The following is a 57,671-nucleotide window of genomic DNA, read 5'->3' as shown; positions in this document are numbered from 1 at the left end:
TCGCAACACCTGAGTCAAGTGCGATTGGTTTTTCCATACCCGTACCAACAAGTGGTTTGTCCGCACGTAATGTTGGAACTGCCTGACGTTGCATGTTCGCCCCCATTAACGCACGGTTCGCATCGTCGTGCTCAAGGAATGGAATTAACGCTGCTGCCACAGAAACAACTTGTTGTGTTGAGATATCCATATAGTGGATATCTTCCGGTTTGTATAAACCTGACTCACCGTGTTCACCACGACAAGTTACGTATGTATCAGTGAAACGGAACTCTTCATCTAAGTTAGAGTTCGCCTGAGCGATAACGTAGTTACCTTCTTCGATTGCTGATAAATACTCGATATCTTCGGTTACTTGACCGTTTACCACTTTACGGAATGGTGTTTCCAAGAAACCGTAGTTATTGGTACGTGCATACACAGAAAGTGAGTTGATCAAACCGATGTTTGGACCCTCTGGGGTTTCGATTGGACATAAACGACCATAGTGAGTCGGATGTACGTCTCGAACCTCAAAGCCTGCACGTTCACGTGTTAAACCGCCCGGACCTAATGCCGAAATACGACGTTTGTGTGTCACCTCTGAAAGCGGGTTATTTTGGTCCATAAATTGCGAAAGTTGTGAAGAACCGAAGAATTCTTTCACTGCCGCAGAAATTGGTTTCGCATTGATTAAATCTTGTGGAGTAATACCGTCTAAATCACCTAACGATAAACGTTCACGCACTGCACGTTCCACACGCACTAAACCAATACGGAATTGGTTTTCTGCCATTTCACCTACAGAACGAATACGACGGTTACCTAAGTGGTCGATATCATCCACTTCACCACGACCGTTACGAATCTCAATTAATTTTTGCATTACGCCGATAATATCATCGTTACTTAAAATGCCTGAGCCTACGCCTTCAGCAAGGTTAAGTGAACGATTGAACTTCATACGACCTACCGCAGATAAGTCATAACGATCTGCAGAGAAGAACATATTATCAAATAACGCTTCCGCTGCTTCTTTTGTTGGTGGCTCGCCCGGGCGCATCATACGATAAATTTCCACTAATGCGCTTAAACGGTCATAAGTTGGGTCGACACGTAATGTCTCAGAAATATAAGGACCGTGATCTAAGTCGTTGGTAAATAACACATCGATCTCTTTGTAACCTGCCTGCGATAATTTCGCTAACATCTCCATTGAGATTTCCATATTTGCTGGACAAACTAATTCGCCAGTTGAAAGATCGATATAATCTTTCGCTGTCACTTTACCTACGATATACTCTACCGGCACTTCGATTTGAGTAATGCCGTCTTTTTCTAAAGTACGGATATGACGCGCAGTAATACGACGACCACGTTCTACATATACTGTACCGTCTGCTTCAATATCAAATGCAGCCGTTTCACCACGTAAACGCTCTGGCACCAATGCCATTAATAATTTGTTATCTTGGATTTCAAAGGTTACTTTTTCGAAGAAAATTGAAAGAATTTCTTCTGTGGTATAGCCTAAAGCACGCAGAATAATTGTTGCCGGTAATTTACGACGACGGTCAATACGCGCGTAAAGGTTGTCTTTCGGATCGAATTCAAAGTCTAACCAAGAACCACGGTAAGGAATAATACGTGCATTATAAAGCACCTTACCTGATGAGTGGGTTTTACCTTTGTCAGAATCGAAGAATACGCCCGGACTACGGTGTAACTGAGATACGATTACACGCTCAGTACCGTTGATAACAAAAGTACCGTTGTCGGTCATTAATGGGATTTCGCCCATATACACGTTTTGTTCTTTAATGTCTTTTACCGTGCCTGCTGCCGCTTCACGATCAAAAGTCACTAAACGTAATTTTACGCGTAATGGCGCTGCATAGGTTGTACCACGAATTTGACATTCACGAACGTCAAATACCGGCTCGCCTAATTCGTAAGAAACGTATTGTAATTCAGTTGCACCATTGTTGCTCACAATTGGGAATACTGAACGGAATGCCGCTTCTAAACCTTGTTGTCCATCTGGATCTCTTTCAATAAATTTTTCAAAAGAATCAAGCTGAATTGTTAATAGATAAGGTACGTTAAGAACCTGTGGACGCTTACCAAAGCTCTTACGAATACGCTTTTTCTCGGAATATGAGTATGCCATTGTTAGATAGCCTTCTGATTTTTTTGGTTAAGATTACACAATCCGACTGTCACAGGACGAGTTGGAAGTGGCATTAATTTACGAGGTGTCATTTTCCATTTGCCTAACTTACAGTCAAAAATCACTACTATAAGCGGTCAAAATGGGCAGGAAATTTGCAAAATTTGTTGATTAAAATGACAAAATCAGCAATTGCGTTCAAGCACAAAAGGCTGACGGAGTTATAGCCGTCAGCCGGAATGCAAAAATGGTTGGCAATTATAGCAGAAATTCGCAATTTTGGTCAATCCTGTTGCAAAAAATGGGAAAATTTTGACCGCTTGCAATGATAACGCCTAATAAAAATGAAAAAGCCAACGATTTCTCGTTGGCTTTTTCTGAACTTGAAGTTCTGGAAAAGTTAAATCAAAAATTATTTGATTTCTACTTGTGCGCCAGCTTCTTCTAATTCTTTCTTAAGTGCATCAGCTTCAGCTTTAGAGATGCCTTCTTTTAATGCTGCTGGTGCCGATTCAACTAAGTCTTTAGCTTCTTTTAAGCCTAAACCAGTTGCACCACGTACTGCTTTGATTACAGCAACTTTGTTTGCACCTGCGTTAGCAAGGATTACGTCGAATTCAGTTTTCTCTTCTGCTGCCGCTGCACCTGCTGCTGGAGCTGCTGCTACTGCTGCCGCTGCTGAAACACCGAATTTTTCTTCCATCGCTGCGATTAATTCAACGATTTCTGATACTGATTTCGAAGCGATCGCTTCGATTAATTGTTCGTTAGTTAATGACATGACAATCAATTCCTAAAGTAAATAAGTTGTTAAACGAGTTAAGAAGTTTTCTGCTAAAAATTATGCAGCTTCTTGTAATTTGTCGCGAAATGCCGCAAGAGTGCGAACAAGTTTGCCTGCCGCAGCTTCTTTCATTGTGCCCATTAAACGTGCAATTGCTTCTTCGTAAGTCGGTAATGTAGCTAAGAATTCTACATCTTGTACTTTACCTTCAAAGGCTGCACCTTTAAGTTCAAACTCTTTGTTTGCTTTGGCAAATTCAGTGAACAAGCGTGCTGCTGCACCCGGGTGTTCATTTGAGAAAGCAATAAGAGTCGGACCAGTAAACGTATCTTTTAAGCACTCAAATTCAGTGCCTTCAACCGCACGGCGTAATAAAGTGTTACGCACAACACGCATTGAAACGCCCGCTTCACGAGCAGATTTACGTAATTCAGTCATTTTCTCAACTGTTACGCCACGAGAATCCGCAACAACAGCTGAAAGGGCACCTTTGGCAGCTTCGTTTACTTCAGCAACAATTGCTTGTTTGTCTTGAAGATTTAATGCCATTGGTTTTAGCTCCTGATACACTCCACTAAAGTGGAATTTACAAAAAACCTCAAAAAACTCACCGCTTGCATCGCAAGTAGCAATCTTCTGAGCCTAAGGTGTCCAGAAGCAGAAAATTCTGTCTGTTCACCATCTACGTAGGTTTTGATTAAGAATAAGAAAACTTATTCGCCTACGATCTTGGACGGGGCTTAGATAGGCTAAGCACCATCAGCTTGCTCTCGCAAGTTAAGGTCGCAAATTATACAATAATCTACGACCTTGTAAAGTTTTAACTTCTATTAGAAATTAAAGTGATGCTTGATCAACAGCAACACCAGCACCCATAGTTGTAGAGATGCTTACTTTCTTGATGAAGATACCTTTAGCTGTTGTTGGTTTAGCTTTGTTTAACGCTGCTAATAACGCAACTAAGTTATCTTTTAATTGCTCAGGTGCGAAGTCTGCTTTACCGATCGTTGTATGGATAATACCATTTTTGTCGTTACGGTAACGGATCTGACCTGATTTAGCATTTTTAACTGCTTCAGCAACGTTTGGTGTTACCGTACCCACTTTAGGGTTTGGCATTAAGCCGCGTGGACCTAATACTTGACCTAATTGACCTACAACACGCATTGCATCCGGAGAAGCGATAACAACATCAAAGTTCATTTCGCCTTTCTTAATTTGCTCTGCTAAATCTTCCATACCTACTAAATCAGCGCCTGCTGCTTTAGCTGCTTCTGCGTTCGCGCCTTGTGTGAATACTGCTACACGAGCCGTACGACCTGTACCGTGTGGTAATACTGTTGCACCACGTACGTTTTGGTCTGATTTACGAGGGTCGATACCTAAGTTCACCGCTACATCTACGCTTTCAACGAATTTAGCTGTTGCGAATTGTTTTAAAACTGCGATCGCTTCGTTGATTTCGTAAGCTTTAGTAGAATCTACGCCAGCTTTAATTGCTTTCATTTTTTTAGTCAATTTAGCCATTGTATTATTCCTCTACGATTAAGCCCATTGAGCGAGCTGTACCAGCGATTGATTTCATTTTAGTTTCGATAGTAGCACCAGTCATATCTGCTGCTTTAGTTTCAGCGATTTGACGTAATTGCTCTTGAGTTACTGTACCCACTTTATCTTTGTTCGGTTTACCTGAACCAGATTTGATACCTATAGCTTTTTTAAGTAATACTGCAGCCGGTGGAGTTTTAGTTACGAAAGTGAATGAACGGTCTGCGTAAACTGTGATAACAACAGGGATTGGTAAACCTTTTTCTAAGCTCTCAGTACGAGCGTTGAATGCTTTACAGAATTCCATGATGTTAACACCTTGTTGACCTAATGCAGGACCAACTGGTGGTGAAGGGTTAGCCATACCAGCTGCAACTTGCAACTTAACGTATGCTTGGACTTTTTTTGCCATTTTTAAGTTTCCTCTAAGTGGGTGATAACGCTATTACTAGCTCCCCGATTTACACAAAAATACGAACGCAAAATTGCGTTCGTAAATAGAGTATCAATTTTACAAAAAATGCGAATAAATTTCAAGCGGTTTTTACTATTTTAACTTAATAAAAATTATCAAAACACATCAAAAACATACCGCACTTACTGTCTGATAATTCACCACCTTTAATAAATACCAAATAAACTAAATAATAGAATCAAGACGATCGTGGCAATGATCGGCATAATGAAAGACGTTACCGCAATCTCTAAATAAGATTCTTTGTGTGTCATTCTCGTATTACTTAATAGGGTTAATACCGCACCGTTATGCGGCATCGTGTCTAATCCGCCCGATGATAAAGAAGCGATACGATGAAAGGCTTCCGATGATATTCCCATCTGTTTGGCGAGCATGAGATATTTCTCACCTAGGGCTTCTAAAGCAATCCCCATTCCACCGGAAGCTGAACCCATTGCTCCCGCTAAAATATTCGCGGCCACTGATAAGGAAATCAAAAGACTTCCCGGAATATTTAAAATCATTGAGGTTAAATGCTCAAACCCCGGTGCCATTCTGACTACGCTACCGAAGCCGACGACAGCCGCCGTATTAATAATTGCTCCGACCGCACCGTTTGCACCTTTTCCAACTGCCGGAATAAATGTATATTTTTTATCCAGATTGAGTAATGTGACTAATGCAATTCCAGCAAACAAAGCCAGAACGATATTCTTCGGATCGCCGTTTTTCAAACCAATTAATTCGGGTATAAAATTTAATACGATAATCACTGTTATTAATGGTAAGATGGCTGATTAGATAAAGTTATTTCATTGTTGTCTGTTGTTATTGATGTTTCCGGGTCAACAAAGAACTCACCGTTTTTCGCATATTTTTTCCGTCGCATTTCCAAATAAGCTACACCACCGAAAAAAAGCACTGCCGAAGCAATTAATCCCATAATAGGTGCAGCCATCGCTGTCTGTACCAAAATATTGGGTCGGAATTAAATTTTGAATTTGTGGGAAACTGGGTAAAGCGGTCATCGTGAAAGTAAAAGCACCGCAAGCAATCGTGCCGGGAATTAAACGACGTGTAATATTTGCTTCTTTAAATACCGCCAACGCAATGGGATAAACGGCAAAAACCACCACAAACAAACTTACCCCGCCATAAGTTAATAATGCACAGCCTAACACAATAGAAGCAATCGCACTTTTTGCTCCCATAATTTTAGTTAACCAAACGGCAATGGATTTTGCGCCACCGCTTACATCCATCAAATTACCAAAAATTGCACTCAATAAGAATGCTGGAAACCACGCTTTAACGAAACCGACTACCCGATCATATAACTACCTAAATAGGCATCAAGAATATCCAATCCCCCCGTTAATACCACAATTGACGCACATAAAGGAGCGATCCAAACAATCGAATACCTCTCAAAGCTAAAAACATCAGTAACGCTAGCCCGATAAAAATACCGACTAAACTTAGCATAAGATTCTCCTTTATAGGATTTTAAATTCTTTGAATAAAAAAATGCATCGCTGAACCAATCGGCGATGCATTTTAGTTAATTAACCGGCAGTCCAACCGCCGTCCATTGATAAACAAGCTCCTAAGATTGATGCTGCCGCATCGGAGCAGAGGAATTTAACAAATTCACCAATTTCGGCCGGTTCAATCAACCGTTTGACTGCGGCTTTTTGCAGCATAATTTGGCTAATCACATCCTGTTAGGAAATTTGATGATGTACGGCTTGGTCAGTGATTTGTTTATCTACCAAAGGTGTTCTGACATAAGCAGGGCAAATAGAATTTACCGTAATGCCGCAAGCTCCTCCCTCCAATGCCACCGTTTTGGCTAGTCCCGGTAAGCCGGGTTTAGCGGAAACATAGGCTGATTTAAATTCCGAGGCAACCAATCCGTGAATGGAATTTAAGTTGATGATCCGCCCCCAACGATTTTGCTTCATATAAGGCCAAACATATTTAGTTAATAAAAATGGGACGTTTAACATTAAGTTCATCATTAAATACCAACGGTCTTCCGGAAAATCTTCAATCGGTGATACTGTTTGGATACCCGCAACATTGATAAGAATATCCACATTGCTGAACTGTCCAACCGCATAATCCACCAATGCTTTACAATCCACTTGTTTAGAGAGATCGATAACCATATAGGTCGCTTGCAATTCTTCAGCACGCTGTTTTAATAATGTTTCATTAATATCTGCCATAACGACTTTAACGCCTGTTTGAGTAAGGCTTTGGCTTATCGCTAATCCAATTCCGCTGGCAGCACCCGTAACAATCGCAATTTTTTGATTTAACATCACAGTTCTCCTGTAATGAAGAGTAGTTTATATCCGCTCAACAATCATCGCAATGCCCTGACCGCCGCCAATGCAGAGTGTAGCCAGCCCGAGCTGTTTATTTTGTGCTTGTAAGCTGTGAATTAGGGTTACCAAAATTCTTGCACCGCTTGCACCAATAGGGTGTCCAAGAGCGATAGCACCGCCATTTATATTGGTTTTGCTTAAATCCAGTTGTAACTCTTTCGCCACGCCGAGAGCTTGAGCGGCAAAAGCTTCGTTGGCTTCAATCAGCTCAACCTGCTCAAGGGTTAAATCTGCTTTCGCTAGTGCTTTTCGTACTGCTGGCACAGGCCCTAACCCCATTACTTTTGGATCATTACCGCTTGCCGCATAACTGCGGATACGAGCAAGCGGTTTTAAGCCGAGAGAGTTCGCCTTGCTTTCGCTCATTAGTACTAAGGCCGCCGCACCATCATTTAAACCGGAAGCATTGCCCGCGGTAACCGTGCCATCTTTGATAAACGCAGGGCGTAGTTTGGCGAGGCTTTCTTCGGTGGTGTTAAATTTAGGGTGTTCGTCCTGTTGGAAAAGGCTTTCGCCTTGACGAGTTTTAATCACAACCGGCACGATTTCTGCCAAAAATGCCCCGGATTCGACCGCTTGTTTTGCCTTTTGCTGCGAAGATAACGCAAATTGATCCTGTTCTTCTCGGCTAAAACCGTGTTTTTGAGCGATATTTTCTGCGGTGATCCCCATATGGTAATGATTGATGGCACAAGTTAAGCCGTCTTCCACCATGGTATCTTTCAGGGTTAAATTACCCATCTTCGCTCCGCTACGCACTTTACTGTCAAGCACATAAGGAGCTTGGCTCATATTCTCCATTCCACCGACGACTACAACCTCCGCATCACCGCTGGCAATTGCTTGAGCACCAAGCACAACAGCTTTTAGCCCCGAACCGCATACTTTATTGAGCGTAAAAGAAGAAACCTCTTCACCAATTCCTGCTTTTAATGCGGCTTGACGGGCAGGGTTTTGCCCTAATCCCGCCTGTAACACATTGCCCATAATGACTTCATCGACCTGCTCAGCCAATACATTTGCTCGCTTTAAGGTTTCTTGAATCACAACAGCCCCTAAATCAACCGCACTTACTGTGGATAATCCGCCACCAAAGGTACCGATAGCCGTGCGAGCCGCACTTACAATCACAATATTTTCCATTTTTCTCTCCTTGTTTGATTTATAAGAAATAAAGACCAATGATAAAAATCGGGGCAGTGAAAATAAGTGCAGTCATACAGTAGCCCATAATGTCCCGAACACCTAAACCTGCAATCCCCAATGCCGGCAACGCCCAAAACGGTTGTGCCATATTCATCCATTGTTCACCATAGGCGATTGCCATTGCCGATTTACCTAAATCCGCCCCTAATGCTTGAGCCGCTGGGATAACAAAAGGCCCCTGAATCACCCAATGACCGCCACCGCTCGGCACAGCAAAATTGATAAAAGCGGAACTAAAGAAGGTCATTAGTGGAAAGGTTTCTTTGGTGGATACATTGATGAAAAATTCGGTTAACATACCGCCTAGCCCTGAATGTTCCATCATCAACTGAACGCCAGCATAGAACGGAAATTGAATTAAAATGCCAGCAGTGCTGCGAGTAGCATTCATAATGGCTCTCATATACGCCATTGGCGAACCGTGTAACACCAATCCGGTGAGTAAGAAAATAAGGTTGACGTTATTGATGGTGAGGTTAAATCCCTGTTTATAGAAGTGCATTGCGAGATAGCTGTAACCTAGCAGACCAATTAGATAGGCAATAAAACGGCTTTCTTCCATTTTCTCTGCCACAGTTGCCTTTTCGTCTAATTTTTTGGTACAGGACGGATCAGGCGCAAGAAGGGCAGGATCGACACTTTTGGCTTCTGAGGTTTTCGGTGTCATCATCAGGGTAATTAACGGCAAGACAAACAGCAGGGCTAAGGTAATGAAGAGATTATAATTAGAGAAGATAGTCTGGCTTGTTGGAATAATCCCCTGTGGATTATCTGCAGTCATCATAAAGTGGGCAACAGGATTATTCGGTGTGGCAGCTAACAACGGCATTGAGCCGGAAAAACCGCCACCCCACGTCATAAAGCCGATGTAAGCACAGGCAATCAGTAAGGCGTAATCCGTGCCTTTAATCCGGCGAGCCACTTCTTTGGCAAACATTGCTCCGACCACTAAACCAAACCCCCAGTTAATGATACAGGCTAAGCCGCCCATAAAAGTTACGAGCATTACCCCTTGTGCCGGTGTTTTGGCAACGGAGGCAGCTCGGTTCAGAAAGGCTTTTATTTGCGGAGAGGTCGCTAAGGCATTACCAGTTACCACAATCAACGCCATTTGCATACCAAAGCCCAGCAAATTCCAAAAACCGCTTCCCCACATATTCACTAAATCAACAGGAGTACTGTCGGTTAATCCCCATGCACAAATAAAGGTAATAAAGGTCAGTAAAACGGCAAAAATGAGCGGATCAGGTAGATATTTGCTGACAAATGCCGTCATAAAACGGGAAACTCGGCTAATCATAACAGCATTCCTTTTTGGCTGATTTTCATTTCTTTAAAATCGTCGGCAACAATAAAATCGGCTTCCGTTTTGGCTCTAATGGTGTCTAAATCCACATTAGGGGCGTGTTCTTTCAGAATTAACTGCCTATTTTCGAAGCTAAATACGGCTAATTCAGTGACAACCAATTTCACTTTATTGCGAGCAGTAAGTGGTAAGGTGCATTGTTTTAAAATTTTGGACGAACCCGATTTCGCACAATGTTCCATACCGATAATCACTTTTTTCGCACCGGTAACGAGATCCATCGCACCGCCCATTCCCGGTACCATTTTGCCCGGTACCATCCAGTTCGCCAGATTGCCTTGCTGGTCAACTTCTAAACCACCCAGTACACAAGCATCAACATGCCCGCCACGAATTAAAGCGAAAGAAACCGCACTATCAAAGAAAGCACCGCCTGCTTTAATGCCACAAGGCTGTCCACCGGCATTGACAATATTCGGATTATCATTTTCCGGATCAAACGCTGTTAAACCTAAAAAACCATTTTCTGACTGTAAGGTAATATCCACTTCATTCGGCAAATAATTTGCCACTAAGGTTGGCAAACCAATCCCCAAGTTAACCACATCTCCATTTTTTAATTCCATTGCAATGCGACGTGCGATAAGTTCTTTTACGTTCATAGTTCCTCCTACGAATTAGAAATAAGGTAGTCCACCAACATTGCCGGTGTCATAATTTGATTAGGATCGAGAGTGCCGGATTTGACGATTTGGTCCGCTTCCACAATCACAGTTTTAGCCGCCAATGCCATTAACGGATTAAAATTGCGAGCAGCACCATCATAGATAAGATTGCCGTCTTCATCGGCGATAGTAGCTTTGAGAATAGCTACATCGGCTTGAAGGGGTAATTCCAACAAATATTCAACGCCATCGAGCTCTATCTTCTGCTTGCCTTGCTCAACAACCGTGCCTACCCCCGTTGGCGTTAAAAAACCGCCTAAACCTGCACCACCAGCACGAACACGCTCGGCAAATGTACCTTGAGGAATCAGTTCAACCTCAATATCCCCTGAAATCATTTTTTTACCGGTTTCAGGGTTCGTGCCGATATGAGAGGCGTACACTTTTTTGATCCGGTTATTGACAATCAACGGACCAACTCCATTGTGAACCTGTGCGGTATCACTAGAGATTAAAGTGATATCTTTAACCGGCGTATCTAAAATTGCCTGTACAATTTTTTCCGGCGTACCAACCCCCATAAAACCGCCCGACATTATTGTCATTCCATCAAAGAAATGCGTTTTTAGTTCACTTAGCGGGATAATTTTTGACATAGCGTCCTCCAAATATAGATTATTGATTATCAATTTTTTTTATAAAAAAATACAATATATCCGATTTTATCGAGAAAAATCGAACGATGACTTATCAAGGGAGTGCGTTTATAGCCCAATAAAATTAACGAATTAGCTTGTATAATTTGTTCGTATTCTTATAATAAATTGATCGATTTACCTCAAAGTGCGGTTTTATTCATCATATTTCTAAAAAGAATAGCAAGAGAGAAAAAAGAAAAGAAATATTGATTTTTTAGATAGCCATAAATTTTATTTATAGAGATAAACTAACTTTAATTGTGGAGGGAATAATGGATATCCGCCATTTACGCTACTTTATTGCCATTGTTGAAAATCACTTTAATTTGAGCAAAACCGCTCAAAATATTTATATTTCTCAACCTGCGTTGAGTATGATGATCAGCGAGTTTGAAGAGAAAGAGGGCGTTCAACTGTTTAAACGCTCAAACGGCAAAATTGTTGGATTAACCTATGTCGGAGAAAAATATTATCTAGATGCCAAGGAGGTGATTAAACAATATAATGAAATGTATCAAAATTTACATAGTGAGCATAAGGATATAAGTGGACAAATTTCAATCGGTATTCCACCGTTAATTCTTTCAGTCGTTTTTTCAGAAGTTATGCCTAAAATGATACTGGCAAACCCCTCCATTCGTTTTATTACTCAAGAACAAGGTGCTTTTGCCTTAAAAAGTGCGTTACTTCTAGAACAAGTTGATTTAGCGGTATTGCTTTGTCCGGAAGGTATTTCCAAAAATATCATTGATTCCTTTGACATTCACCATTCTGAATTATCTGTTTTTCTCTCAGCCAATCATCCGTTGGCACAAAAAGAAAATATTGACTGGCGAGATCTCAATAAACAAAAAATGGCAATTTTTGATAAAAATTTTATGATTTCCCACCAGCTAAAAGAGAACTTTGAGCGACATAATATTCATCCGAATATCATTATTGAGTCCAGTTCTTGGGACTTTATGCTCAATTCGGTGAAATTAAATCCCGAATTACTGACTATTCTTCCTTACCCCATTGCTGAGCAATACTCTTCAACAGATTTTGTTTGCCGTAAGATGAATGCTCCAATTTTATGGCGAGTAACGCTTTGTCGCTTAAAGAAAAAGAATTATTCCAGCGTAGAGAATTATGTCTTCGATTCATTATTGAAATGGTTTAATGTGAAATAACATGCAAGTTTTGGAAGAATTCTTGCTGCATTATAGTATTTAGCTTCTTTCAGTATGAAGAGAGATGGCTGAATATTAAACGCTTATGTTAAATACCCAAATCGTTTCGGAGATTATCAACCCTCTTAAAATCAGAGGGCATTCTATCTGTTCAAAGGTTTAATAATTTTTAAATACAACAAAGTCCTTACTTATGCGAATAAGTAAGGACTTTATCAAGTTTTAGTTAGATGCTCTTTTACGTAAAGGCTACATAATACTGCTTTTTTAACGTTTAATTAATGCGCTTTCTCTACCTGACCAAACTCAAGCTCAACCGGTGTTGCACGACCAAAGATAGAAACGGAAACTTTCAAACGCCCTTTTTCGTAATCCACTTCTTCAACCGTACCGGTAAAGTCTGCAAATGGGCCTTCAGTTACACGAACATTTTCGCCCGGTTGATATTCGTTACGATGACGTGGTTTTTCAGCTGTTTCTTGAACACGGTTTAAAATACGATCCGCTTCACGTTTAGAAATCGGTGCTGGTTTATCTGCCGTACCGCCGATAAAGCCCATTACACGCGGCACACTTTTTACTAAGTGCCATGTGTCGTCATTCATTTCCATTTGCACTAATACGTAGCCTGGAAAGAATTTACGTTCAGTACGACGACGTTTACCGCCTACGTTTTCAACAACTTCTTCCGTCGGCACTAATACTTCACCGAACTGATCTTCCATTTGGTGTAATTTGATATATTCACGCAATGTCACTGCAACACGGTTTTCGAAACCTGAAAATGCTTGTAATACATACCAACGCATTTTTGTTACTTCTGTATTTTCTACTTCGCTCATCTTAGAACCTTAAATTTGTTAAAAACGTAATCAATGTAACGATAATAGAGTCGATACCCCATAATACTAATGACACCACTACACACATTGCGAGCACAATTAATGTAGTTTGGGTCGCTTCCGGGCGAGTTGGCCAAATAATTTTTCTAAGCTCTGTGCGAGATTCTTTAATAAAGCCAATCGCTTTTTGACCTTGGTTAGTCATTGCTGCAAGTACAATAGCGCCTACCACTAATCCGACAAGCAATAATACACGTACAACTAATGAAAAATGCGATGCGAAATACGCATTACCAATCGCAGCTACAGCAAGCAATGCAATAGCAACAAACCATAGTACACCATTTACACCCTTACTTTTAACGCCCTTTTCTTCGATCTGTTCAGGGGTTTTCTTTTTAATCTCAGTAGCCATATAAAACCTAAATGTTGTAAAAAAGAGAACAATTATTTTGAAAAGCGTTAGATTCTAACATTTTTAGCCTTACTTGCCACGATCTTTTATGCAAATTTATCCAAAAATTTTATTTCAAAATAATTTGCAAAGGATTCGTTCGGATAAAACACCAAAATAACTTTCACTTTCTTATCAGAATAAATGTTAGTCAGTTCACATTTTTCGTTTTTGCTCATTGCGGTGGGTAATCTTTCTATTTTATAGTCAATCCCACTTCGAATTCGCCGAAGTTATCAACAATTTTTCTTAAATGGAGGCAAACATGAAAATTATGGCAGTTTGTGGTCATGGTATCGGCAGCAGTTTTATGATGGAAATGAACATCAAAAAAGCCTTAGCCAAAATTGGGGTTGAAGCAGAAGTCGGGCATACCGACTTAGCCTCTGTCATGCCGACTGATGCAGATGTATTTGTGATGGCGAAAGATATTGCAAGCAGTAGTAACATTGCCGAAGACAAAATTATTGTCGTTAAAAATATTATTAGCGTGAATGAATTTGAAGAAAAATTAACCGCTTATTTTAATCGTGCGTGAGGTGAGTTATGGACTCAATTCTCTTTTTCATTTTAGATATATTGAAAGTGCCGTCCGTTTTAGTCGGCTTAATCGCTTTAGTCGGCTTAGTCGCTCGGAAAAAAGCGCTACCCGATATTATTAAAGGTACGGTAAAAACTATTCTTGGTTTCTTGGTATTAAGCGGCGGTGCAACCGTGTTACTCAGTTCATTAACACCGTTAGGCGGTATGTTTGAACACGCATTTAATGTACAAGGCATTATTCCGAATAACGAAGCGATTGTATCCATGGCAATCGAGAAATACGGTACCGCTACCGCACTGATTATGGCATTCGGTATGGTTGCGAACATTATCGTTGCACGCTTTACCCGCCTAAAATTTATCTTCTTAACCGGTCACCACACTTTTTATATGGCGTGTATGATCGGCGTGATTCTGACCGTAGCCGGTTTTGAAGGCATACAACTGGTGTTTGTCGGTGCATTAACCTTAGGCTTAATTATGGCGTTCTTTCCGGCAATTGCACATCGTTATATGCGTCAGGTAACCGGTAGTAATGATGTCGGCTTCGGTCATTTCGGCACCTTAGGTTATGTCTTAGCCGGCGCAATCGGGCAAGCGGTCGGAAAAAGCTCAAAATCTACCGAAGAAATGGATTTGCCGAAAAACCTCAGCTTCTTGCGTGACAGTTCGATTTCAATCTCACTCACGATGATGGTGATCTACTACGTATTAGCGATTGCCTCCGGTAGCGAATATGTTTCAACTCTCAGCGGCGGACAACACTATTTGGTTTATGCCACGATCCAAGCGATTACTTTTGCTGCCGGCGTATATGTGATTCTACAAGGGGTACGTTTAATTTTAGCGGAAATCGTACCGGCATTTACCGGCTTCTCAGAAAAATTAGTACCGGATGCCAAACCGGCATTAGATTGCCCTATTGTTTTCCCTTATGCACCGAATGCAGTATTAATCGGTTTCTTAGCCAGCTTTGCTGGCGGGGTCATCAGTTTAGCCGTATTAGGGCAATTAAATTGGGTATTGATTTTACCGGGTGTTGTGCCACACTTCTTCTGCGGTGCAACAGCAGGCGTGTTCGGTAATGCAACCGGCGGTCGCCGTGGTGCGATTATCGGTGCATTCGCACACGGTGTATTAATCACGTTCTTACCGGTGTTCTTATTACCTGTTCTCGGTTCATTAGGTTTTGTCAATACCACCTTCTCAGACGCAGATTTCGGTGGGGTCGGTATCGTATTAGGTTATATGGCACAGGTCTTCAATAAAGATATGATTACCGCCATTATTGTTGGATTATTTGCGCTATTAGTCGCTTATAACTATCTTGCTAAAAAACCAGCAAAAGATACTGAGTAACAAGCGGTCTAATTTTCATAAAAAATTGCAAAAAATGCATTTTCATGCAATTAACTATTCTTTCATTTAAAGCCGATTTTAATAAAATCGGCTCTATTTTTTGCGCTATATCATAAATTTGTGTAAATAATCGTTGGAATGCACGCAAAATAAGCTGAATAATTATCTACATTTGTTGGTTTTCCTATAATATGTTGTTTTATTTATATTGGAGGACTTATGCATAATCCTACAGCTCTACGTGAGCTAACCTTACGGGGCATGATTTTAGGGGCGCTGATCACAGTGGTGTTTACCGCTTCTAATGTTTATTTAGGACTGAAAGTAGGGATGACGTTTGCATCGTCTATTCCTGCTGCAGTGATCTCAATGGCCGTACTTAAAATGTTCAAGGGTTCAAATATCCTTGAAAACAATATGGTACAAACCCAAGCCTCATCTGCGGGTACGCTTTCTTCGGTAATTTTTGTGATTCCGGCATTATTAATGATAGGCTACTGGCAAAACTTCCCGTTTTGGCAAACCTTACTTATCTGTATTTCTGGTGGGATTTTAGGAGTTATCTTCACGGTACCATTACGTAATGTGATGGTAGTAAAAAGTGATTTACCTTATCCGGAAGGCGTTGCGGCAGCAGAAATTTTAAAAGCCGGTGATGAGTCAAATAGCAAAGATAGTGGCATAAAAGAAATCGTATCAGGTGGTCTCTTGGCTGCATTAGTGAGCTTCCTGACTAACGGTTTACGTGTAGTTGCTGACGGTGCAAGCTACTGGTTTAAGGGCGGTAATGCGGTATTCCAGTTACCGATAGGCTTCTCTTTTGCATTACTCGGTGCAGGCTATTTAGTCGGTATGATGGGCGGTATTGCTATGTTAGTCGGTACACTCTTTACTTGGGGTGTTGCGGTTCCTTACTTTACAGCGACTACACCAATGCCGGCTGATGCGGATATGATTAGCTTTGCGATGGGTTTATGGAAAAATAAAGTTCGCTTTATCGGGGTAGGAACTATCGGTATTGCGGCAATCTGGACATTGCTCGTATTGTTCAAGCCGATGTTACAAGGTATGTCACAAGCTTTCCGTGCGTTAAAAGATCCGACATTACAAAATGTGGAACGTACCGCACAAGATCTGTCACCGAAAACGATGATTTATACCGTACTCGCTAGCGTGGCGTTAATCATTATTGCATTAGTCAGCTTCTTACAACCGGTCGGTTTATCGATGGAATTAGCTTTCTTACTAGTTGTACTTTGTACGATTCTAGCGGTGGTAGTCGGCTTCTTAGTCGCAGCGGCATCCGGTTATATGGCTGGTTTGGTTGGTTCATCATCAAGTCCAATTTCAGGTATCGGTATCATCTCAATCGTGATTATCTCGCTGGTTCTGATGGCGGTGGGTAATGCGATCGGCTTAATGGGAAATGCGGACGGACAACGTTTCCTCACGGCATTAACCATTTTCACCGTATCAATCGTATTCTGTGTTTCGACTATTTCAAACGATAACCTACAAGATTTAAAAACCGGTTATCTAGTTAAAGCAACGCCATGGCGTCAGCAATTTGCGTTAATTATCGGTTGTATCGTAGGTGCATTCGTTATTACACCGGTATTGGAAATACTTTACCACGCATACGGTTTTGCCGGTGCAATACCACGTGAGGGAATGGATACGGCACAAGCACTTTCTGCACCGCAAGCTACCATTATGATGACCATTTCTAGCGGTATTTTCTCAAACAGCCTTGAATGGACTTACATTTTAGTTGGGATCGCTTTCGGGATTTCATTAATTATCGTGGATACCTTACTGAAAAAAGCCAGCGCAGGCCGTTTAGGTTTACCTACTTTAGCGGTGGGTATCGGTATTTACTTACCGCCGGTGGTAAACGTACCGTTAATTATCGGCGCATTACTTTCTTGGTTGGTTAATCGTCATATCCAACGCCATGCAAAACGTAGCGGTAAAGATGTTGAAGCGACAAGCAAAAAAGCTGAACGCTACGGTACACTTTTCGCAGCCGGTTTAATCGTTGGTGAAAGCTTAGTCGGCGTACTGTTAGCCTTTGTGATTGCAGGTTCGGTTACTTCGGGCGGTTCTGATGCACCGTTAGCGCTAAATCTCGAAAACTGGGGTGGAATGGCAGAATTACTCGGCTTAGTGCTTTTCTTGATCGGCTGTATTATTTTCGCTCTTCGTGTACTACAAGCGAAAAAATAATTTTCTATCTTTTGAATTAAACGGCATCTACAGATGCCGTTTTTTATTGTCTGACATAACCGCCACTCACCTGCTTAATTACACTCAATAATTCCAACCCCAGTAACTCGACTAATAGCTTTTCCACTTCCAATGAGGTTGCTTTCGCCAAATCGTCAATCGAAATCGGATCAAGACCGATATGCTCCACAATTTGTTGCTGACAAGCGGTCATTTCCGGCAATTTTTTTGCAATATAATTTCCCTTATTTGGCACATTGGCTTTTGCAAAAAATTGTACTTTTTCGACCGCTTGTTCCAGCTCAAACAGAGCTTGTTGTCGAGGCTGATCCGGCAGTTGATATTGAATTGCCTGTAAAATATCCTCTATCGTCTCAGTTAAAAGCGCCCCTTCTTTGATCAATTTATGACAGCCTTGTGCATACGGGTTCTGTACCGAATTGGGAAGCGCAAAAACTTCTCGTCCTTGTTCCAACGCATAACGGGCGGTAATCAGTGAGCCGCTATTTAGCGTGGCTTCCACTACTAACGTACCAAGCGATAAACCGCTGATAATCCGATTACGACGAGGGAAATTCTCGGCAAGCGGCGGTTGATTCGGGAAAAATTCCGATACTAACGCCCCGCCGCTTGCGACAATCTGATCCGCCAGTTTTTTGTGCCTTGCCGGATAGACCTGATCTAAACCGCTGCCCAACACAGCAATAGTGATACCCTGTTCCGCTACCGCTCGCTGATGACAAAAGCCGTCTATACCAATCGCTAATCCGCTGGTTACCGCTAGATGATGTTTAATCAGCTGCTCGGTAAAATAGCCCGCCCAGTATTCTCCATATGCGGAAAAATCTCGGCTACCGACAATCGCAATTTGCGGTAAGCTCAAACTACTTAGCGAACCTCGCACAAATAATACCGGCGGTGCGGTGCTGATTTGCCGTAATAAAAACGGATATTCCTCATCAAATAAGGTCAATAAACGTTGATTCGGTTGTTCCGCCCACGCCAATGCACTCTCAATCCAACGCATTTCCGGATTAAACCAGCGCTGAATTTGTTTTTCGTTCCAACCGATTTGTTGTAATTGGCGCTTGTCATATTGGCAAAATTGGGCAAAATCTACTTCGGATAACAGGCGAGCAATTCGCTGCGCACCTAATTGTGGAATTTGTAATAATTTCAGTAAATCAGTCTGTGACATTAATAAGTTCCCCAAATTAATTATGGATTATTGAAAGGAAACATAGACAAACCGCAATTAAACAGGTAATTTAGTCAGACATTCGTCTTATTTTGGCTATGTTTTTCACAAAATAGCCAATCATAAGAAAACGAGTTAATTAACCAATTTATAATTTTTTATTTTTCGATTGAGATCACAAAAAAATGTCAGTTTTAGAAGTTGTACTTTACCCGGATGAAGGGTTAGCAAAAGTGTGTGAGCCTGTCGCACAGGTGGACGATGAATTAAATCAGTTCATCGATGATATGTTTGACACGATGTACGAACACGAAGGAATCGGTCTTGCCGCACCACAAGTGGGCGTATTAAAACGTGTTATTACGATTGATATTGAAGGCGATAAAACTAACCAAGTGGTACTGATTAACCCAGAGATTCTAGAATCATGCGGCGAAACCGGTATTGAAGAAGGTTGTTTATCGATCCCCGGTCATCGTGCGTTAGTGCCACGTAAAGAAAAAGTGAAAGTAAAAGCATTAAACCGTAAAGGTGAAGAAGTGATTTACGATGCGGGCGGTTTATTCGCTATCTGTATCCAACACGAAATCGACCACCTCAACGGAGTGCTGTTCGTGGATCATATCTCTGCACTTAAACGCCAACGCATTAAAGAAAAAATGCAAAAACTCAAAAAACAAATTGAGCGTGCAAAATAATCCTATCTATTAAAAAAGCGAGCATTGTCTCGCTTTTTCTTTGTTTGCTCACAAGCGGTCTAATTTGCTGCAAAATTTGCAAATCCGTCCTAATCCACCGATAATATCCCCGTTTTTAATTTCAAAGAAGGAAAAAGCTATGATTATCGTAACAGGCGGCTTTGGTATGATCGGTAGCAATATCGTCAAAGCATTAAATGACATCGGCAGAAAAGATATTCTTGTTGTAGATAACTTAAAAAACGGCGAAAAATTCGTAAATTTAGTGGATTTAGATATTGCGGATTATTGTGATAAAGAAGATTTTATCGCATCGATCATTGCCGGCGATGATTTCGGCGATATTGATGCGGTATTCCACGAAGGTGCTTGCTCGGCGACCACCGAATGGGACGGCAAATACTTAATGCACAATAACTACGAATATTCAAAAGAGTTATTACATTTCTGTTTAGATCGCCAAATTCCGTTCTTCTACGCATCAAGTGCGGCAACTTACGGTGGTCGTTCAGATAACTTTATTGAAGAGCGTAAATTTGAACAACCGCTCAATGCTTACGGCTACTCAAAATTCCTATTTGACGAATATGTACGCCAAGTTTTACCGGAAGCGGATTCTCCGGTATGCGGTTTCAAATATTTCAATGTGTACGGACCACGTGAACAACACAAAGGCTCAATGGCAAGCGTGGCGTTCCACTTAAACAATCAAATGCTGAAAGGCGAAAACCCGAAATTATTCGAAGGCTCAGAAACCTTCTTACGTGATTTCGTGTATGTGGAAGACGTCGCGAAAGTGAATATTTGGGCGTGGCAAAACGGTATTTCCGGCATTTACAACATCGGTACCGGCAAGGCGGAATCATTCCAAACGGTGGCACAAGCGGTGATCGACTTCCATGGCAAAGGCGAAATTGAAAAAATCCCATTCCCGGACCATTTAAAATCTCGCTACCAAACCTTCACCCAAGCGGATTTAACTAAACTCCGTGCGGCAGGCTACACCGGTACATTTAAAACCGTAGCCGAAGGTACGAAAGAATATATGGCGTGGTTAAATCGTTAATATCTGCCTAACAAGCGGTTGTTTTTTGTGGTTTTCTTACCAAAAACAACCGTTTATCGATGGTTTTCCAAGCTAAACTTTTTAACCCCGGAAAACACAGATTATACTGAATTTCAGGTATACGCTGGCGCGAGTGTCCTCACTCGTGCCTTTGCTGTTTTTGGGGATATATGACACGAGTTTTTTGTACAAAATGACCGCTTTTTGATTTAGGTCTAACCGCTACCCCGTCTTGATTATAGAGTCGCCTCACTTCCAAATTTATAATTCCTACTAATTTAATCAACTATATTATTAGGAGTTTACAATGTCCGTTTCAGCTGATAAAGATTGGCGTACTGCACCGCTTGGCGAAATCATTGATTTTATTATCCCCCGTTTTCACGATACACATCGCAACCAATTACCAACCCTGATTGAATTGGCGGAAAAAGTGGAATCCGTTCACGCTGACAGTACCGACTGCCCGAAAGGTTTGGCAGAGCTTATTCGTAAAATTTATGCGGATTTAGTGAATCATATGATGAAGGAAGAACAGATCCTGTTCCCATTAATTAAAGCCGGCAGGGGCAAAATGGCGGCGGCACCGATTTCCGTGATGGAAGCTGAACACGATGAAGCCGGTAATGATGTCGAAAAAATGCAAAAACTAACTAATAACTTTACTCCGCCTGAGGATGCTTGCACATCTTGGCGTAATCTATATCAAGGCTTACAAGAATTTGCTGCCGATTTAGATGCTCACGTGGATTTGGAAAATAATAATTTATTCCCTCGTGCATTAGCCAGTGACCAGCCTTAATCGAAAACAGGCGGTTGATTTTAAAGGAAAATTTGCAAAACCCTTCCAAAAATTAACCGCTTGTATCTCATTCACAAATTAAGCCGAAGCCTTTGAAAATAGGTTAAGTACCAATACGCCAGCAATAATCATCCCCATGCCAATAAAACCTGCCAAATCCGGTTTTTGCCCGAAAGCGAAATACGCCACAATAGCGGTTAGCACGATACCGACGCCTGACCACACCGCATAAACAATACCAATCGGCAACGTTTTGGTAATTACCGACAATAAATATAACGCTACCCCAAAAGCGCCAATTGCTACCGCAGTCGGTAACGGTTTGCTAAAGCCTTCGCTCGCCTTAATGCAATTACTGCCGATTACTTCAATGACAATCGCAAAGCCTAATAAAATCCAAGAGTTCATAAATTTCTCCGAAAATAAAAGCGGTTGGATTTTGCTTATTTTTTGCAAATTTCTAGCAAAATCCAACCGCTTTTCAAATAAGTTAAATTAGATAGCACGTGTTCCTAATTGGAAAATCACCACTTCCGCTTGGCAACTGAAACGGAAATTCGCATCCAGTAAAAAACCGCCCTCTACCGCTTTAATTTCGCTAGTAATTTCACACGGCTCACTTTCCGTATCACGTGCTTTTTGGGTTAATTTCACAAGCGCTTGTTCCGCATCCGCTTGTGTTTTATACACTTTTTCAAATTTCGCATCTCGTTCACTGTTATCAATGATTGAGCCGACATCAAAAGTGTTACAACCCACACATTCAACCGGTTTATCTGATTTCATAAAAAACCCCTATAAATTTTAGTTAATCACATAAATACTTTAATACTAAACAGATTGTTAAGCAACATACTTAAATCATCATATATGAACTATAAATGTATAATATTATCCATTATGGATTAAAAAAGAACTTTATTTTATTAAAAAACTCAAATATGATTCTTTTAATATAAAATTAAACAGGAAGGGGTCATACATAATCTATGACAAATATAAATTTACTATTAGAAGAACAAATTGATGCATTAAAAACATTACAAAAACAACTATTCATGCACGAACAGGCTCAAAAGCAGCAGTTAATTGAAGGAAAGATCGAAGATTTAACCGCTTTCGGGCAGTTACTTAATCAAAAACGTAAAGCGTTAAATATTGATTTATATACCTTGGAATTACAAACCAATGTCTCATCATCAACATTAAAACGCTTATTTCAAGATCCAAGCCAAGTGAGATTTTCTACCGTGCTGCTTGTTGCTAAAACATTGGGAGTTTCACTATGCGCAGTATAAAACGTTCGGCACAAGTCTTTTTATATGATGAACCGGTCGGGCAAATTTACCAAGATGATATGGGGTTTCATTTTTCTTATTTTAAAGATTATGTCGGTATTCCGCTCTCACTAAGTTTGCCTGTTGCGCAACAACACTTTCATTCGGAACACTTGTTTCCTTATTTTGCCTCATTAATACCTGAGGGTTGGCTCAAAGCAAAATATAACGTCTTACAAAAAATCGATGAACAGGATCAATTCGGATTATTGCTCAATAATGGGGAAAATATGCTTGGTGCAATAACGATTAAACGGGAGGAATAATGCAAAATTGCAGAGTGCTACTCACACAACTTACTGATACAGAACAAAAATCAGGATATAGCCAAAAAGGATTGTACTATTTGACCGGACAATCTGACTTTATTCCGGTTTTACCGTTCAGTCGCCAAGATTTCGGTACGTTAGAGCCTCGTAAACAGCAAGGAATGAGCATTTCCGGTTATCAACCTAAACTTCAATTAGTGATTTACGAAAAACAATTTCAAAGTATTGCTCAACAAGGAAACTATATTCTAAAGCCCTCTCCCGAAGATTATCCATTTTTAGCGGAGAATGAACACGCGACTATGCGGTTGATGGCGGAGTTAGGATTTCGTGTGCCGAAAAATGGACTCATTCCATTTCAGTCTGAATCAGAAAAAACCGAATATGCCTTTGTAATTAAACGTTTTGATCGCACGAATGATAATAAGCCTATTCATCAAGAACAGTTAGATGGCGCAATGAGCGTTACGGAAAAATACGGTAAAACGGGAAGCGATAACGAGCAATATATTAGCTATGAACAAGCGGTTAAATTTATCTTACAACATACCGAAAATAATCTCGCTCAACAACAGGAGTTATTTAGACGGATTGTTTATGCATATTTGCTAGGCAATAATGATTTACACCTACGCAATTTCTCGCTGGTTTACTCCAAAACAGGGGAAGCAAACCTTGCTCCGATTTACGACTATGTTTCCGTTGTACCGTATAAAGCGATATTTGAAGGTACTATTTTAGCTTTACCCTTGCTTGCTAAAGAGGAAGGTAATAAAGAACTCGCCCACGGCTTTACTACACAACACGGCGAATATATCGGACAAGATTTTATTGAATTTGGCGAAAACATTGGGCTAAACCGAAATGTAATATTAAAAAAATTACTTCCGCAAATACTAAAAGAAAAGGCGATAGTTGAAAGTGTTTATCTGCGTTCTTTTATGCCGTTGACACACCAAGAACTCGTCTTAAAAAATTACCATCGGCGTTTACAATTACTTCAAATCATTGATGAGCCTAGCCTGTAACAAAAAGCCTTTAAGTGTATCACTTAAAGGCTTTTTCCCATTTAATTAAAAACCCGCTTGTTGTTCTAATTGCTCAACTAACGCATCGTCTAAACCAAGCGCTTCCGCGAGGTCGGCAAGGAAAACAATTTCTTTACGAGCTAAATCGGCACATACCACACGAGCGGCTAAATAAACTTGCGCCGCTAATGCCGGGTTATTACCGACTTGTGCAGCAATTTGTTGTACGGTTGCCGGTTGGTACATCGTTTGTTCAATCCATTGTTGAATTTCCGGATCTTGGCCTGCTTCGCCTAAAAGCGCTTGTCTTTCTTCATCAGAAATCGCACCGTCAGAAGCGGCAGCTGCAATCATCGCTTGTAAAATTACTTGGCTGCTTGCCTGTGAATTTTGTTCTGTTACCGCAAAATTTTCTTCACTCACCGGTGCAGCCTGCGTTTGGTTTTGCTGATATTTTTGGTAAGCCTGATAAGCAAGACTACCGATTGCTGCTAATGATCCTAATTTTGCTAAGCTTGAACCGCCGTTACGACCGAAGATCATCGAAAGAATACCGATTGCCGCTGCACCGCCGCCAATTTTTGCCACTTTATCTGTGGTAGTATTGCCGTTTATTGCATTTTTTGCTGATTCCTGTGCTACGCTTAACACTTGATTTAAAATTTTGCTGAAATCCATAGGGTTTCTTCTCCAATAAGATTGAGGGTAAATGCACTTAGCGAACTAAGTACTGATTTAGTCACCAAATTAACAAGAAGTGCTATCGCTTGCCAAGCAAATTTGCCTATCATTAAAAAAGCAAACGATCATAAATTCTGAAAATACGGCCGCTTGTTTCAATTAAAGAGAATTAAACTTCAAGTAAATCTACGATATTAATCGCTATCGGCTGACTTAATAACTCGGCAAATTTAGCGCCTGCATCAATAAAATGCGCTTGCTGAGTATGCAACGCCAAATCTTTTTGCGATTGCCATTGTTCCACAAAAGTATAAACATTCGGCTGACCTTGCACCGCACCACAGCCGTAAGAAATACAACCTTGGTCGTTAAGTGAAGCACGAATTAAGTTTTGTGCTAATGCTTCAAATTCTGCGATTTTATCCGCTTTTACATGGCATACTGCATAAACTGCGATCATAATTGCTCTCCTAAATTAAACAATATTGGACTGAGCTTTTAAAACTTGCCCAATCCGCTCAAATAAATGTTGAATGATATCCGCTTGATGTGCAAGCACTCGAATTATTAATCCGCCGTCATTTAGCTGGGATACCCCCACCAACATCTCTTTTTGCTCGGTAATCAAGGCTTGTAACTCACTCACAAGCGCCTTAATTCCTAAGGCATTTTTTGCCAAATTGATGTAGGTTAATGAACCTTGATGCGAAAAATCTTCCATTTGGCTCAATGACGTCAATGCCATTTTTGTCGGTAGCCACTGAATACGGTCGGTAACAAGCGGTCGATTTTTGTGAGAAATTCGCAAATAGGACGCAAAATGACGGAAGGCAAATCGCTCTCCGTTTAACACACGCCCAATCGCCACAATCTCGCCATAAATCAGCTCGGCCTGCTCGCCCATCTCAATTTCTGTGGTTTGCTTAAATCCGCTGTCTTTATGCAGCACCAACGGATGCGGAAGGTAAAACAAGCGGCTATTTTTGCCCAATTTTATGCACGTTTTTTGCATTGCATAATCGCTCTCATTCATTGATTGCACACGGGTAAACGCCTGCGTGTTCAACGAAAGCGCAGTACCCTCCGCCAAAGTCATCTCTATATCCAGCTGATCGCCCGCCAGTAATCCCGGCGATGACGACATCTGCATCGCATTCAAAGCATTGCGCCAATGCGAATCCAAATTCGGCAAGGTCATCACCTTAAACGGCGGCGACACAAAATATTGATCAAGCTGTGTTTTACCCTGCGAAGTAAGTTTTGTTGAAAGTAAAAGTTTGCTTTGCATTTTATTGCTCACTCTCACCCCCCCGAGGGAGAGAGTTATAGTATTTAACGAACTAAAGACGCCGGATCTTCAATATTTTTTAACAACGCGTATTTTTCGATCCAACCGATCACGCCATCAAGGTTTTCGTTTTTCATCAAGTTAGTGAAAATAAACGGCTGACCGTTACGCATACGGCGTGCATCTCGCTCCATCACGCTTAAATCCGCTCCCACAAACGGAGCAAGGTCAGTTTTGTTAATCACTAATAAATCTGAACGAGTGATACCCGGGCCACCTTTACGTGGAATTTTCTCACCTTGAGCCACGTCAATCACGAAAATGGTTACATCGGCTAAATCCGGGCTAAAAGTTGCCGACAGGTTATCACCGCCCGATTCGATAAAAATTAATTCCACTTCTGGAAAACGAGCTACCATTTCGTCCACCGCTTCAAGGTTCATTGAAGCATCTTCACGAATCGCCGTATGCGGGCAACCACCGGTTTCCACACCCATAATACGTTCAGGTGGAAGCAAACTGTTTTTAGTTAAAAACTCCGCATCTTCCTGCGTGTAAATGTCATTGGTAATTACCGCCACACTATAACGGCTTGCAATTTCACGAGTTAAACGTTCAATTAATGCGGTTTTCCCCGCACCCACAGGACCTGCAACCCCGATTTTGATATACTTACGCATTGATTTTCCTTTTCGCTACGGACGCGAAGCATCGCGTCTCTACAATAAATTTGAATAATGTGATTGGTAGGGACGCCACGCTTGGCGCCCGCCAATATTAAGACATATAAAGCCTTGTATAAAGCTGTTCGTGTTGCATTGAGCGAATGTCGCTTGCCAGTGTTGCAGAGCCTAGCCAGTCAGGATCAGGATTGAGGCTATTTTCGACTGCTTGTGCAAGCGGTGTGCGAAGTGCAAACAGGATATCTTGCCCGTCCATTTGGCTCAACGGTACCAGTTTCACGCCATTAGTAACTGCCCCTACTGCGGCATTGTAGTAGAACGCATAGAGCGTTTCGGCTTTGTCAAGATTCATCGCTTGAGCCACCACCGCAAACACGATTGGGAAATAACCCTGACAACGCTTTTCGCTGATCGCTTGTTGGAAAGCACTCAGTAATGGATGATTTTCATAACGAATAAAAATCTTCAGCAATCGCACGCCTAATTTATAACTGCCTTCACGGCTTTCTCGGGCGATTTTTGTGGACGAAAGTTCTTGATCTAACGCCAACAAGCGGTCTAAATCGTGGTTTGCCATGGCATCAAATGCTAACGATAAATATGCACCGTCATTGTAAATCCAGTTCTGCATCAGCTGAGTTTGAACATACTCTTCAAGACTTGCTCGACTGTTCACTTTGCCTTGTTGCACAAAGGTTTCCAAACCGTTTGAATGGTTAAACCCGCCGATGGGGAGCGTTGGATCAACTAAGTGCAACAACGCCCCTAACTGCCCCATACGTGCGAAATCTAATGCTTGTGCCAATTTCCGTCTCCGTGATGATGATAGCCGTGATGATCGTGCGAATGGCTATGTCCGTGAGAGTGTCCGTGTCCCTGCGCGGAATTTGCTCGCAACGCTTGGCTTAAACGGCGTTCTGCTTTTTTCGGTTCAAATCCAGCCGCTTGTAGCCATTCAAACATCGGTTTGTCGTACGGCAGCGTGACTTCATCACCATCTAAAAATAATGGCGAATGTTTATTACCGATTTCATAGCAAGCACGAGCCATCTCAGGCAAGGTTTTCGGTGAAAGCACAATCACTTCGCTTGGCACGATTTCGATTGCAATCACAAGACTATCGCTCACAAACACCACATCATCGTGTTTTAAACGTTGTCCTTCTTTTAAAAGACGAAATGCCACTTCACGTCCCGATTGGCTTTTTTTACGCAGAATATTCCGCTCACTCTCAAACCATTCAAGCGGCACATAATCAATTTTCTGGGTGGTAATTTGCCCGCTCGCTTTAAGTGCCGCCAAATTACCTAAAATTTCTTCCATTACCGGAAGGATTGGGTTAAGGATTTGCATAATTATATTTTTCATTATTTTCCTAGCACGAGCCGTGCTAGGTTCGTTAATCCAAGCCACGTTGTGGCTTGGATTAGCTAACCGCATATGGCTCGTATGCGGGATTACACGTGTGGTTTCGTTTCCGCTAACACCGTATATTTGCCATTCATTTCTTCCGCCCAAGCGGTCAAATTCGGGTGATGTTTTGCAAGATCGTAACCAAGTTTTTCGGCACGGAACTGCAACCAATCAATTAAGCAAACTGCAGTAATTGTGCCGATATTTAGCTCTGTGCCGAATGGCTCAATCGCTTTTTCAAGCTGTGGGAATGAGCGAATATTACGATCCATTAACTGTTCTTGGCGACTTGTCCACCATTCATTTTCAGGGCGAAGTAAACGTTCAGCCATAATCGGTACGGTGTTTTCTAAAATACCGTCCGCAAGGTTATGTAACGCTAATGCCGCCCAGCGTGGTTTACCACTTTCTGGGAATAATTTCGGTTGGTCGCCTTTTTGATCAAGGTATTCGCAAATCAGCTGACTACCAAACAACCAGTTTCCACAATTACGTTGTAGAGCGGGTACACGTCCAAGCGGATTGTCTTGGTTGTGTGGTGAATTTGGATCGAACGATGAGTTAATTTTTAACAGTTCGGTTTTATCTTCTAATTGTTGGTGTTTTAATGTGACTAACACTTTACGCACGAAAGGGCTAGTGGTGGAATACCAGAGTTTCATAGATTCTCCTTACAAACCTAGCACGAGTCGTACTAGGTTCATTAATCTAAGCCGCTTTGCGGCTTTTTCCAAGAGCCACAAAGTGGCTCGGATCAGCGAGCTGCATACGGCTCGTATGCAGGAATTTAGAACAAGAAATAACGCTGTGCAAGCGGCACTTTAGTCGCGGGTTCACAAGTAATATGCTCGCCGTCTACACGTACTTCATAGCGTTCCGGATCAACGGTAATTTCAGGCGTTGCATTGTTGTGAACGAGGTCCTTTTTGCCTACATCACGACAGCCTTTTACCGCTAGGGTTTCTTTCTGGATGCCGTATTGAGTTTTGATATCCACATCTACGCTGGCTTGTGAAACAAAGTAAACCGCACTTTCGGTATTCGCTTTCGCATTCGCCCCGAACATTGGGCGGTAGAATACCGGTTGTGGCGTTGGGATTGAAGCGTTCGGGTCGCCCATTTTCGCAAAGCTGATAAAGCCTTTTTTCATCACAAATTCCGGTTTTATGCCGAAAAATTGCGGTTTCCATAGTACGATGTCAGCCAGTTTACCCTCTTCAAGCGAGCCAACGTATTGGCTGATGCCGTGAGCAATCGCCGGGTTGATCGTATATTTCGCAATATAGCGTTTAATACGGAAGTTGTCGTTACCTTCATCGCCCAATGCGCCACGCTGTGCTTTCATTTTATCTGCCGTTTGCCACGTACGAGTGACTACTTCGCCGACACGTCCCATTGCTTGTGAGTCTGAACTCATAATCGAGAACACACCCATATCGTGCAGAATATCTTCCGCCGCAATTGTTTCGGGGCGGATACGACTATCTGCAAATGCGACATCTTCCGGCACACGTTTATCTAAATGGTGGCAAACCATTAGCATATCCAAATGTTCGTCAATCGTATTCACAGTAAATGGACGAGTTGGATTGGTTGAAGCTGGCAATACGTTCGGGTACATCGCCGCTTTAATAATATCCGGTGCATGACCGCCGCCGGCACCTTCGGTGTGGAAGGTGTGAATAACACGTCCGTCAATTGCCTTCATCGTATCTTCTAAGAAGCCACTTTCGTTGAGCGTATCGGTATGAATTGCCACTTGCACGTCCATCTCGTCCGCCACTTTTAACGCTGCGTCAATCACCGCCGGTGTTGCACCCCAGTCTTCGTGAATTTTTAAGCCTAACGCCCCAGCGACAATTTGTTCTTTAAGCGGTTCAAGCGTAGAACAGTTACCTTTGCCGAAAAAGCCGATATTAATCGGTAACGCTTCGCAAGCTTGGAACATTCTTTCAATATTGAATTTACCCGAAGTACAAGTGGTCGCGTGCGTGCCGTCCGCCGGGCCTGAACCACCTCCTATCATGGTGGTAATACCGTTTTCGATAGCATGTTGCGCTTGTTGCGGACAAATCCAGTGAATGTGAGTATCGATACCGCCTGCAGTCGCAATTAAATGTGCGCCGTTATGTACTTCGGTACTTGCGCCGATAATCATATTTGGCGTGACATTATCCATGGTGTCCGGATTACCCGCCTGACCAATGCCGACAATACGTCCGTCACGAATCCCGATATCCGCTTTAATAATGCCTAATTTTGCGTCAATAATCATCACATTAGTGAGGGCAAAATCCAATACGTTCGGATTATCACGGGTGGCGGTACTGGATTGTGCCATGCCGTCACGTACCGACTTACCGCCGCCGAATTTACACTCATCACCTTTAGTTAAAAAATCTTGTTCAATTGTCGCCCATAAATCGGTGTCGCCTAAACGGACTTTATCACCGACTGTTGGACCATAAGTCGCTACATACTGACTGCGTGGGATTGTTAATGCCATTTTCTTACTCCCTATAATTTGCCGTCGATTTCGTTATGGAAACCGTAAATCACTTTATTACCACCAAACTCAACCAGTTCTACCTCTTTCGCTTCACCGGGTTCAAAACGCACTGCATTGCCGGACGGCACATTTAAGCGCATACCGCGAGCCTGCAAGCGGTCGAATTTTAGGGCGTGGTTGGTTTCAAAAAAATGATAGTGCGAACCGACTTGAATCGGACGGTCACCGCTATTTACGACTTCTAATTTGACGGTTTTGCGACCCACATTCGCTTGTACATCACCGTCTGCTAATTGATATTCTCCGGGGATCATTTTTTATTCCTTATGTTATTACCCTCTCCCTCAAGAGGGAGAGAGACAGCAGAAAATTGCGTCAGGCAATTTTCTGCAGAGAGAGTGGGATACCCTCTTCCACAGAGGGAGAAGGTATCACTTGTGCTATCTAATCGGATTGTGCACTGTCACTAATTTAGTACCGTCCGGGAAAGTGGCCTCGATTTGGACTTCGTGAACCATTTCCGCAACGCCTTCCATTACATCGTCAACCGTCAGTAACGTTGCGCCGTATTGCATCACTTCCGCCACCGACACTCCGTCACGAGCGGCTTCCTGCAAGTGGCTAGCGATGTAAGCAATTGCTTCTGGATAATTTAATTTCACACCACGAGCTTTGCGCTTTGCAGCCAGCTCTCCCGCAAGAAACAACATCAGTTTTTCTTGTTCTCTTGAAGTTAAATGCATTTTGTACCTTCTTAATTTTATGAGTTATTTATAAAATCCGGTTCCCAAGAGGGGAAGAGGAAAAATTTATGGATTGAGTAATTGCACTAATTTATGTTTATCAAATGCAGCCTTATCCAATCGTTTCTTAACGATCAATAAAAGCCAGCTGGCAACGATAAATCCGATGGTATAAGTTGCCAGTCCTGTTTGAGCAACCGCATATTGAATAAGAATAGCAAGTAAAGTGCCGATAATGACATATAGAAAATGGCGTAATTGTGTGCCGGCAAAAGCACACGCCACTAAAATAGGAGAGAAGCCATAAATGCCGTTGGCAAGACTATTGTGATCGATTCCCGGTAAATGATGAGCAAATGCCGCACCTATCGCAGCTGCCGCTACACCATACATTGCTGCAATGGGTGAACTGATAGCAATCGCTAAAAAAAGTAATGTACCGGTCACCATACTGGTTCCAAAATTCACTTCTGCCCAAGCATAGAAAGGTTCTTGGATTGCATCGAGCGTGCCGGTGTAATCCGCTAAAGGAGGCGTTGTCTGGGTTAAACCGAATAAACCTAATTTGGCGATTCCCCAACAAAAGAACCAGCAGCTCAACACAAACGGAAAGGTAAATGCGACTTTATTCTTTTTCACAAATAAACGCATAATTAACGTTGCAACAATCGAAGCAACAAGACCGATGCCCCAAATTAAAGGATTAGACGCATCCACTTCCGCAAAGGTAAACATGGTGCACATAAACGCTAGACTTGCATTAAAGCCATAAAGCCCTTGGCTAATTTGCTGTGGCGGATACTTTAATATTTTAGCCGTCAGCGTACCGATAAGTGCGCCGAGAAAACAGCTTACCCCTAACGTCCAGTGACTAAAAAACATCGCAATAACAATGACCAAACCGGACAAACCATTTTCTTGCAAAAAGATTTGCCCTATCCCAGTAAGGGTAGTTTTAAGAAGCTTCATTTCATTTTCCTGTGTGTTTGCATAGGTGGCTTTGCCACTATTTTTGTAAATAAAGCGTTTTATCTGCTAACTGTCGTGTAAAGGTTTGATCGTGCGAAACCACCAACATCGGTAATTGGAGTTGTTTGAGTAAAGCGGTCAATTTCGCACAGTTTTTTGCATCTAAACCATTGGTCGGCTCATCAAGCAGTAGTAGTTTGGGTTTCATCGCAAGTACGCCGGCTAAAGCGGTAAAATTCTGTTCACCACCGGAAAGCACATTCACCGGACGATCTTTCAGATATTCAAGATCTAACATCTGAAGTTGTTCAAGCGCGATTTGATAAGCTTGTACTTGGGTGTGGCCTTGGTTTAACACACCAAAGGCAACATCATCTAATACGGTAGGGCCAAATAATTGGTCTTCTGGATTTTGAAAACAAATTCCTACTTTGCCACGAAACGGCACAAAATCTTTTTCTCGTTGGCAATGCGTGCCAAACAAATAAATATCACCGGAGTGAATCGGCAAGAAACCGAGCAATGAAAGCAGTAGTGTGGATTTTCCTACACCAATTTCCCCCTGTAAAAATACTCGTTGCTGCGGTTCAATGGCAAAACTTAGGGCATTTATGACCGCTTGTCGATTGCGAAAAACCGTCAGGTTGTTAATTTCCAATATACTCATTTTTTATTTTTATACTTAGCCGCAAATCATTTAGCGCCAAATTTAAAGCCTCGTGCTTTCAGCGCCATTTCCGTTCTTTCCGCTCGCACCATGGCATGAATAAGCAATAATGCCACGCGTTGTGAAGTGATTTTCAGGGTGAGCCAATTGCATTTCGGCTGATAGCCCCGTGCTCGCATTGCGATATCCATCTTGCGGTTTACTTCATTTAATACGGAAATATAGCGAATACTTAAAACAAAGAGATGAATTAATTTTGGCGAAAGAGGAAGCCGACTGATAGCCTGAACGAGTATGGTCTCATTCACATTTAATAGTAGTAGCCACGTTGCACATAAAATTAAATTCATCCGTAAGCTAATTAAGCTTGCCAACTCAATACCATGCGGATTCCATTGCACGGAAAATGCATCCAAACGCCAACTTAGCGTCAGCCAAATCAATAACGTAAAAATATTGAATTTTAGCCAACGGCGGACTAAAGCTTTTAATGATCGTCCATAAAAAGTTTGACTAATCAGAACACAAGGCACTAAACAAGCGGTCAGAAAAAGTAAAATATTTACCGATTTCAACCCACTGATTATTACGCCAAATACAAACAAATAAAACAGCCGCCAATGTGCTTGAAATAAATACGCCATTATGTTTCTTGTAGTGCGTTAGGATACATTTTTGCCAATGTAAATAATGTGCCGACACTCACGATACTATCGACTAAAAATATTGGTAAATGTGAGGCGATCAATAAGCCAATCAAATCCACGTAATTCTTACCGCCATCAAACGCCAATGCCGTCGCAGCAAGTAAGATTGCCCCACCGACACCAATTACACCTGCACCAATACCAGACAACATTAATTGTCGGCGGGAAAGATTTACCGCAAGTGTTCGGCGAAACATATAATGTACAAGTAACGCTGGTAGAGCCATGACGCACAAATTTACGCCCAAGACAGAAAAGCCGCCAAATGAAAACAGCAACGTTTGCAAAACCAATGCAACAAAGAAGGCGGGAAACACAGCCCAACCTAAAAACAGCCCAGCCATACCATTTAAAATTAAATGCACGCTACCAATGCCGACAGGTACGTGAATGGTTCCAGCAACAAAAAATGCGGATGCAAATAATGCCGTTAACGTTAAACGACTATAATCCAGTTTACGCAAGCCAATTGTCACTCCGACAGTCGCAATAACGGCACCAACAAGTAGTGTTGGGGCATGAAAAACGCCTTCTGATAAATGCACTTAGCTTTTTTCCTTCCTTGCTTTTAATAGTGTAACAATCCCAAATAAGCCCAAAATATAACCAATTCCGCCAACAAGATCGTGCAGATATATTTTATGTTTTAACTTCTGAATATCTTCTCGTAAAACTTCAAACTCAGCTTGCCCTAACGTACGTTTAATAACGTTATCGGCGATCCCCTCGGCACGATGCCCCTCCGCTCCTTCGACCACTACTTTAAATGAACCGTCGCCAGAAATCGGAATAGAAAAACTGCCGTAAACATCGGTTTTTGCTGTAGCAATCGGTACGGTCTCGCTCCCATCTTTCCCCAATCTAAAAACTTCCAAATAAGTTTCAGCAGCTGGCGATTGATCGGAATAAAATGATTTGCCCGAAATCTCATGTCCGTCATAAAGCGCAAATAAATGTAGGCTATGCGCTGAAACACCTAAAGAGGTTAATGCAAATAGCATTACTAATAAATATTTTAATCTCATTATTTTACTTCAAACGTCAGCATGTACTCGATTGTTCGTTCCGTATAATCCGGATGAGCAACATCCTTTTCTTCAAACTCAGCCCAAACTTTGTTATAACCGGCTACCGGCATAAATTGAGCAATCCCTTTTTCATTTGTCAGATTAAAAGGTTTATCCTCACCTAATCCAACCTTAATACCGGATACCGGTTTACCATAATGTAATACCAAAATATCCATCGCTTCACCCGCTACCGGTTTTGAAAGCGGAACAAGCTCGTATTCCAATGAATGAGATTTAAATGAATCGGCATTCCACACCAGAATCGCTTTACCCAGTTTGATTGGATTTAAGCTAAGAACGGCTGTCGGTTCTTGTGCTTTGGTTTTCTCTACATACTTACCACTCGGTAATTTCGACCAAACACCATTATTAAATTCCAAAAACACCATAGAATGACGACCAGCATTAAAATAGGCTTCACCTTGATTAAATTGAGGTTTTATGGAAGAGAGAACACCATTCTTTTGTAGTAATTGAATAGATTGGAGTTTGGTTTCAGGATAGGGTTCTGTGATTTCATGGCCAAATTTCACAACATATTCATTCGTATTTTTTGTTGGTTCTAGCCATACATTGTGAGCTTGAGCAATAGAAATCGAAAGGAATGAAATAAGCCCTAACACCCCACTTTTTAATGACATACAAGATTCTCCTTAAATATTCTTAAAATATCACCAAATCTAGTTATTTATTATAGAAAAGATTTACTTATTGCTCAAATAAATAAAATTAATCATAACCATGCAAAATATTTTAGGATGTAAAATATATGATAAAAGACATAAACTGCTAACTTTCTATATTCAAATTATTGGTATTTTTATACAATCAATTTCTCTCATTCTTTCCGATAGCAAAACAATATGTTAAATAAACTTGATGCTTTGAAATACTTCTGCACTGTAGCACAAACATTAAATTTCCGAGAGGCGGCAAATCAATTAGCGATTTCTCCGCCTGTCATAACACGGGTTATCAATGCATTGGAAAGTGAATTAGGCGAACAACTTTTCAAACGAACCACACGCAATATTACGTTAACAGATTTCGGCGAAGAATTTCTATTACACGCAAAACAGCTTTTAGCTGACAGCGAGCGGATTTTTAGTTTAGGCAAAAAGCAACAAGATGAAATGGCCGGCACGGTACGCATCACACTGCCTAAACTGCGTGACCAAGAACAAATATTATTTGAACTGCTACAGGCTCTTAAACCTTATCCGGATTTAATTATTGATTGGCGAATCGATGCCGCACGCTTAGATAATGTCAAACATCGAATAGATATCGGTATTCGAGCCAGTAAAGAGCCAGATCCAAATTTTATCGTGCGCCCATTGATGAAAATATACGATATTTTTGTCGCATCACCCGACTTTATTGCACACTGGGGAATGCCGAAAGATTTGGATGACTTACGAAAGAATTTTCCGTTCAGTAGTTTAATTAATGTAACAACAGGTCAGCCGTGGGATATTTTCATTGATGAGGATACCATTCTCGTTCCACAGAAATTAGGCTTTATCACCACAGACATTTATAGTGAATTACAAGCAGTGCTTGCTGGCAGAACAGTGGCGCATATTAGCAGCACGATTTGCAAACCATATATTGAAAATGGGCAACTTGTACAACTTTTCCCAGAACAGCAATTTGAAAAGTGGCAACTTTATTTATATCGTCCTTATCAGCCAATTACTTCACCTCGAGTGTTAAAAGTTTTTGATCTGCTAACTGAAATTATGCAAAAACGTTATAAATAAGCATAAAAAAGCGGTCGAATTTTGCAAAAAACTTGCAAGCTCCGACCGCTAAGGTGAACACTGTTCTTATATGGTTAGCTTACGCTTCCACAGCTGTTACCACAATTTTGGTGATTTGCACTTTATCGCCGTTTTGTTTCGTATCAATATCAAATTTGACATTCCAGCTGCCTGCCTGATCCCACATATCACCGAATACACGCGCAGTAACTAATAATTCATCATAACCTTTTGATTTGATTTTAGATTCTTGAATCGCACCGTATTTCATTCCGCCTTTTTGGATGTTTTTAATCCATTCTTGCTTTGTCATTGTGTCATTTTTCGCAGTGATCAATTCAAAATCATCCGCTAACAAACTTTGCAACTTAGCAAAATTAGGGTTAATCAATGCATTGTTTAATTCTTCATATACATCAATTACTCTTTCTTGTTGCTCTTGCTTTGCCTCTACATTCGCAATTACAGGTAAACTCGCAGTAATACTTAAGGAAATGCCTAAAAAAAGTGATAAAAAGATATGTTTAAACGTTAATCTCATTATTATTCCTCGAATATCATCTCTTCTCTTTTTTGTTGGAGGCGTATTATAGAGGAATAATTATTGATGATAAGATAGATTGTAGTTAATAGACTATTAACAAAAAAGTAATAATCATTTAGAGATTTTTGTGTACAACTTTAGACAAGCGGTCATTTTTTGTATGAAATTTGCAAAAAATATCAAAAAACGACCGTTTGAAGCATACTAAGGGAAGAGAATCGGTACCAATAAAGCGGTGACTAACATCGTAATGACAGTAAAAGGTAAACCGACCTTCAGAAAATCGCTAAAACGATAATTACCGAGCGAAACTACCATTGAATTGACCGGCGAGATCGGCGTCATAAATGCAGCGGAAGACGCAATCGCCACCACCATCACTAATGCTGTCGGCGGATAACCGAGCTGACGAGCCACTTCAATCGCAATTGGCGCCATCAAAATAGCTGTCGCACTGGTTGAAATAAACAAACCGACCACCGCAGTCAATGCAAATAACCCAATCAAGATGAGCGGATATGCCGTATTCGCCCCGCCGGTTAACCCAATAAATTTCTCAACCATCAATGCGACACCGCCAGTTTTCTGCATCGCTAGTGAGAACGGCATCATACCGATCACCAAAATCAAGGTCGGAAAATGAATCGATTCATAAGCCGATTTCATATCAATACAGCGAAATGCCCCTAATAACAAACAGGCAATAAAGGCGGCAATCACATTCGGCACTAATCCGCTAATCATTAAACCGATCATAATTACCAATGCTAATAAGGCATGAGGCGCTTGACTTGCAGCAGGAACAGCCTGCTTACTTTCTTTCGGCATGCCGATTAAGAAGAAATCTTTGCGAATTTGTACCATTGTAGTGATTTTCTGCCACACCCCCATCACTAGCAAAATATCACCGGATTTCACTGTTTCGGTTAGCAAGTTATTTTGTAAAATTTGCCCTTCCCGCTTAATCCCCACCACACTTAAACCAAAGTTAGAACGGAAATTTAACGCATCAACGGTTTGCCCGATGGTTTCGGTTTCCGGCATCACGCCCAATTCCGCCATACCGACCGACTTAGATTGCATTGAAAAATATTCTCCTTTTAACTCAATCGGCTGCATCCCAAATTCTTCGCAAAGTTGTGCAAAGCGAGTTTCATCTACACCAATATCCATTAACAAAATGTCTTTCTTTTGCAGCTGGTCTTTACCAAATGCCGCTAGGGTAATATGGCGGAAGTTCTTATAGCGTTGAATTGCGATAATATTAAGCTGATAAACCGAACGCAGATTCAATTCATCAATAGTTTTTCCAATAAAGTATGAACCTTCGCTTAACACTACCATTTTGGCTCGACCATTTAATTTATATTCTTCAATCAAATGCACCATGGAATCTTCATTATTTGCCGCCACCGGCACACTGCCATCATCTAACCAGCGACGTACTGCTAACATATATAAAATCCCCAGTACTAAGACTAACGTACCGATCGGGGTAAAGCTAAAGAAATGAAACCCTTCATAACCGGCTTTAACTAATTCGGCATGCGTTACCAAGTTAGGAGCGGTAGCGATTAATGTCATCATACCGCTGATTAAACCGGCAACAGCAAGCGGCATCATTAAACGACGAGGAGAAATATTTAAACTAGCACAAATCGCTAAAGTCACCGGAATAAAAATCGCCACAATACCGGTCGAGCTCATAAATGCGCCGAGCGTACCAATCGATAACATCAGCAAAGCAATCACTTTAGCTTCACTCGCCCCCGCCGCACGCAGTAACCAATCACTCATCTGATTCGCCACACCAGTTCGAGCAAGCGCATCACCAATGATATAAAGGAGTGCCAGTAAAATCACGTTTGGATCACCAAATCCGGCTAAAGCTTCTTTGGTGGTTAAAATACCACTTAAACTAAATGCCAATAGCACCATGAGTGCGATGACGTCCATACGCAATTTATTTTGAATAAATAGCACGACCGCAACAGCCAGAATCGCTAATACCCAAAACAAGGGAAGTTGCATAAAGGAAGGTAAATAATTGATGATGGTTTGCATAATTCTCTCTTATTGTAAAAAATCCGCCGAATTATACCGCTTCATGCTACTAAAAAAAGCCTGTGATCATAAAAATCACAGGCTTTTTAGCTAATGGACGCAAACTACAACGGAAATAATAACGGAACTAACCATATCGTTACGCCCATTACTAATAATGTGAACGGTACACCGACTTTCACAAAATCCATAAACCGATAACCGGCTGGCGCAATCACCATGGTGTTGACCGGCGAAGATATCGGTGTCATAAATGCCGCCGAGGATGCAATCGTAATCACCATCACAAATGCAATCGGTGAATAGCCCAATTGTTTCGCTACTTCAATTGCAATCGGCGCCATTAAGATTGCGGTTGCCGTATTCGAAATAAACAGCCCAACTAATGCAGTAAGCACAAATAAACCGCCTAACACCAAACTATAATGCGTACTTTCCCCGCCGGTAAGCGCTAAAAATTCTTCTACGATTAACGATACGCCCCCCGTTTTTTGCATGGCAGTTGAAAACGGCATCATACCGACAATTAATAACAGACTCGGAATATGAATGGAGTCATAAGCACTCTTCATATCAATACAGCGAAACTTACCGAGTAATAAGCAACAAATCAAAGCCGCCAGCACATTCGGCACCAAACCACTGATCATTAGTATCACCATTAACCCAACAGAAAACAACGCATAAGGCGCTTGGCTTGCCGCCGGTGCGATTTGTTTTCCTTCTTTCGGCATACCGAGTAAAAATAAATCCTTATTATATTTTTCAAGCGTAATGATTTTTTGCCAAACGCCCATTACTAACAGCACATCACCGGCCTTCACTGATTCGGTGAGTAGATTTTCTTGTAGAATGCGGTCTTCTCGCTTAATACCTACCACGCTTAAGCCATACGTCGAACGAAAATTTAACTGTTGTACCGTTTTACCGATACTTTCAGTTTCCGGCATCACCGCAAATTCCGCCATTCCCACCGATTTAGCGTGTGTAGAAAAATATTCGCCTTTTAATTCAATGCGCTGTAATTTGCATTCCTCACATAACATCGCAAAAGCTTCTTCATCAATGCCGATATCCATCAGTAGAATGTCTTTGGCTTGCAATTGATCGTTACCGAATGCCGCCATAATTTGTGAACGGAAATTTTTATAGCGTTGGATAGCAATCACATTCATCCGATATAACGAACGCAATTTTAGCTCGTCCATCGTCTTACCGATAAACGGCGAGTCTTCTTGCAAAATCACCATCTTGGCCCGCCCGTGCAATTGATATTCCTGAATTAAATGCGACATACTGTTATCGTCTTTAGCCAGCACTTGTACATCACCGTTATCCAACCAATGGCGAGCAATTAGCATATATAGAATACCTAATAGCAGAACAACCAAACCAATCGGTGTAAAACTAAAAAAACCAAACCCTTGGTAGCCGGCTTTAACTAATTCCGCATGCGTGACTAAGTTAGGTGCAGTGGCAATTAAGGTCATCATACCACTAATCAAGCCGGCAATACTGAGCGGCATCATCATACGCCGCGGAGAAATATTCATGCCGGCACAAATCGCCAATGCTACGGGAATAAAAATAGCAACAATGCCAGTCGAACTCATAAATGCACCCAACAACCCGATCGATAGCATCATCAAGACTAATACTTTAGTTTCGCTAGAACCCGCCACCCGCATCAGCCAATCACTAATATGATACGCAACCCCCGTACGAGACAACGATTCCCCCACTACATATAACAAAGCCAGCAAGACAATATTCGGATCACTCAAACCAGCAAAAATTTCTTGGGTAGTTAATAGACCGGTTAAGCCAAAGCCTAACATCACCAACAAGGCGACAATATCCATTCGCAATTTATTCTGAATAAATAAGCCAACCGCTATCGCAAGTAATACTAATACCCAAAATAACGGATATTGCAAAAAAGCAGGTAAATGACTAACAAAATTCTGCATACTATTCCCCTTTGCAAAATATTGTTCAAATTATACCGCTTGTGAATAAAAAAAGCCGGAGATTAATCAAATCTCCGGCTTTTCATTCAGAAAAATCATCATACTACAGTGGGCTTTCTACATTCAGCTTTTCGTTAATTTCAGTAATGGCAAGAATCAGGCTAGAGCGCATTATCCGCTCTAAACGAATCTGCTGCATTTGAAACAACATTGAGTCCTTATTCTCTCCAGCAACTTGATGTTTTAACATCTCTGCCGCTGGTGCGAAATCAATATGGTGTAGGTCTTTGGCAAACTGCACAATTGCCGGATGAGAAAAGGGTAACTCTTCCACCTCATCACTCAGATACTGTTTTAATTCGATAAACAACGTAATATCTTCAAACACCTCAGCAGAAACAACACCTAAACCGAGTAATAATTTTAGACGAACAGGTAGCTCCGCTAATGGTCCTTGATACTCAAATAAAGAATCCACCACCGATTTCAATGCAAAATCCCCTTTACGAAAAACTCGCTGAATCAGACGATCAACATTCCGGGCGAATTGATTGGTCGCCAGTGCGAGGAAACCTCGTAATGAACTCACCTCGCTTAACTGTTCGATAAAATTATCTGAATATGGCATTAGTTATATAACGCAACAATTTGATCAATCACCTCTTGGTTTGTTAAACCGGTATATTTCTCAACTGCCGCCGCTACTCCGTTATCTGCAATAAATTGTGCTAATTCGACCGCTTGCGGGTCTTCTTCATTACGATATTGTAGAGCCATTACCACACCATTGACGAGGTTTTTATGCGGTAAGCCGTATTCTAACGTGCCTAAGAGCGGTTTAATTAAACGATCGTTCGGGCTAAGTTTACGAATCGGCTCACGACCTACACGGTTTACATCATCATTTAAGTACGGATTAGCAAAACGTTTTAAGATTTTTTCGATATAAGCAGCGTGCGCTTGCGGGTCAAAACTATAACGTTTAATTAATACAGCACCGCTTTCTTCCATCGTCGCTTTTACTGCCGCTTTCACGCTGTCGATTGCAATCGCTTCTTTAATCCATTTCACACCGGCTTGTTTACCTAAATAGGCAGAAATTAAATGACCTGTATTTAAAGTGAATAATTTACGCTCAACAAACGCCATTAAGTTATCGGTTAATTCCATACCTTTAATATCCGGAATTTGACCTTTGAACTGGGTTTTATCCACAATCCATTCGCTAAACTCTTCTACCGTCACTTCTAACGGATCCGCTTCGTTTAATTCCGCCGGCGGTACGATTCTATCTACTGCCGAATCCACAAAACCGACAAATTTTTCAATTTCCGCCTGTTGAGAAGCGGTTAAATTTTCAAAGATTTTTGCTTTAAAGAAACTCGTACCACGCACCATATTTTCACAAGCAATAATATTTAACGGTTGGGTGTTACCCGCTTCTAAACGTGCTGCTAACGCTTGGGCAAATAATGGTGCAATAAAACCTAATACATTCGGGCCAACCGCAGTAGTAATCAACTCAACACTTTTCACTTGTTCGATCACTGCCGCTTCATCTTTTGAGTTGATCGCCGCAATATTTTTTACCACTTCAACACGGCTCGCATCGCCTACGATTTTTACGCCGTATTGTTTGTTTTGGTTAATTTGATCAATCTGAGTTTGATTGATGTCAGCAAAGGTGACGAAAACGCCAGAATCCGCCAATAATTTACCGATAAAGCCACGACCGATATTACCTGCACCAAAATGTAATGCGTTCATTCTATGTTCCTCTTTAATTTGTAAAATATTTGAAAAAATTGACCGCTTGCAAGCGAAAATCCCCCACTTACGTGGGGGAGCTAACTTATTCGCCTTTTAATAAGCGTAATACTTTTTGCGGATCATCGGTTAATGTGAGAATTTCCATGGTTTTCTCATCATCTAACGCATTAGTGATCGCACTTACGACTTGGATGTGTTCGTTATTACGTGCCGCGATACCGATAACTAATTTCGCCACACCGTCTTCTTCGTCAGTAAAACGCACGCCTTCACGATATTGGCAGAACACGATACCGGTTTTTAATACTTTATCTTTTGCCGCAATCGTACCATGAGGAACCGCAATACCCTCACCTAAGTAAGTTGAAACTTGTTGTTCACGTTCAAACATTGCCGGTACATAATCCGCTTCAGCAAAACCTAATTTTACAAGTTGTTCACCGGCAAATTGAATCGCCTCTTCTTTGGTACGTGCAGTTAGATTTAAGAAGATTTGATCCTCGGTCACATTTAAACCGCCTCGTTCGGTTGCCACTTGCGGCACAACTTCAACCGGAATCACTTTGTCTGTGCTGTTTGCGGTAAGTTTTGCCACTAAACCGTCATAGAAAACGCCGTCTAAGAAGTTATTAAGTGATAAATGTTGTGCGGCCGGTACTTGTTTTTGCGCACGTGCGGTTAAGTCTTTGTGGGTTACCACTAATTGAGCGTCTTGTGGTAAATCATTAATAGCTACGTTTTGTACTTCGACATTTAAACCTGCCGCTTGTACTTTTTTGCGTAACATGCTTGCACCCATTGCGCTTGAACCCATGCCCGCATCACAAGACACATAAATTTTACGTACATTGCTGAAATCACCTGCAACCGCTGCATCCGCCGCAACAGCACCGCCTTTGCTTTGTGCTTTCATTGCCGCCATTTCCGCTTGTGCGCTTTCTAACGCATCTTCAGAACCTTCATCTTTTTGCATCTTGAGTAATACAGACGCAATCACAAAAGTTACCACACATGAAAGAATCACCGAAGCAATTACCGCTAAATGCGCACCTGCCGGTGTCATTGCTAATACCGCAATGATTGACCCCGGAGAAGCCGGTGAAACTAAACCGCCGCCTAATAATGTATTGGTTAATACGCCTGTTGCACCACCCGCAATTACTGCAAGGATTAAACGAGGATTCATTAATACATACGGGAAGTAAATTTCGTGAATACCACCGAAGAAGTGAATGATTGATGCAGAACTTGCAGTATTTTTTGCAGAACCTTTACCGAATAACATATAAGCAATCAAGATACCTAAACCTGGGCCCGGATTCGCTTCAATTAAGAAGAAAATTGATTTACCTAATTCTGAAGATTCTTGAATACCAAGCGGTGAGAAGATACCGTGGTTGATTGCATTATTTAAGAATAAAATTTTCGCCGGCTCAACAATCACCGATGTTAACGCAAGTAAGTTAGCATCCACTAACGCTCTTACGCCCGCAGCTAATAAATCTGAAAGCGAAGTAACAATACCACCGATAAAGCTAAATGAAAGTAGCGCTAATAACATACCGATAATACCGGCTGAAAAGTTATTGACTAACATCTCAAAACCGCTTTTCACTTTCCCTTCGATTGCTTTATCGAATGTTTTGATTGCCCAGCCGCCAAGAGGACCAACAATCATTGCACCTAAGAACATTGGAATTTCAGAACCGACAATGATACCCATTGTAGTGATTGCACCTACAACTGCACCTCGTTCACCACCAGCTAAACGGCCACCGCTATAACCGATTAATAGCGGTAATAAATAGGTAATCATCGGGCCGACAAGTTTACCTAAACTTTCATTTGGCAACCAACCGGTAGGAATAAATAATGCGGTAATAAAACCCCATGCGATGAAAGCCCCGATATTCGGCATCACCATATTTGATAAGAAACGCCCAAAACTTTGGACTTTAACTTTAAGATTAGACATAACTGCTCCTGAACAACAGTGTAGAGAAAAAGGATTAAAATCTGTGCATAAATTAGCACCTGTTCTTAAAGTTACCAAAATGTTTCTATTGAATTTGTGAACTCGATCACATTAAATTTTTTCTTAATTTCTGAAAAGTGTGAGATAGATCACACTTATATAAATACACTTTTTAAAACTGTGATCTACATCACAACTTCAACAAACAAGCGGTCTAATTTCAGGATTTTTTTACAAGCAATTTAAATGCGTTTATTTGCAAAAAAATCCTAAAATTTAACCGCTTAAAAAAAGAAAAAAGCCTCTGAGCTTTCGCTCAAAGACTTAAGTGAAATAGATTGATTACTCAACAGTTACCGCTTTCGCAAGGTTACGAGGTTGGTCAACGTCCGTACCTTTAATTAATGCGATGTGGTATGAAAGTAATTGTAACGGCACTGTGTAGAAGATTGGTGCCGTAACTTCATCAACACGTGGTAACACGATAGTTTTGAAACCTGTTGTTTCTTCAAAGCCTGCTTCGTGATCTGCGAATACATATAATTGACCACCACGTGCACGCACTTCTTCGATATTTGATTTCACTTTTTCAAGTAAATCATTTTCCGGTGCAACTACCACTACCGGCATTTCACTGTCGATTAATGCTAACGGACCGTGTTTTAACTCACCCGCTGCATACGCCTCTGCGTGGATGTATGAAATCTCTTTTAATTTTAATGCAGACTCCATTGCAATCGGATAGTACTCACCACGACCTAAGAATAAAGTATGGTGTTTATCTGCGAAGTCTTCAGATAATTTCTCGATTGCTTTATCAAACACTAACGCACTTTCAATTTGCGCAGGTAAACGCTGTAATGCTTGAACAATGTGGTGTTCTTGCTCTTCAGATACCGTGCCTTTTAAGCGACCAATCGCTACATTTAAAAGAAGCATACAAGTTAACTGAGTCGTAAATGCTTTAGTCGATGCAACACCGATTTCAACACCCGCTTTCGTCATAAATGCGAAATCAGACTCACGAACAAGTGAAGAACTTGCTACGTTACAAATCGTCATTGCAGACATATAGCCAGATTCTTTCGCTAAACGTAATGCCGCTAATGTGTCCGCAGTTTCACCTGATTGTGAAAGCGTAATTAATAAACTATTCGGACGAGTTACGAATTTACGGTAACGGAACTCAGACGCGATTTCAACGTCACAGCTCACGCCAGCGATAGCTTCAAACCAGTAACGAGCAACCATACCCGCATTGTAAGAAGTACCACAAGCTACGATTTGCACATGTTCAACTTTTGATAAGATTTCTGCCGCATTTGGACCAATTGCATCAATTTTCACTTTACCGTTTTCGATACGACCATCTAAGGTATTCATGATTGCTACCGGTTGTTCGAAAATTTCTTTCTGCATATAGTGACGGTATGGGCCTTTGTCTGCAGCATCCGCTTCGAAGTTACCTTCGTGAATTTCACGTTCAACTTTTTGACCGTCACGGCTATAGATATCTACAGTGTGACGAGTAATTTCCGCTACATCACCTTCTTCAAGGTAAGCAAAACGACGAGTTACGCTTAATAATGCTAATGGGTCTGATGCCAAGAAGTTTTCGCCAACACCATAACCGATAACTAATGGGCTGCCAGAACGCGCAACAATTAAACGAGACGGATCATCTTGATTCATTACTACGGTACCGTATGCACCACGTAATTGAACTACTGTTTTTTGAACCGCTTCTAATAAAGAACTTGATGTACGGAGTTCCCACTCAACTAAGTGAGCGATTACTTCAGTGTCAGTTTGCGACTGGAATACATAACCACGCTCTTGTAAAACCACTTTTAATTCTTCGTAATTTTCAATGATACCGTTATGTACTACTGCAATTTTACTGCTACGATGAGGGTGAGCATTGGTTTCAGATGGCTCACCGTGAGTTGCCCAACGGGTGTGAGCAATACCTGTACCACCGATTAATGGGTTTGCAGAAATCGCATCGTCCAATGCTTTTACTTTACCTACACGACGAACAATTTGCATATTGTGTTCTTCGTTTAGAACTGCAACACCCGCAGAGTCGTAACCACGATACTCTAAGCGGTGTAAACCATCTACTAAAATGTTAGCTACGTCGCGTTGTGCTACTGCACCTACAATTCCGCACATAATATCTTTCCTATGTTAAAGTTAAAAAATAATAAATAACTGGGTAACGGGTAATAAGCGGTGATTCTGATGTGCCAATTCCATCAAAATACGACCATTGACACTGTTTATTATTTGCTCGCTTAATCACGCGCTACAATCACTTCTATACCATACGATTCGATGGTCTTTTTAATTTCCTCATCAATATCGGCATCAGTGATCAATTTATTCACGCCTTTCCACTCAAGCTCAAGATTTGGCATTTTACGCCCCATCTTTTGAGACTCAATTAAGACGATAACTTCTCGAGAAACCTCCGCCATTACTTGGCTTAAGCCTACGAGTTCATTAAATGTTGTGGTACCACGTGCTAAATCCAAACCATCTGCGCCAATAAATAGTTGGTCAAAATCGTAAGAACGTAGTACTTGCTCAGCAACTTTACCTTGAAATGAATCAGAACGTGTATCCCAAGTACCGCCGGTCATCAAAACCGTAGGCTCATTATCAAGCATGGTTAATTCGGTTGCTAATGCTAATGAGTTCGTCATAATCACTAGACCGGTTTGATACAAGGCTTTTACCATTGCTCCGGTCGTGCTACCGCTATCAATGATGATACGATTATGATCTCGAATATGTTTTACCGCTTCATTCGCAATCGCTAATTTTTGTTTTGAAAGTTGCTCGTTACTATCTTCTATCATTTCCGATGGAATTTTTACTGCTCCACCATAGCGACGTAATAACAAACCGCTTTCTTCTAAAGCGGTTAAATCCTTACGAATCGTCACTTCAGACGTTTCGAAGAAACTTGCCAATGTTTCAACACTCACCTCTCCTTGTTCTTGTACCATTTTTACAATTAGGTGGCGACGTTGTTGCGTATTTCTCTTTGACATACTTTCCTCATGAAAAGTTTCGATATTCAATATCTAAATTTCGTTTCAAAACGTCCGAATTATATTAAATAGTTTTATTTATGCAACTTTTTGTACAAAAAATAAGACCAGCTAATTTATAATCAACTGGTCTTATTTGAAGAATTATTTAATTTGACTACCGATAACGCCACCTAATGCAGCACCACCTAAGGTTGCACCGGTAGAATTTCCAATCATATTACCGGCTACCCCACCAACTGCAGCGCCAATTGCCGTATTACGTTGTGATTTAGTTAAGCCGTTACACGCTGAAACCGTTGTTGCCAATACCGCAACCGCAAGTATTTTTACCATAAATTTCATTATTAATTCCTTATTTTAAAGGTTACTACTATCACAAATTGTTTATATAAACATTTGCTTTCCATAAGACTTAATTCATATCAAAAGGTTCGAAAAACAAGACTCATCTGACCAGAATTCAAACAATAACAAGCCGAGAAACAAATGTTTCTCGGCTTGTTATTAATAGCTAATAAAAAAGCACCGAGTCTCTTGGTGCTTTTACAATAAATACGTTAATTATTTAGCCGTTTTCTTTACTTTTTTAGCTGCTGCTTTTAACGGAGAATCTTTTTTCGCTGTTTCCTTTTTAGCTTTAGTTGCTGTTTTTACCTTCGTTGTCGAAGCAGCTTTAACCGTTTTGGTTTTTCTTGGCGTTTTTGCTTTAGGCTCATCTACAAGTGTATTAATTTGTAGATCAACACTATTCTGCTTAGTCCATTCCATCGCTTTCGTTAATAAAATACATCCCATTGGGCGAGGATCACCGGTAAATAACGTATTCAAACCGTTATTTTCAATAATATGACGACGTAATTCTAAACGCTCTTGATGATTTTCCGCTAAACGCACTGCTCGTTCAACATACTCATCTACCGTATTAGCGATAAGCCACTCAGGTAAACCTAAACGTTTAAATAATCCTTCATCAATATGCTCATGCACTTCTGGTCCGGTCTTACATACACCTACTAAACCTAACGTGACCATATCGATAATACCGTTGGTATTACCGAATGGGAACGGATTTACCATCATATCGCAGTTATGCAAAATACTGAGATATTGATGATAAGGCGAATGAGGATGTGCCGTTGCCGAATCACCTAAGTAAGATTTAATAAAGCGTTCTACATACGGATGAGTTACACCGTTTGATTGACCTAAAGCAAAATGGAAATGTACTTTCACTTTAGCACGATCGCGAATTGCTCTTAATGCTTCTAAGAAATATGGGTTTAACTTCATTGTCGTTGAAGCAATACCGATATTTACGACTTCCGGATTTTCACGTAATAAATAATCTACTTTTTCAGGCGCTAATGCTGAAGGAACGTAAGGCAGCGCATCTTTTGGTAAACGTAATAACGTTTCGCTAAAGCACTCTTCCGATCCGACATAATCGTCTTCCACAATCACATATTCAATAAAGTCGGAATGGGTCGTAGCCGGATGACCTAAAGCAATCACTTGTACCGGTGCTAAACGTGTATTACTTGCAAAAATCGTTGCTAAGTCCATACCGATGCTCGGCATATAGAAGACTAGCGCGCCGTTTGTTTCACAAATTGAGCGAATAAACTCTAATTTGTCTTTCATATTATTACCATCGACCAGATGGAATTCATCGAATACGTCTCTACCCGCTTGGTCAACCGATGCATTACCTAAACCGATGAGGTGGAAATGCTCACGAGCCGCAATCATTGAAGTAGAGTGCGTACGATAAATTGAGTGTGCAGAATGGAAATGCTCAAGTAATACAACCATTACCGGCTTACCATTACGGTAACCGATTTTAGTCACATCACGATCTTGCCACCCATATTCATTTTCGATATGGCGGCGAATCACTTGATTTAATGCTTTTTTCACATCGTGTTTATTTGCAGCAATGTCATAGCTACAGTGCATATAAACATCATGCGAAATGGCACTTGGAATGTTATTTAGGTTTTGTAACTGTGCTAAACGAGCCGGGAACCATTGTAAAATCGTGCCACGTTTTGAGAATGACGCGGGCGTACCGATAAATCGAGGCGACTGTAACGCGAAGCAAAGTGAAGCACAAAGTTCCGGATCTGCATTCCACGCTGCATCAAGGTTTAAGTTCACGTTTGATTCCGGTAAATATAAAATACAGAATTTAATCAATGCCGCTTTTGTTGCTTCTAAATGAATATCTAAACTATTTTCACGGTTTGGATTACGGTTATACGTTTGTAGTACATGATCTGCATTCACATACGGAGAGCTTGCAAAAATAAGCGATAACCAACGTTGGAACGATAGAAAACGTTGTGCACCTTCTACTGAAATCTCTAAGCTCGGATCAGCAAAAAGCGTACTCACCGCATTCGCTAAGCGAGTACAAAAGTAAACTGTTTTCTCTTGTTCAAGATCTTTTAATTGAGTAGGAAATTCAAAATCAATGTCCTGAATGCCTCCAAAATTACTATCGAGTTTCGCTAAAATCTCTAATAATTCGGTACAAGACTCTTCATATTTTTTCGCCGCAACCGCAGCCTCAAATGTTGCTAAATTAGGTTTTTTGTTGTGTTCCATACGAGTTGTCCTAAAAAATTAACAAGTTCCCCAAAGGTCATATTCATCCGCATTCGTAATCGTTACAGAAATAATTTGACCGACTTTCACGTCTTTATTTGAAATATTATCGACATATACTACACCGTCAATTTCCGGTGCGTCAGCCACTGAACGGCCAATAATACCTTCTTCGTCAATTTCATCAACGATAACGGCAAGGATTTTACCCACTTTTTGTCGTAAACGAGCAGCTGAAATACGTTGCTGAACTTGCATAAAACGGTGAAAACGCTCTTCTTTTACTTCTTCCGGCACCTGATCCGCCATTTCGGTTGCTACCGCACCGTCCACCGGACTAAATTTGAAGCAACCGACACGATCCAATTGCGCCTCTTCTAAAAAATCCAATAGCATTTGGAAATCTTCTTCCGTTTCACCCGGGAAACCGACAATAAAGGTTGAGCGTAATGTTAATTCCGGGCAAATCTCACGCCATTTTTTAATGCGTTCTAATGTACGCTCAATTGATCCGGGACGTTTCATTGCCTTTAATACTTTCGGGCTTGCGTGTTGTAACGGAATATCTAAATACGGCAAAATCTTGCCTTGCGCCATTAATGGAATTAAATCATCTACGTGCGGATACGGGTACACATAATGTAGACGAACCCAAATGCCTAAAGTTCCTAACTGTTCACATAGCGTAATCAGATTATTTTTAATCGGAGCGCCATTCCAGAAAACCGTTTTGTTTTGATTTTCTTTTGACTGATCTAACGCATAAGCGGAAGTATCTTGAGAAACGATGAGTAATTCTTTCACACCTGAATCCGCAAGACGTTTCGCCTCATCTAATACCTGAACAATCGGACGGCTGTCTAAATCGCCACGCATGGACGGAATAATACAGAAGGTACAACGATGGTCACAACCTTCAGAGATTTTTAAATAGGCGTAATGCTTAGGTGTAAGTTTTACTCCTTGTGCTGGCACAAGACTGGTATAAATATTACGTTCCGGGCGCGGTACATATTTATGCACATGCTGCATCACCGCTTCATAACTATGCGGTCCGGTAATCTCTAATACTTTAGGATGCACTTCACGAATTTGGTTTTCTTTTGCGCCTAAACAGCCGGTAACAATTACTTTGCCGTTTTCTTCCAATGCTTCACCGATAGCCTCTAATGACTCTTGTACTGCGCTGTCGATAAAACCACAAGTGTTTACAATCACTAAATCCGCATTTTCATAACTTGGAATAATGTTGTAACCATCTGTACGCAACTCCGTCAAAATACGTTCGGAATCAACTAAATTTTTAGGGCAACCAAGGCTGATAAAACCAATATTTGGTGTAGTACTCATAAATTTCTCAAAAATATAATTAGGTAATCAATAAATAAAAAAGACCTACAATTAGCGTAGGCCAAAAGGCTGAATATTGTACAAAATTTACAATAGAATAGCGATAATAAGCGGTCGAATTTTTAACTTTTTTTGCAAAATTTTGTTAAATTTCGACCGCTTGTTTGCTTTCAATTAAGCAATGCTATTTAACATTGCCACCACAATTTCTGATGATTTTTCTGCCGCCAGTGGTAAAAACTCATCAAATGAAAGGTGAGATTCTTTATCTGCAACATCCGAAATCGCACGTACAATCACGAAAGGTACGTCAAATGCGTGGCAAACTTGTGCAATCGCTGCGGCTTCCATCTCAACGGCTGCAACGCTTGGGAAGTTTTGACGAATTTGCGCAATTTTTTCTGCTCCGTTCACAAATAAATCACCGCTACAAATTAAACCGGAAACCGCATTAAAACCGGCTTTTTCCGTTTCTTTAATCGCAACATTCATTAACTGTTCATTTGGAACAAATGCCGCTGGGTTAGCCGGTAATTGCCCTTTTTCATAGCCAAATGCCGTTACATCTACATCATGGTGACGTACTTCCGTTGAAATCACTATATCTCCCACATTTAATTTTGGATCTAAGCCACCTGCTGATCCCGTATTAATAATCATATCCGGCTTTGCTAATTCAAGTAATAACGTCGTGCCTACTGCAGCAGCTACTTTACCAATGCCGGATTGTAATAACGCCACACGCGTATTATTAATTTTACCGTCATAAATTTTACAACCCGCTATTTCCATTACTTTCGCTTCAACCATTAAATTACGTAAAATTTCAACTTCTTGCGCCATTGCGCCGATAATTCCGATTTTTAATTTCATTATTTTTTATCCTCTTTTTGTTCTTGTTGTAGTTTATCAATTAAGAAATCCAATACACCGTAAGTATAGTCGTCGTTATACAAAGTATTTTGTAACAAAATATATTTTCCGTTTAATACGGCAAGCGGTACATACGGTGGATTATATAAGTTAAACAATGCTCTCTCTTGTTTCATTCGTTGTTTAACTTCTTCCGAATAAAACAATTTGTTAAATGCATTCACATCTAAACCTTTTGAGGTGAGCCATTGCGTCACTGCCGCATCACTTTTAACCAAACTGACGTGATCTTTGCGCCCTACACTATCAAATAAATAAAGTTCACTCAAATCTTCTCGCCCGATTACCATAAAAGTTGCGTGCATTTGACCGGTAATTTCATAAGCCGGTGAGCGCTGTAACACGACTTTATCTTTATGTAATTAGGCATACTGTTTTAAATAGTCATTAGTATTTAAACAAATTGCACAGTCATATTTAAAGAAATATTGAATTAATATGCGTCCATCTTTAGGTTGTTCAATATTTATTGGTTTTTTATAAGAGTAATAGCCTTTCCCATCTTTAAAAAGCGGTTCGTTTTTTGCATTTTTTTGCGAATTTTCAACCGCTTATGCAGAAGAAGCAAAAACAGTTAACGCCAACACCGATATAGCTAAACCAACGCTCCACTTCACTAAATTCTTAAATAACATACTTAGTAAAATTACCTCAATATAAACTATGTGCGATTAGAATCCGAACTAATAAATAAGTTCATAGCCTAATAATGCGGTGGGGGTGTTTCTTCCGCTAATGAGGCAACATTACTTGATTGAACGCCTTGCAGCTTTTCCGCAAAGTGTCGAACTTGGGTTTGGAGCTTATCCAAAGCAAATTGATGATGAACCAACGCTTGATTCAGCTCTTCTATCGTCACTTCTTGGAAAGCAACTTTTGTTTCTAATTCAGCTATACGTTGTAAAAGATCGTGTTCTATCGTCATTTTTAATAAAAAAGGTTGCCTAATCAGGGAATACACTTTACCCTATCTATCTTTCTTTTAACAATCATTTATAAGGAAAATCTATGTTAAAAAGCAAACTTTCTGTACTTGCAGTCGCAGCGAGCGTATTTGCAACATCACAAGCGACCTTTGCAGAACAAAAAGCGGATCAAAAATTTGTAGATGAGTCTTCATACGCAGTCGGCGTATTAATGGGCAAAAACATTGAAGGTGTGGTTGCATCACAAAAAGAAATTTTCTCTTACAACCAAGATAAAATTTTAGCCGGCGTACAAGATACGATTAAAAAAACCGGTAAATTAACCGATGAAGACTTACAAAAACAATTAAAAGCACTTGATACTTATCTTGCAAGCCAAGAAAGCAAAATTGCAGCAGAAAAAAGTAAAGCAACTATCGAAGCCGGTAACAAATTCCGTGCAGAATACGAAAAAAAAGCCGGCGTGAAGAAAACCGCTTCAGGTTTACTTTATAAAATCGAAAAAACCGGTACAGGCGAATCACCAAAAGCTGAAGATACCGTGAAAGTACACTATAAAGGAACATTAACGGACGGTACGGTATTCGATAGCTCATATGATCGTGGCGAGCCGATTGAATTCCAATTAAATCAATTAATTCCGGGCTGGATTGAAGCGATTCCAATGCTGAAAAAAGGCGGCAAAATGGAAATCGTATTACCACCTCAGTTAGGATACGGTGAGCGTCAAGCAGGTAAAATTCCGGCAAGTTCAACCTTAAAATTTGAAATCGAATTATTAGATTTCAAAGCGGCTGAAGCGAAAAAATAACCCTTGAATCTAAGCGGTCTAATTTGTAGAATTTTTTGCAAATTAGACCGCTTGCTTTTTAGTTCTTTCTAAAAATTATTCCACAAAAGAAGCAAAATAAGTCCCTCAATATTATGAAAAAATTCCAAACTTTTACTGAAGAAGATCATGCGATTTTAGCGTCTTATTTTCCGATTGTTGACGGCATTGCCGCCTTAATCGGTGAACACTGTGAGATCGTATTACACTCGTTAGAATTTCTTGAAAATTCCGCAATCTATATCGCAAACGGACACAATACCGATCGAAAAATTGGTTCACCTCTTACCGATAAAGCGCTTAAATCGTTACATCAAATGAAAACAGATAGCGTATCTAAACCTTATTTTACGCGCTCTAAAGGCGGTGTATTAATGAAATCCGTCACAATTGCGATCCGTAATAGTAAACAACATGTTATCGGTTTTATCTGCATTAATATCAATTTAGATGTGCCAGCATCACAATTTTTAAGTGCTTTTATTGCACCGTTACAAGATGACGAAGACACAGCGGTTAATTTTGCGAGTTCTGTGGAAGATTTAGTTGCTCAAACTATCGAACATACGATTGAAGAAACCATGGCGGATCGTAATGTTGCTAATAATAATAAAAATCGCCATATTGTCATATCGTTATATGAGAAAGGCATTTTTGATATCAAAGATACTATCAATCAAGTGGCCGATCGATTAAATATTTCCCGCCATACCGTTTACCTTTATATCCGACAAATTAAACAGGATAATGAATAATGGATTACGTACTTGCGATAAAATCGCCAGTTTACGGCGCACAAGGGGCATATTTGGCTTATCAAGTCGCCGAAGCATTATTAGCTACAGAACATAACATTAAACAAGTATTTTTCTTTCAGGACGGTATCAGCAATGCAAATGCTTTAGTAAACCCTGCAAGTGATGAAATAAACTTATTAGAAAAATGGCAAAACCTCGCAAAATTACACGGTTTGCCCTTACACCTCTGCATTTCTGCTGCACAAAGACGAGGAGTTGTGGATCATCAAACCAGTAAAACTCAGCAAACGAATCTTGCCGAAGGTTTTATACTAGCGGGGCTTGGTGAATTTAGCCAAGCAGTACTCAAAGCAGATAGACTATTAACCTTTTAATGATGAAAAAATATAAACTTGCATTCCTTTTTACTCAACCGCCTTTTGGAACGACAATCAGTCGCGAAGGCTTAGATGCTTTACTTGCTGCCAGCGCTTTTTGTGCTGAAGATGAAATCGCTATTTGCTTTTTAAATGACGGTATATTCAATCTATTAGAACAGCAACAGCCAAATATCATCTTACAGAAAGATCATATCTCAACTTTTAAATTAATTGACCTATATGATTTGACCGAATGCTTTATTTGTGAAGAGTCTATCAACCAAAGAGCATTAAGCACTGCCGAATGGATTTTACCTAACGCAAATATCATCCCCCAAACAGAGCTGTTTGCCATTCTTGCGCAAGCTGAAAAGGTACTAACGTTCTAATAAGGAATCCCTATGCTTTATACATTTTCTAAAACACCATATGAGTTAACTGAACTAAACCAAATACTCGCTCAAATTACGGCAAATGATGCTGTAGTCTTATGGCAGGATGGTGTCTTGCTAGCAATTAAATATCCTCAACTTTTTTCACAAATATCTCATTTATTTATATTAGCCAACGATCTCAAAGCCAGAGGATTAAACACAAAATTTAAATCCATTTCACTTACCGAATTCGTCAAGGTTAGTGAAACCTTTCATCCACAGGTAGCCTTTTAAATGACAGCTACAATGCATATTGCTTTTGCAGCGGAGTAACTACGCAGAACAAATTATTACCCTAATCAAATCTATTTGCTTTTTTGATAAAGACATACACTTTTATCTCATCAATAAAGATTTTTCTGAACAATGGTTTTATTCGCTTAATCTAGAATTGAACAAAATAAATTGCTACATCACTGATATAAAAGTTGAACAGGCAAATTTTGTTCATTTAAAAACAATGTAATATGCTTCCGACACAAGTTACTACCGTTGTTTAATCCCTCAGCTAATTCCTCAAAGATAAAGTACTTTATCTTGATTGTGACATCATTACAAATGGCTCTCTGTTATCGCTATACCAGCAAGATCTGATAATTATCCGGTTGTTGCGGCACCAGACTTTCTAATTAATAGCGGATTCTTCTACCATAAGTTCTTCCCATATATAGAACACTATTTCAATGCTGGAGTACTATTATTTAATAATAAAGCATGGCGAGAAACTGCTGATATAGATCAGAGATTAGAAAATGCAATTCAGCTTTATCACCAAAGCGGTTCTGACTTAGCGGATCGGGATATTTTAAATTTAGCGCTACAGAATCAATGTTTCTCGTTAGCTAAAAATATAATTATCAATTTGCAGCAGGCGATTATTTAATTGAAAATAATCGCCTAGATATTTACGATTAAATTATGAATATCGATGATCAAGTACCTATACTTATTCATTATACAGGGCTAGCCAAACCTTGGACACCAATATGCCGAAATCAATACCATGCAGAACAACAATACTGAAGCCTTACATGGTCAGAAATTATTGAGCATCATATCAACAAATAATATCAATGCAGCTTATATAATGAAACAGCTAGAAATAATTTCTAGCCGTTTTTTATCCTAAACAAGCGGTCAAATTCCCTTGCTATTTTGCAAATGCGCTAATGGAGGTTGTTTGAATAAGCAAAAAAAGAAAGGAGAAGATGAATAAAGATAAAAATGAAGCTGGAGCTGGAGCTAAAAACAAATTCACCCCAAAAACAAAAACCCTGTGATTATCACTAACCACAGGGTTCCCTTTAATTCAATCTGGCGATGCCCTACTCTCACATGGGGAAACCCCACACTACCATCGGCGTTACAGCATTTTACTTCTGAGTTCGGGATGGATT

63 protein-coding genes, 1 rRNA gene and 1 pseudogene (1 of these 65 running past the window's edge) are annotated in these 57,671 nt (G+C 40.7%); 17 read left to right on the top strand and 48 right to left on the bottom strand.

Annotated elements, in window-relative coordinates; translation table 11 throughout:
• From rpoB to atoD, 12 genes and pseudogenes are all read right to left on the bottom strand, one after another.
• Nucleotides 1-2,149 carry the 5' portion of a DNA-directed RNA polymerase subunit beta gene (gene rpoB / locus C228_RS0108295; RefSeq protein WP_018652169.1) on the bottom strand. It extends 1,880 nt beyond the left edge of the window, so only the first 2,149 of its 4,029 coding nucleotides appear in the window; the start codon lies at nt 2,147-2,149; the stop codon falls past the left edge of the window.
• A gap of 412 nt (nt 2,150-2,561) precedes the next feature.
• Entirely contained in the window at nt 2,562-2,930 is a 369-nt protein-coding gene (rplL, locus tag C228_RS0108290; protein ID WP_015674252.1) for a 50S ribosomal protein L7/L12, read from the bottom strand.
• A 60-nt stretch (nt 2,931-2,990) separates the two neighbouring features.
• Nucleotides 2,991-3,482, bottom strand: coding sequence for a 50S ribosomal protein L10 (gene rplJ, locus C228_RS0108285; protein WP_018652168.1), 492 nt, complete (start codon nt 3,480-3,482; stop codon nt 2,991-2,993).
• Between the two features lie 288 nt (nt 3,483-3,770).
• Complete coding sequence (gene rplA, locus C228_RS0108280; protein WP_005599212.1) at nt 3,771-4,460, bottom strand: 50S ribosomal protein L1; 690 nt, start codon at nt 4,458-4,460, stop codon at nt 3,771-3,773.
• A gap of 4 nt (nt 4,461-4,464) precedes the next feature.
• Complete coding sequence (gene rplK / locus C228_RS0108275; RefSeq protein ID WP_018652167.1) at nt 4,465-4,893, bottom strand: 50S ribosomal protein L11; 429 nt, start codon at nt 4,891-4,893, stop codon at nt 4,465-4,467.
• Between the two features lie 209 nt (nt 4,894-5,102).
• Nucleotides 5,103-5,711 (bottom strand): hypothetical protein, encoded by a 609-nt coding sequence (locus C228_RS14840; protein WP_245552762.1) that lies wholly within the window; start codon nt 5,709-5,711, stop codon nt 5,103-5,105.
• An 84-nt stretch (nt 5,712-5,795) separates the two neighbouring features.
• Nucleotides 5,796-6,224, bottom strand: a complete 429-nt coding sequence (locus C228_RS14835) for a GntT/GntP/DsdX family permease (RefSeq protein ID WP_245552761.1) — start codon at nt 6,222-6,224, stop codon at nt 5,796-5,798.
• A gap of 279 nt (nt 6,225-6,503) precedes the next feature.
• Nucleotides 6,504-7,265: pseudogene (locus C228_RS13495) on the bottom strand (3-hydroxybutyrate dehydrogenase).
• A 27-nt stretch (nt 7,266-7,292) separates the two neighbouring features.
• On the bottom strand, nt 7,293-8,474 hold the full coding sequence (locus C228_RS0108255; RefSeq protein WP_018652164.1) for an acetyl-CoA C-acetyltransferase: 1,182 nt from the start codon (nt 8,472-8,474) through the stop codon (nt 7,293-7,295).
• A 19-nt stretch (nt 8,475-8,493) separates the two neighbouring features.
• The gene (locus C228_RS0108250) at nt 8,494-9,837 is read right to left on the bottom strand and encodes a TIGR00366 family protein (protein WP_018652163.1); all 1,344 of its coding nucleotides are present in this window, start codon (nt 9,835-9,837) and stop codon (nt 8,494-8,496) included.
• Nucleotides 9,834-10,505, bottom strand: a complete 672-nt coding sequence (locus C228_RS0108245) for a 3-oxoacid CoA-transferase subunit B (RefSeq protein ID WP_018652162.1) — start codon at nt 10,503-10,505, stop codon at nt 9,834-9,836. Before C228_RS0108245 ends, C228_RS0108250 begins: the two co-directional genes overlap by 4 nt.
• Nucleotides 10,506-10,513: 8 nt before the next feature.
• Nucleotides 10,514-11,164, bottom strand: coding sequence for an acetate CoA-transferase subunit alpha (atoD, locus tag C228_RS0108240; protein WP_026313244.1), 651 nt, complete (start codon nt 11,162-11,164; stop codon nt 10,514-10,516).
• A gap of 314 nt (nt 11,165-11,478) precedes the next feature.
• Here atoD and C228_RS0108235 point away from each other — a divergent pair, with 314 nt between their 5' ends.
• Nucleotides 11,479-12,378: a LysR family transcriptional regulator gene (locus tag C228_RS0108235; RefSeq protein ID WP_018652160.1), complete on the top strand. Its 900-nt coding sequence runs from the start codon at nt 11,479-11,481 to the stop codon at nt 12,376-12,378.
• Nucleotides 12,379-12,656: 278 nt separating this feature from the next.
• Here C228_RS0108235 and nusG read toward each other — a convergent pair whose 3' ends face one another.
• Both nusG and secE read right to left on the bottom strand, forming a co-directional pair.
• Nucleotides 12,657-13,220: a transcription termination/antitermination protein NusG gene (gene nusG / locus C228_RS0108230; protein WP_018652159.1), complete on the bottom strand. Its 564-nt coding sequence runs from the start codon at nt 13,218-13,220 to the stop codon at nt 12,657-12,659.
• Nucleotide 13,221: 1 nt separating this feature from the next.
• On the bottom strand, nt 13,222-13,635 hold the full coding sequence (gene secE, locus C228_RS0108225; RefSeq protein ID WP_018652158.1) for a preprotein translocase subunit SecE: 414 nt from the start codon (nt 13,633-13,635) through the stop codon (nt 13,222-13,224).
• 304 nt (nt 13,636-13,939) lie between these two features.
• Between secE and C228_RS0108215 the strand changes: the two genes are divergently transcribed.
• From C228_RS0108215 to C228_RS0108205, 3 genes are all read left to right on the top strand, one after another.
• Nucleotides 13,940-14,212: a PTS sugar transporter subunit IIB gene (locus C228_RS0108215; RefSeq protein ID WP_018652156.1), complete on the top strand. Its 273-nt coding sequence runs from the start codon at nt 13,940-13,942 to the stop codon at nt 14,210-14,212.
• 8 nt (nt 14,213-14,220) lie between these two features.
• A complete protein-coding gene (locus tag C228_RS0108210; RefSeq protein WP_018652155.1) occupies nt 14,221-15,576 on the top strand; it encodes a PTS ascorbate transporter subunit IIC in 1,356 nt (451 codons plus the stop codon).
• Nucleotides 15,577-15,795: 219 nt separating this feature from the next.
• The gene (locus tag C228_RS0108205; protein ID WP_018652154.1) at nt 15,796-17,802 is read left to right on the top strand and encodes an OPT family oligopeptide transporter; all 2,007 of its coding nucleotides are present in this window, start codon (nt 15,796-15,798) and stop codon (nt 17,800-17,802) included.
• A gap of 43 nt (nt 17,803-17,845) precedes the next feature.
• On the opposite strand, the gene dprA is transcribed toward C228_RS0108205, so the two are convergent.
• On the bottom strand, nt 17,846-19,000 hold the full coding sequence (gene dprA, locus C228_RS0108200) for a DNA-processing protein DprA (RefSeq protein ID WP_018652153.1): 1,155 nt from the start codon (nt 18,998-19,000) through the stop codon (nt 17,846-17,848).
• A 185-nt stretch (nt 19,001-19,185) separates the two neighbouring features.
• On the opposite strand from dprA, the gene def reads away from it, so the two are divergent.
• The 3 genes from def (at nt 19,186) to C228_RS0108185 (ending at nt 21,566) form a co-directional block, all read left to right on the top strand.
• The gene (gene def, locus C228_RS0108195) at nt 19,186-19,698 is read left to right on the top strand and encodes a peptide deformylase (protein ID WP_018652152.1); all 513 of its coding nucleotides are present in this window, start codon (nt 19,186-19,188) and stop codon (nt 19,696-19,698) included.
• Nucleotides 19,699-19,837: 139 nt separating this feature from the next.
• Nucleotides 19,838-20,764, top strand: coding sequence for an ADP-glyceromanno-heptose 6-epimerase (rfaD, locus tag C228_RS0108190; protein ID WP_018652151.1), 927 nt, complete (start codon nt 19,838-19,840; stop codon nt 20,762-20,764).
• A gap of 307 nt (nt 20,765-21,071) precedes the next feature.
• Nucleotides 21,072-21,566, top strand: a complete 495-nt coding sequence (locus C228_RS0108185) for a hemerythrin domain-containing protein (protein ID WP_018652150.1) — start codon at nt 21,072-21,074, stop codon at nt 21,564-21,566.
• Between the two features lie 78 nt (nt 21,567-21,644).
• Here C228_RS0108185 and C228_RS0108180 read toward each other — a convergent pair whose 3' ends face one another.
• Together C228_RS0108180 and C228_RS0108175 are read right to left on the bottom strand one after the other, a co-directional pair.
• The gene (locus tag C228_RS0108180; protein ID WP_018652149.1) at nt 21,645-21,974 is read right to left on the bottom strand and encodes a DMT family transporter; all 330 of its coding nucleotides are present in this window, start codon (nt 21,972-21,974) and stop codon (nt 21,645-21,647) included.
• Nucleotides 21,975-22,061: 87 nt separating this feature from the next.
• Nucleotides 22,062-22,352, bottom strand: coding sequence for a YfcZ/YiiS family protein (locus C228_RS0108175; RefSeq protein ID WP_018652148.1), 291 nt, complete (start codon nt 22,350-22,352; stop codon nt 22,062-22,064).
• Between the two features lie 203 nt (nt 22,353-22,555).
• Between C228_RS0108175 and C228_RS0108170 the strand changes: the two genes are divergently transcribed.
• From C228_RS0108170 to C228_RS0108160, 3 genes are read left to right on the top strand one after another with little or no spacing between them, the layout of a single operon-like run.
• A complete protein-coding gene (locus C228_RS0108170; protein WP_018652147.1) occupies nt 22,556-22,864 on the top strand; it encodes a helix-turn-helix domain-containing protein in 309 nt (102 codons plus the stop codon).
• Nucleotides 22,852-23,169: a HipA N-terminal domain-containing protein gene (locus C228_RS0108165; RefSeq protein ID WP_018652146.1), complete on the top strand. Its 318-nt coding sequence runs from the start codon at nt 22,852-22,854 to the stop codon at nt 23,167-23,169. The genes C228_RS0108170 and C228_RS0108165 overlap by 13 nt, the downstream gene beginning before the upstream one ends.
• A complete protein-coding gene (locus tag C228_RS0108160) occupies nt 23,169-24,200 on the top strand; it encodes a type II toxin-antitoxin system HipA family toxin (RefSeq protein WP_018652145.1) in 1,032 nt (343 codons plus the stop codon). The genes C228_RS0108165 and C228_RS0108160 overlap by 1 nt, the downstream gene beginning before the upstream one ends.
• A gap of 45 nt (nt 24,201-24,245) precedes the next feature.
• Here C228_RS0108160 and C228_RS0108155 read toward each other — a convergent pair whose 3' ends face one another.
• From C228_RS0108155 to C228_RS0108080, 16 genes are all read right to left on the bottom strand, one after another.
• Entirely contained in the window at nt 24,246-24,878 is a 633-nt protein-coding gene (locus C228_RS0108155) for a tellurite resistance TerB family protein (RefSeq protein WP_018652144.1), read from the bottom strand.
• Between the two features lie 172 nt (nt 24,879-25,050).
• Nucleotides 25,051-25,341, bottom strand: coding sequence for a putative quinol monooxygenase (locus tag C228_RS0108150; protein ID WP_018652143.1), 291 nt, complete (start codon nt 25,339-25,341; stop codon nt 25,051-25,053).
• A 15-nt stretch (nt 25,342-25,356) separates the two neighbouring features.
• Nucleotides 25,357-26,169, bottom strand: coding sequence for an urease accessory protein UreD (locus C228_RS0108145; protein WP_018652142.1), 813 nt, complete (start codon nt 26,167-26,169; stop codon nt 25,357-25,359).
• 44 nt (nt 26,170-26,213) lie between these two features.
• Nucleotides 26,214-26,849 carry an urease accessory protein UreG gene (gene ureG, locus C228_RS0108140; RefSeq protein ID WP_005613192.1) on the bottom strand — a complete coding sequence of 212 codons (636 nt, stop codon included), beginning with the start codon at nt 26,847-26,849 and terminating at the stop codon, nt 26,214-26,216.
• 97 nt (nt 26,850-26,946) lie between these two features.
• Nucleotides 26,947-27,630: an urease accessory protein UreF gene (locus C228_RS0108135; protein WP_169334420.1), complete on the bottom strand. Its 684-nt coding sequence runs from the start codon at nt 27,628-27,630 to the stop codon at nt 26,947-26,949.
• An 11-nt stretch (nt 27,631-27,641) separates the two neighbouring features.
• The gene (gene ureE, locus C228_RS0108130) at nt 27,642-28,205 is read right to left on the bottom strand and encodes an urease accessory protein UreE (RefSeq protein WP_026313242.1); all 564 of its coding nucleotides are present in this window, start codon (nt 28,203-28,205) and stop codon (nt 27,642-27,644) included.
• Nucleotides 28,206-28,309: 104 nt separating this feature from the next.
• Nucleotides 28,310-28,927, bottom strand: a complete 618-nt coding sequence (locus C228_RS0108125) for a glutathione S-transferase (protein WP_018652139.1) — start codon at nt 28,925-28,927, stop codon at nt 28,310-28,312.
• A gap of 125 nt (nt 28,928-29,052) precedes the next feature.
• Nucleotides 29,053-30,771, bottom strand: coding sequence for an urease subunit alpha (ureC, locus tag C228_RS0108120; protein WP_018652138.1), 1,719 nt, complete (start codon nt 30,769-30,771; stop codon nt 29,053-29,055).
• 11 nt (nt 30,772-30,782) lie between these two features.
• Nucleotides 30,783-31,088: an urease subunit beta gene (ureB, locus tag C228_RS0108115; protein ID WP_005599002.1), complete on the bottom strand. Its 306-nt coding sequence runs from the start codon at nt 31,086-31,088 to the stop codon at nt 30,783-30,785.
• Nucleotides 31,089-31,214: 126 nt separating this feature from the next.
• A complete protein-coding gene (ureA, locus tag C228_RS0108110; RefSeq protein WP_018652137.1) occupies nt 31,215-31,517 on the bottom strand; it encodes an urease subunit gamma in 303 nt (100 codons plus the stop codon).
• Nucleotides 31,518-31,583: 66 nt separating this feature from the next.
• Nucleotides 31,584-32,486, bottom strand: coding sequence for an urea transporter (locus C228_RS0108105; protein WP_018652136.1), 903 nt, complete (start codon nt 32,484-32,486; stop codon nt 31,584-31,586).
• Between the two features lie 37 nt (nt 32,487-32,523).
• Nucleotides 32,524-33,153 carry an energy-coupling factor ABC transporter ATP-binding protein gene (locus C228_RS0108100; RefSeq protein WP_018652135.1) on the bottom strand — a complete coding sequence of 210 codons (630 nt, stop codon included), beginning with the start codon at nt 33,151-33,153 and terminating at the stop codon, nt 32,524-32,526.
• Nucleotides 33,154-33,179: 26 nt separating this feature from the next.
• On the bottom strand, nt 33,180-33,797 hold the full coding sequence (locus C228_RS0108095; protein WP_018652134.1) for an energy-coupling factor transporter transmembrane component T family protein: 618 nt from the start codon (nt 33,795-33,797) through the stop codon (nt 33,180-33,182).
• On the bottom strand, nt 33,797-34,405 hold the full coding sequence (cbiM, locus tag C228_RS0108090; RefSeq protein ID WP_018652133.1) for a cobalt transporter CbiM: 609 nt from the start codon (nt 34,403-34,405) through the stop codon (nt 33,797-33,799). The genes C228_RS0108095 and cbiM overlap by 1 nt, the downstream gene beginning before the upstream one ends.
• A complete protein-coding gene (locus C228_RS13490) occupies nt 34,406-34,885 on the bottom strand; it encodes a hypothetical protein (RefSeq protein WP_018652132.1) in 480 nt (159 codons plus the stop codon).
• Nucleotides 34,885-35,571: a DUF4198 domain-containing protein gene (locus tag C228_RS0108080; RefSeq protein ID WP_018652131.1), complete on the bottom strand. Its 687-nt coding sequence runs from the start codon at nt 35,569-35,571 to the stop codon at nt 34,885-34,887. Before C228_RS0108080 ends, C228_RS13490 begins: the two co-directional genes overlap by 1 nt.
• A gap of 222 nt (nt 35,572-35,793) precedes the next feature.
• Here C228_RS0108080 and C228_RS0108075 point away from each other — a divergent pair, with 222 nt between their 5' ends.
• Nucleotides 35,794-36,693 carry a LysR family transcriptional regulator gene (locus C228_RS0108075; protein WP_018652130.1) on the top strand — a complete coding sequence of 300 codons (900 nt, stop codon included), beginning with the start codon at nt 35,794-35,796 and terminating at the stop codon, nt 36,691-36,693.
• Nucleotides 36,694-36,772: 79 nt separating this feature from the next.
• On the opposite strand, the gene C228_RS0108070 is transcribed toward C228_RS0108075, so the two are convergent.
• The 14 genes from C228_RS0108070 to C228_RS0108005 all read right to left on the bottom strand — a co-directional run bounded on the left by C228_RS0108070 (nt 36,773) and on the right by C228_RS0108005 (nt 53,893).
• Nucleotides 36,773-37,234, bottom strand: coding sequence for a nuclear transport factor 2 family protein (locus C228_RS0108070; protein ID WP_018652129.1), 462 nt, complete (start codon nt 37,232-37,234; stop codon nt 36,773-36,775).
• Between the two features lie 207 nt (nt 37,235-37,441).
• Nucleotides 37,442-39,301: an SLC13 family permease gene (locus C228_RS0108065; protein ID WP_018652128.1), complete on the bottom strand. Its 1,860-nt coding sequence runs from the start codon at nt 39,299-39,301 to the stop codon at nt 37,442-37,444.
• Between the two features lie 104 nt (nt 39,302-39,405).
• Nucleotides 39,406-41,271 carry an SLC13 family permease gene (locus C228_RS0108060; protein WP_018652127.1) on the bottom strand — a complete coding sequence of 622 codons (1,866 nt, stop codon included), beginning with the start codon at nt 41,269-41,271 and terminating at the stop codon, nt 39,406-39,408.
• Nucleotides 41,272-41,374: 103 nt separating this feature from the next.
• A complete protein-coding gene (locus C228_RS0108055; RefSeq protein WP_018652126.1) occupies nt 41,375-41,899 on the bottom strand; it encodes an MltR family transcriptional regulator in 525 nt (174 codons plus the stop codon).
• Nucleotides 41,899-43,038 (bottom strand): mannitol-1-phosphate 5-dehydrogenase, encoded by a 1,140-nt coding sequence (locus C228_RS0108050; protein WP_018652125.1) that lies wholly within the window; start codon nt 43,036-43,038, stop codon nt 41,899-41,901. Before C228_RS0108050 ends, C228_RS0108055 begins: the two co-directional genes overlap by 1 nt.
• An 85-nt stretch (nt 43,039-43,123) precedes the next feature.
• Complete coding sequence (locus tag C228_RS0108045; RefSeq protein WP_018652124.1) at nt 43,124-45,016, bottom strand: PTS mannitol transporter subunit IICBA; 1,893 nt, start codon at nt 45,014-45,016, stop codon at nt 43,124-43,126.
• A 342-nt stretch (nt 45,017-45,358) separates the two neighbouring features.
• Complete coding sequence (gene glmS / locus C228_RS0108040; RefSeq protein WP_018652123.1) at nt 45,359-47,191, bottom strand: glutamine--fructose-6-phosphate transaminase (isomerizing); 1,833 nt, start codon at nt 47,189-47,191, stop codon at nt 45,359-45,361.
• A gap of 122 nt (nt 47,192-47,313) precedes the next feature.
• Nucleotides 47,314-48,075, bottom strand: coding sequence for a DeoR/GlpR family DNA-binding transcription regulator (locus C228_RS0108035; protein WP_015674187.1), 762 nt, complete (start codon nt 48,073-48,075; stop codon nt 47,314-47,316).
• 144 nt (nt 48,076-48,219) lie between these two features.
• The gene (locus C228_RS0108030; protein ID WP_018652122.1) at nt 48,220-48,420 is read right to left on the bottom strand and encodes a glycine zipper 2TM domain-containing protein; all 201 of its coding nucleotides are present in this window, start codon (nt 48,418-48,420) and stop codon (nt 48,220-48,222) included.
• Nucleotides 48,421-48,639: 219 nt separating this feature from the next.
• On the bottom strand, nt 48,640-50,685 hold the full coding sequence (locus tag C228_RS0108025; protein WP_018652121.1) for a UDP-glucose:protein N-beta-glucosyltransferase: 2,046 nt from the start codon (nt 50,683-50,685) through the stop codon (nt 48,640-48,642).
• 18 nt (nt 50,686-50,703) lie between these two features.
• Nucleotides 50,704-52,035: a 30S ribosomal protein S12 methylthiotransferase RimO gene (gene rimO / locus C228_RS0108020; protein ID WP_018652120.1), complete on the bottom strand. Its 1,332-nt coding sequence runs from the start codon at nt 52,033-52,035 to the stop codon at nt 50,704-50,706.
• Nucleotides 52,036-52,209: 174 nt separating this feature from the next.
• Nucleotides 52,210-52,908: a 5'-methylthioadenosine/S-adenosylhomocysteine nucleosidase gene (mtnN, locus tag C228_RS0108015; RefSeq protein WP_018652119.1), complete on the bottom strand. Its 699-nt coding sequence runs from the start codon at nt 52,906-52,908 to the stop codon at nt 52,210-52,212.
• Nucleotides 52,908-53,312, bottom strand: a complete 405-nt coding sequence (locus tag C228_RS15185; protein ID WP_018652118.1) for a thioredoxin domain-containing protein — start codon at nt 53,310-53,312, stop codon at nt 52,908-52,910. The genes mtnN and C228_RS15185 overlap by 1 nt, the downstream gene beginning before the upstream one ends.
• A gap of 359 nt (nt 53,313-53,671) precedes the next feature.
• Nucleotides 53,672-53,893, bottom strand: coding sequence for a SlyX family protein (locus tag C228_RS0108005; protein WP_005621277.1), 222 nt, complete (start codon nt 53,891-53,893; stop codon nt 53,672-53,674).
• 83 nt (nt 53,894-53,976) lie between these two features.
• On the opposite strand from C228_RS0108005, the gene fkpA reads away from it, so the two are divergent.
• The 6 genes from fkpA to C228_RS15180 all read left to right on the top strand — a co-directional run bounded on the left by fkpA (nt 53,977) and on the right by C228_RS15180 (nt 57,157).
• Entirely contained in the window at nt 53,977-54,705 is a 729-nt protein-coding gene (gene fkpA / locus C228_RS0108000) for an FKBP-type peptidyl-prolyl cis-trans isomerase (protein ID WP_018652117.1), read from the top strand.
• A gap of 113 nt (nt 54,706-54,818) precedes the next feature.
• Nucleotides 54,819-55,478: a helix-turn-helix transcriptional regulator gene (locus C228_RS0107995; protein ID WP_018652116.1), complete on the top strand. Its 660-nt coding sequence runs from the start codon at nt 54,819-54,821 to the stop codon at nt 55,476-55,478.
• On the top strand, nt 55,478-55,855 hold the full coding sequence (gene tusD / locus C228_RS0107990; RefSeq protein ID WP_018652115.1) for a sulfurtransferase complex subunit TusD: 378 nt from the start codon (nt 55,478-55,480) through the stop codon (nt 55,853-55,855). Before C228_RS0107995 ends, tusD begins: the two co-directional genes overlap by 1 nt.
• Entirely contained in the window at nt 55,855-56,229 is a 375-nt protein-coding gene (gene tusC / locus C228_RS0107985) for a sulfurtransferase complex subunit TusC (protein ID WP_018652114.1), read from the top strand. The genes tusD and tusC overlap by 1 nt, the downstream gene beginning before the upstream one ends.
• A gap of 12 nt (nt 56,230-56,241) precedes the next feature.
• Nucleotides 56,242-56,508, top strand: coding sequence for a sulfurtransferase complex subunit TusB (gene tusB, locus C228_RS0107980; protein ID WP_018652113.1), 267 nt, complete (start codon nt 56,242-56,244; stop codon nt 56,506-56,508).
• A 337-nt stretch (nt 56,509-56,845) separates the two neighbouring features.
• Complete coding sequence (locus C228_RS15180; RefSeq protein ID WP_081618477.1) at nt 56,846-57,157, top strand: glycosyltransferase; 312 nt, start codon at nt 56,846-56,848, stop codon at nt 57,155-57,157.
• Nucleotides 57,158-57,586: 429 nt separating this feature from the next.
• On the opposite strand, the gene rrf is transcribed toward C228_RS15180, so the two are convergent.
• A 5S ribosomal RNA gene (gene rrf, locus C228_RS15175) occupies nt 57,587-57,671 on the bottom strand; the annotation flags it as partial.

The sequence above is a fragment of the Actinobacillus capsulatus DSM 19761 genome (genome assembly GCF_000374285.1).
GTDB classification, from domain to species: Bacteria; Pseudomonadota; Gammaproteobacteria; order Enterobacterales; family Pasteurellaceae; genus Actinobacillus; species Actinobacillus capsulatus.
Note: the sequence above shows the minus strand (reverse complement) of the source record. Positions and strands in the feature narration are given on the sequence as shown.

Bases quoted from the DNA above. Each gene is read 5' to 3' on its own strand.
- rplL (WP_015674252.1), bottom strand. From the start codon at position 2,930: ATGTCATTAACTAACGAACAATTAATCGAAGCGATCGCTTCGAAATCA.
- rplJ (WP_018652168.1), bottom strand. From the start codon at position 3,482: ATGGCATTAAATCTTCAAGACAAACAAGCAATTGTTGCTGAAGTAAAC.
- rplA (WP_005599212.1), bottom strand. From the start codon at position 4,460: ATGGCTAAATTGACTAAAAAAATGAAAGCAATTAAAGCTGGCGTAGAT.
- rplK (WP_018652167.1), bottom strand. From the start codon at position 4,893: ATGGCAAAAAAAGTCCAAGCATACGTTAAGTTGCAAGTTGCAGCTGGT.
- C228_RS0108255 (WP_018652164.1), bottom strand. From the start codon at position 8,474: ATGGAAAATATTGTGATTGTAAGTGCGGCTCGCACGGCTATCGGTACC.
- C228_RS0108250 (WP_018652163.1), bottom strand. From the start codon at position 9,837: ATGATTAGCCGAGTTTCCCGTTTTATGACGGCATTTGTCAGCAAATAT.
- C228_RS0108245 (WP_018652162.1), bottom strand. From the start codon at position 10,505: ATGAACGTAAAAGAACTTATCGCACGTCGCATTGCAATGGAATTAAAA.
- atoD (WP_026313244.1), bottom strand. From the start codon at position 11,164: ATGTCAAAAATTATCCCGCTAAGTGAACTAAAAACGCATTTCTTTGAT.
- C228_RS0108235 (WP_018652160.1), top strand. From the start codon at position 11,479: ATGGATATCCGCCATTTACGCTACTTTATTGCCATTGTTGAAAATCAC.
- nusG (WP_018652159.1), bottom strand. From the start codon at position 13,220: ATGAGCGAAGTAGAAAATACAGAAGTAACAAAAATGCGTTGGTATGTA.
- secE (WP_018652158.1), bottom strand. From the start codon at position 13,635: ATGGCTACTGAGATTAAAAAGAAAACCCCTGAACAGATCGAAGAAAAG.
- C228_RS0108215 (WP_018652156.1), top strand. From the start codon at position 13,940: ATGAAAATTATGGCAGTTTGTGGTCATGGTATCGGCAGCAGTTTTATG.
- C228_RS0108210 (WP_018652155.1), top strand. From the start codon at position 14,221: ATGGACTCAATTCTCTTTTTCATTTTAGATATATTGAAAGTGCCGTCC.
- C228_RS0108205 (WP_018652154.1), top strand. From the start codon at position 15,796: ATGCATAATCCTACAGCTCTACGTGAGCTAACCTTACGGGGCATGATT.
- dprA (WP_018652153.1), bottom strand. From the start codon at position 19,000: ATGTCACAGACTGATTTACTGAAATTATTACAAATTCCACAATTAGGT.
- def (WP_018652152.1), top strand. From the start codon at position 19,186: ATGTCAGTTTTAGAAGTTGTACTTTACCCGGATGAAGGGTTAGCAAAA.
- rfaD (WP_018652151.1), top strand. From the start codon at position 19,838: ATGATTATCGTAACAGGCGGCTTTGGTATGATCGGTAGCAATATCGTC.
- C228_RS0108185 (WP_018652150.1), top strand. From the start codon at position 21,072: ATGTCCGTTTCAGCTGATAAAGATTGGCGTACTGCACCGCTTGGCGAA.
- C228_RS0108180 (WP_018652149.1), bottom strand. From the start codon at position 21,974: ATGAACTCTTGGATTTTATTAGGCTTTGCGATTGTCATTGAAGTAATC.
- C228_RS0108175 (WP_018652148.1), bottom strand. From the start codon at position 22,352: ATGAAATCAGATAAACCGGTTGAATGTGTGGGTTGTAACACTTTTGAT.
- C228_RS0108170 (WP_018652147.1), top strand. From the start codon at position 22,556: ATGACAAATATAAATTTACTATTAGAAGAACAAATTGATGCATTAAAA.
- C228_RS0108165 (WP_018652146.1), top strand. From the start codon at position 22,852: ATGCGCAGTATAAAACGTTCGGCACAAGTCTTTTTATATGATGAACCG.
- C228_RS0108160 (WP_018652145.1), top strand. From the start codon at position 23,169: ATGCAAAATTGCAGAGTGCTACTCACACAACTTACTGATACAGAACAA.
- C228_RS0108155 (WP_018652144.1), bottom strand. From the start codon at position 24,878: ATGGATTTCAGCAAAATTTTAAATCAAGTGTTAAGCGTAGCACAGGAA.
- C228_RS0108150 (WP_018652143.1), bottom strand. From the start codon at position 25,341: ATGATCGCAGTTTATGCAGTATGCCATGTAAAAGCGGATAAAATCGCA.
- C228_RS0108145 (WP_018652142.1), bottom strand. From the start codon at position 26,169: ATGCAAAGCAAACTTTTACTTTCAACAAAACTTACTTCGCAGGGTAAA.
- ureG (WP_005613192.1), bottom strand. From the start codon at position 26,849: ATGCGTAAGTATATCAAAATCGGGGTTGCAGGTCCTGTGGGTGCGGGG.
- C228_RS0108135 (WP_169334420.1), bottom strand. From the start codon at position 27,630: ATGGGGCAGTTAGGGGCGTTGTTGCACTTAGTTGATCCAACGCTCCCC.
- ureE (WP_026313242.1), bottom strand. From the start codon at position 28,205: ATGCAAATCCTTAACCCAATCCTTCCGGTAATGGAAGAAATTTTAGGT.
- C228_RS0108125 (WP_018652139.1), bottom strand. From the start codon at position 28,927: ATGAAACTCTGGTATTCCACCACTAGCCCTTTCGTGCGTAAAGTGTTA.
- ureC (WP_018652138.1), bottom strand. From the start codon at position 30,771: ATGGCATTAACAATCCCACGCAGTCAGTATGTAGCGACTTATGGTCCA.
- ureB (WP_005599002.1), bottom strand. From the start codon at position 31,088: ATGATCCCCGGAGAATATCAATTAGCAGACGGTGATGTACAAGCGAAT.
- ureA (WP_018652137.1), bottom strand. From the start codon at position 31,517: ATGCATTTAACTTCAAGAGAACAAGAAAAACTGATGTTGTTTCTTGCG.
- C228_RS0108105 (WP_018652136.1), bottom strand. From the start codon at position 32,486: ATGAAGCTTCTTAAAACTACCCTTACTGGGATAGGGCAAATCTTTTTG.
- C228_RS0108100 (WP_018652135.1), bottom strand. From the start codon at position 33,153: ATGAGTATATTGGAAATTAACAACCTGACGGTTTTTCGCAATCGACAA.
- C228_RS0108095 (WP_018652134.1), bottom strand. From the start codon at position 33,797: ATGGCGTATTTATTTCAAGCACATTGGCGGCTGTTTTATTTGTTTGTA.
- C228_RS13490 (WP_018652132.1), bottom strand. From the start codon at position 34,885: ATGAGATTAAAATATTTATTAGTAATGCTATTTGCATTAACCTCTTTA.
- C228_RS0108080 (WP_018652131.1), bottom strand. From the start codon at position 35,571: ATGTCATTAAAAAGTGGGGTGTTAGGGCTTATTTCATTCCTTTCGATT.
- C228_RS0108075 (WP_018652130.1), top strand. From the start codon at position 35,794: ATGTTAAATAAACTTGATGCTTTGAAATACTTCTGCACTGTAGCACAA.
- C228_RS0108070 (WP_018652129.1), bottom strand. From the start codon at position 37,234: ATGAGATTAACGTTTAAACATATCTTTTTATCACTTTTTTTAGGCATT.
- C228_RS0108065 (WP_018652128.1), bottom strand. From the start codon at position 39,301: ATGCAAACCATCATCAATTATTTACCTTCCTTTATGCAACTTCCCTTG.
- C228_RS0108060 (WP_018652127.1), bottom strand. From the start codon at position 41,271: ATGCAGAATTTTGTTAGTCATTTACCTGCTTTTTTGCAATATCCGTTA.
- C228_RS0108055 (WP_018652126.1), bottom strand. From the start codon at position 41,899: ATGCCATATTCAGATAATTTTATCGAACAGTTAAGCGAGGTGAGTTCA.
- C228_RS0108050 (WP_018652125.1), bottom strand. From the start codon at position 43,038: ATGAACGCATTACATTTTGGTGCAGGTAATATCGGTCGTGGCTTTATC.
- C228_RS0108045 (WP_018652124.1), bottom strand. From the start codon at position 45,016: ATGTCTAATCTTAAAGTTAAAGTCCAAAGTTTTGGGCGTTTCTTATCA.
- glmS (WP_018652123.1), bottom strand. From the start codon at position 47,191: ATGTGCGGAATTGTAGGTGCAGTAGCACAACGCGACGTAGCTAACATT.
- C228_RS0108035 (WP_015674187.1), bottom strand. From the start codon at position 48,075: ATGTCAAAGAGAAATACGCAACAACGTCGCCACCTAATTGTAAAAATG.
- C228_RS0108030 (WP_018652122.1), bottom strand. From the start codon at position 48,420: ATGAAATTTATGGTAAAAATACTTGCGGTTGCGGTATTGGCAACAACG.
- C228_RS0108025 (WP_018652121.1), bottom strand. From the start codon at position 50,685: ATGGAACACAACAAAAAACCTAATTTAGCAACATTTGAGGCTGCGGTT.
- rimO (WP_018652120.1), bottom strand. From the start codon at position 52,035: ATGAGTACTACACCAAATATTGGTTTTATCAGCCTTGGTTGCCCTAAA.
- mtnN (WP_018652119.1), bottom strand. From the start codon at position 52,908: ATGAAATTAAAAATCGGAATTATCGGCGCAATGGCGCAAGAAGTTGAA.
- C228_RS0108005 (WP_005621277.1), bottom strand. From the start codon at position 53,893: ATGACGATAGAACACGATCTTTTACAACGTATAGCTGAATTAGAAACA.
- fkpA (WP_018652117.1), top strand. From the start codon at position 53,977: ATGTTAAAAAGCAAACTTTCTGTACTTGCAGTCGCAGCGAGCGTATTT.
- C228_RS0107995 (WP_018652116.1), top strand. From the start codon at position 54,819: ATGAAAAAATTCCAAACTTTTACTGAAGAAGATCATGCGATTTTAGCG.
- tusD (WP_018652115.1), top strand. From the start codon at position 55,478: ATGGATTACGTACTTGCGATAAAATCGCCAGTTTACGGCGCACAAGGG.
- tusC (WP_018652114.1), top strand. From the start codon at position 55,855: ATGATGAAAAAATATAAACTTGCATTCCTTTTTACTCAACCGCCTTTT.
- tusB (WP_018652113.1), top strand. From the start codon at position 56,242: ATGCTTTATACATTTTCTAAAACACCATATGAGTTAACTGAACTAAAC.